General features: G+C 38.9%; 54 protein-coding genes (1 of these 54 only partly in view). 23 read left to right on the forward strand and 31 right to left on the reverse strand.

All coding sequences use genetic code 11. The annotated features are described in order from the left end of the window. From MWU84_RS09220 to MWU84_RS09240, 5 genes are all read right to left on the reverse strand, one after another. Positions 1-1130 carry the 5' portion of a 2TM domain-containing protein gene (locus tag MWU84_RS09220; RefSeq protein WP_246900890.1) on the reverse strand. 208 nt of this gene lie to the left of the window's left edge, so only the first 1130 of its 1338 coding nucleotides appear in the window; the start codon lies at positions 1128-1130; its stop codon lies beyond the left edge, outside the window. A gap of 19 nt (positions 1131-1149) precedes the next feature. Then, on the reverse strand, positions 1150-1437 hold the full coding sequence (locus tag MWU84_RS09225; protein ID WP_246900892.1) for a hypothetical protein: 288 nt from the start codon (positions 1435-1437) through the stop codon (positions 1150-1152). Positions 1438-1801: 364 nt separating this feature from the next. Further along, on the reverse strand, positions 1802-2935 hold the full coding sequence (locus tag MWU84_RS09230; protein WP_246900894.1) for a Gfo/Idh/MocA family oxidoreductase: 1134 nt from the start codon (positions 2933-2935) through the stop codon (positions 1802-1804). 11 nt (positions 2936-2946) lie between these two features. Beyond that, positions 2947-3804, reverse strand: coding sequence for a sugar phosphate isomerase/epimerase family protein (locus MWU84_RS09235; RefSeq protein ID WP_246900896.1), 858 nt, complete (start codon positions 3802-3804; stop codon positions 2947-2949). A gap of 85 nt (positions 3805-3889) precedes the next feature. Beyond that, entirely contained in the window at positions 3890-7396 is a 3507-nt protein-coding gene (locus tag MWU84_RS09240) for a PVC-type heme-binding CxxCH protein (RefSeq protein WP_246900898.1), read from the reverse strand. Positions 7397-7590: 194 nt separating this feature from the next. Between MWU84_RS09240 and MWU84_RS09245 the strand changes: the two genes are divergently transcribed. The 6 genes from MWU84_RS09245 (at position 7591) to rpiA (ending at position 13741) form a co-directional block, all read left to right on the forward strand. Continuing rightward, complete coding sequence (locus tag MWU84_RS09245) at positions 7591-8457, forward strand: AraC family transcriptional regulator (protein ID WP_246900900.1); 867 nt, start codon at positions 7591-7593, stop codon at positions 8455-8457. A 74-nt stretch (positions 8458-8531) separates the two neighbouring features. After that, positions 8532-10088 carry an FAD-dependent protein gene (locus MWU84_RS09250; protein WP_246900901.1) on the forward strand — a complete coding sequence of 519 codons (1557 nt, stop codon included), beginning with the start codon at positions 8532-8534 and terminating at the stop codon, positions 10086-10088. Positions 10089-10158: 70 nt separating this feature from the next. Next, positions 10159-11433, forward strand: a complete 1275-nt coding sequence (locus tag MWU84_RS09255) for a DEAD/DEAH box helicase (protein WP_246900902.1) — start codon at positions 10159-10161, stop codon at positions 11431-11433. A 127-nt stretch (positions 11434-11560) separates the two neighbouring features. Continuing rightward, positions 11561-12403 (forward strand): endonuclease/exonuclease/phosphatase family protein, encoded by an 843-nt coding sequence (locus tag MWU84_RS09260; RefSeq protein ID WP_246900903.1) that lies wholly within the window; start codon positions 11561-11563, stop codon positions 12401-12403. 8 nt (positions 12404-12411) lie between these two features. Further along, complete coding sequence (locus tag MWU84_RS09265) at positions 12412-13017, forward strand: FMN-binding negative transcriptional regulator (protein WP_246900904.1); 606 nt, start codon at positions 12412-12414, stop codon at positions 13015-13017. A gap of 49 nt (positions 13018-13066) precedes the next feature. Then, positions 13067-13741: a ribose-5-phosphate isomerase RpiA gene (gene rpiA, locus MWU84_RS09270; RefSeq protein ID WP_246900905.1), complete on the forward strand. Its 675-nt coding sequence runs from the start codon at positions 13067-13069 to the stop codon at positions 13739-13741. 127 nt (positions 13742-13868) lie between these two features. Here the strand turns inward: rpiA and MWU84_RS09275 are convergent, their stop codons facing one another. The 3 genes from MWU84_RS09275 to MWU84_RS09285 all read right to left on the reverse strand — a co-directional run bounded on the left by MWU84_RS09275 (position 13869) and on the right by MWU84_RS09285 (position 17560). Further along, complete coding sequence (locus MWU84_RS09275) at positions 13869-14657, reverse strand: hypothetical protein (RefSeq protein ID WP_246900907.1); 789 nt, start codon at positions 14655-14657, stop codon at positions 13869-13871. A 213-nt stretch (positions 14658-14870) separates the two neighbouring features. Then, positions 14871-15605: a response regulator gene (locus MWU84_RS09280; RefSeq protein WP_246900910.1), complete on the reverse strand. Its 735-nt coding sequence runs from the start codon at positions 15603-15605 to the stop codon at positions 14871-14873. 2 nt (positions 15606-15607) lie between these two features. Continuing rightward, the gene (locus MWU84_RS09285; RefSeq protein WP_246900913.1) at positions 15608-17560 is read right to left on the reverse strand and encodes a histidine kinase dimerization/phosphoacceptor domain -containing protein; all 1953 of its coding nucleotides are present in this window, start codon (positions 17558-17560) and stop codon (positions 15608-15610) included. A gap of 184 nt (positions 17561-17744) precedes the next feature. On the opposite strand from MWU84_RS09285, the gene MWU84_RS09290 reads away from it, so the two are divergent. The 11 genes from MWU84_RS09290 to MWU84_RS09340 all read left to right on the forward strand — a co-directional run bounded on the left by MWU84_RS09290 (position 17745) and on the right by MWU84_RS09340 (position 28012). After that, positions 17745-18281: an ester cyclase gene (locus MWU84_RS09290; RefSeq protein ID WP_246900917.1), complete on the forward strand. Its 537-nt coding sequence runs from the start codon at positions 17745-17747 to the stop codon at positions 18279-18281. Positions 18282-18340: 59 nt separating this feature from the next. Beyond that, on the forward strand, positions 18341-19108 hold the full coding sequence (locus MWU84_RS09295) for a hypothetical protein (RefSeq protein ID WP_246900919.1): 768 nt from the start codon (positions 18341-18343) through the stop codon (positions 19106-19108). Positions 19109-19282: 174 nt separating this feature from the next. Next, the gene (locus tag MWU84_RS09300) at positions 19283-19717 is read left to right on the forward strand and encodes a hypothetical protein (protein ID WP_246900921.1); all 435 of its coding nucleotides are present in this window, start codon (positions 19283-19285) and stop codon (positions 19715-19717) included. A gap of 61 nt (positions 19718-19778) precedes the next feature. After that, positions 19779-20699 carry an ester cyclase gene (locus MWU84_RS09305; RefSeq protein WP_246900923.1) on the forward strand — a complete coding sequence of 307 codons (921 nt, stop codon included), beginning with the start codon at positions 19779-19781 and terminating at the stop codon, positions 20697-20699. Positions 20700-20817: 118 nt separating this feature from the next. Next, on the forward strand, positions 20818-21231 hold the full coding sequence (locus tag MWU84_RS09310; protein WP_246901169.1) for a RidA family protein: 414 nt from the start codon (positions 20818-20820) through the stop codon (positions 21229-21231). A 49-nt stretch (positions 21232-21280) separates the two neighbouring features. After that, complete coding sequence (locus MWU84_RS09315; RefSeq protein ID WP_246900924.1) at positions 21281-21550, forward strand: hypothetical protein; 270 nt, start codon at positions 21281-21283, stop codon at positions 21548-21550. 147 nt (positions 21551-21697) lie between these two features. Next, positions 21698-22240: an acyl-CoA thioesterase gene (locus MWU84_RS09320; RefSeq protein WP_281502536.1), complete on the forward strand. Its 543-nt coding sequence runs from the start codon at positions 21698-21700 to the stop codon at positions 22238-22240. A 698-nt stretch (positions 22241-22938) separates the two neighbouring features. Beyond that, complete coding sequence (locus tag MWU84_RS09325; RefSeq protein ID WP_246900927.1) at positions 22939-23976, forward strand: acetylserotonin O-methyltransferase; 1038 nt, start codon at positions 22939-22941, stop codon at positions 23974-23976. 10 nt (positions 23977-23986) lie between these two features. Further along, entirely contained in the window at positions 23987-25036 is a 1050-nt protein-coding gene (locus MWU84_RS09330; RefSeq protein WP_246900930.1) for a proline iminopeptidase-family hydrolase, read from the forward strand. A gap of 17 nt (positions 25037-25053) precedes the next feature. Continuing rightward, complete coding sequence (locus MWU84_RS09335; protein WP_246900931.1) at positions 25054-26697, forward strand: AMP-binding protein; 1644 nt, start codon at positions 25054-25056, stop codon at positions 26695-26697. Positions 26698-26830: 133 nt separating this feature from the next. After that, positions 26831-28012 carry a heparan-alpha-glucosaminide N-acetyltransferase domain-containing protein gene (locus MWU84_RS09340; RefSeq protein WP_246900932.1) on the forward strand — a complete coding sequence of 394 codons (1182 nt, stop codon included), beginning with the start codon at positions 26831-26833 and terminating at the stop codon, positions 28010-28012. Between the two features lie 47 nt (positions 28013-28059). Here the strand turns inward: MWU84_RS09340 and MWU84_RS09345 are convergent, their stop codons facing one another. The 7 genes from MWU84_RS09345 to nusB form a co-directional block, all read right to left on the reverse strand. Then, on the reverse strand, positions 28060-29499 hold the full coding sequence (locus MWU84_RS09345) for a carbon starvation protein A (protein WP_246900933.1): 1440 nt from the start codon (positions 29497-29499) through the stop codon (positions 28060-28062). 250 nt (positions 29500-29749) lie between these two features. After that, complete coding sequence (locus MWU84_RS09350; protein WP_246900934.1) at positions 29750-31687, reverse strand: FAD-dependent oxidoreductase; 1938 nt, start codon at positions 31685-31687, stop codon at positions 29750-29752. Between the two features lie 13 nt (positions 31688-31700). Continuing rightward, positions 31701-32750 carry a hypothetical protein gene (locus MWU84_RS09355; RefSeq protein WP_246900935.1) on the reverse strand — a complete coding sequence of 350 codons (1050 nt, stop codon included), beginning with the start codon at positions 32748-32750 and terminating at the stop codon, positions 31701-31703. Between the two features lie 142 nt (positions 32751-32892). Beyond that, positions 32893-34212: a Gfo/Idh/MocA family oxidoreductase gene (locus MWU84_RS09360; protein WP_246900937.1), complete on the reverse strand. Its 1320-nt coding sequence runs from the start codon at positions 34210-34212 to the stop codon at positions 32893-32895. A gap of 96 nt (positions 34213-34308) precedes the next feature. Further along, positions 34309-34596: a preprotein translocase subunit YajC gene (gene yajC, locus MWU84_RS09365; RefSeq protein ID WP_246900939.1), complete on the reverse strand. Its 288-nt coding sequence runs from the start codon at positions 34594-34596 to the stop codon at positions 34309-34311. Positions 34597-34610: 14 nt separating this feature from the next. Beyond that, positions 34611-35084, reverse strand: coding sequence for a DUF1573 domain-containing protein (locus MWU84_RS09370; RefSeq protein ID WP_246900942.1), 474 nt, complete (start codon positions 35082-35084; stop codon positions 34611-34613). 136 nt (positions 35085-35220) lie between these two features. Continuing rightward, positions 35221-36168 carry a transcription antitermination factor NusB gene (gene nusB, locus MWU84_RS09375; protein WP_246900945.1) on the reverse strand — a complete coding sequence of 316 codons (948 nt, stop codon included), beginning with the start codon at positions 36166-36168 and terminating at the stop codon, positions 35221-35223. A 179-nt stretch (positions 36169-36347) separates the two neighbouring features. Between nusB and MWU84_RS09380 the strand changes: the two genes are divergently transcribed. Next, complete coding sequence (locus MWU84_RS09380) at positions 36348-38102, forward strand: ABC transporter ATP-binding protein (RefSeq protein ID WP_246900949.1); 1755 nt, start codon at positions 36348-36350, stop codon at positions 38100-38102. Between the two features lie 80 nt (positions 38103-38182). Then, entirely contained in the window at positions 38183-38554 is a 372-nt protein-coding gene (locus tag MWU84_RS09385) for a PUR family DNA/RNA-binding protein (protein WP_110357698.1), read from the forward strand. Between the two features lie 74 nt (positions 38555-38628). On the opposite strand, the gene MWU84_RS09390 is transcribed toward MWU84_RS09385, so the two are convergent. The 4 genes from MWU84_RS09390 to MWU84_RS09405 are packed head-to-tail and all read right to left on the reverse strand — an operon-like array spanning position 38629 to position 41233. Next, positions 38629-39672: a lysophospholipid acyltransferase family protein gene (locus MWU84_RS09390; RefSeq protein WP_246900952.1), complete on the reverse strand. Its 1044-nt coding sequence runs from the start codon at positions 39670-39672 to the stop codon at positions 38629-38631. Beyond that, complete coding sequence (locus tag MWU84_RS09395; RefSeq protein WP_246900957.1) at positions 39669-40589, reverse strand: bile acid:sodium symporter family protein; 921 nt, start codon at positions 40587-40589, stop codon at positions 39669-39671. Before MWU84_RS09395 ends, MWU84_RS09390 begins: the two co-directional genes overlap by 4 nt. 3 nt (positions 40590-40592) lie before the next feature. Continuing rightward, complete coding sequence (locus MWU84_RS09400; protein WP_246900964.1) at positions 40593-40931, reverse strand: tRNA-binding protein; 339 nt, start codon at positions 40929-40931, stop codon at positions 40593-40595. Next, positions 40928-41233, reverse strand: a complete 306-nt coding sequence (locus MWU84_RS09405) for a phosphoribosylpyrophosphate synthetase (RefSeq protein WP_246900967.1) — start codon at positions 41231-41233, stop codon at positions 40928-40930. The genes MWU84_RS09400 and MWU84_RS09405 overlap by 4 nt, the downstream gene beginning before the upstream one ends. Positions 41234-41341: 108 nt before the next feature. Between MWU84_RS09405 and MWU84_RS09410 the strand changes: the two genes are divergently transcribed. Next, on the forward strand, positions 41342-41902 hold the full coding sequence (locus tag MWU84_RS09410; RefSeq protein ID WP_246900970.1) for a thioredoxin family protein: 561 nt from the start codon (positions 41342-41344) through the stop codon (positions 41900-41902). Positions 41903-41983: 81 nt separating this feature from the next. On the opposite strand, the gene MWU84_RS09415 is transcribed toward MWU84_RS09410, so the two are convergent. Further along, a complete protein-coding gene (locus MWU84_RS09415; protein ID WP_246900973.1) occupies positions 41984-42535 on the reverse strand; it encodes a YfiT family bacillithiol transferase in 552 nt (183 codons plus the stop codon). A 370-nt stretch (positions 42536-42905) separates the two neighbouring features. Between MWU84_RS09415 and MWU84_RS09420 the strand changes: the two genes are divergently transcribed. Together MWU84_RS09420 and MWU84_RS09425 are read left to right on the forward strand one after the other, a co-directional pair. Continuing rightward, a complete protein-coding gene (locus tag MWU84_RS09420) occupies positions 42906-43544 on the forward strand; it encodes a peroxiredoxin (protein WP_246900977.1) in 639 nt (212 codons plus the stop codon). A gap of 341 nt (positions 43545-43885) precedes the next feature. Next, positions 43886-44077 carry a cold-shock protein gene (locus tag MWU84_RS09425; RefSeq protein WP_026812084.1) on the forward strand — a complete coding sequence of 64 codons (192 nt, stop codon included), beginning with the start codon at positions 43886-43888 and terminating at the stop codon, positions 44075-44077. Positions 44078-44549: 472 nt separating this feature from the next. Here MWU84_RS09425 and MWU84_RS09430 read toward each other — a convergent pair whose 3' ends face one another. The 3 genes from MWU84_RS09430 to MWU84_RS09440 form a co-directional block, all read right to left on the reverse strand. After that, positions 44550-45482 (reverse strand): peptidylprolyl isomerase, encoded by a 933-nt coding sequence (locus MWU84_RS09430; RefSeq protein WP_246900980.1) that lies wholly within the window; start codon positions 45480-45482, stop codon positions 44550-44552. A gap of 150 nt (positions 45483-45632) precedes the next feature. Beyond that, the gene (locus MWU84_RS09435; protein ID WP_246900984.1) at positions 45633-47006 is read right to left on the reverse strand and encodes a M20/M25/M40 family metallo-hydrolase; all 1374 of its coding nucleotides are present in this window, start codon (positions 47004-47006) and stop codon (positions 45633-45635) included. Then, the gene (locus MWU84_RS09440) at positions 47003-47881 is read right to left on the reverse strand and encodes a PPK2 family polyphosphate kinase (RefSeq protein WP_246900988.1); all 879 of its coding nucleotides are present in this window, start codon (positions 47879-47881) and stop codon (positions 47003-47005) included. Before MWU84_RS09440 ends, MWU84_RS09435 begins: the two co-directional genes overlap by 4 nt. A 390-nt stretch (positions 47882-48271) precedes the next feature. Here MWU84_RS09440 and MWU84_RS09445 point away from each other — a divergent pair, with 390 nt between their 5' ends. Continuing rightward, a complete protein-coding gene (locus MWU84_RS09445; RefSeq protein WP_246900991.1) occupies positions 48272-48961 on the forward strand; it encodes a hypothetical protein in 690 nt (229 codons plus the stop codon). A 151-nt stretch (positions 48962-49112) separates the two neighbouring features. Here the strand turns inward: MWU84_RS09445 and MWU84_RS09450 are convergent, their stop codons facing one another. The 8 genes from MWU84_RS09450 to MWU84_RS09485 form a co-directional block, all read right to left on the reverse strand. Then, positions 49113-50276 (reverse strand): sigma-54 dependent transcriptional regulator, encoded by a 1164-nt coding sequence (locus tag MWU84_RS09450; RefSeq protein ID WP_246900995.1) that lies wholly within the window; start codon positions 50274-50276, stop codon positions 49113-49115. Between the two features lie 11 nt (positions 50277-50287). Next, entirely contained in the window at positions 50288-51166 is an 879-nt protein-coding gene (locus tag MWU84_RS09455) for a DUF6268 family outer membrane beta-barrel protein (protein ID WP_246900998.1), read from the reverse strand. Beyond that, positions 51156-52052, reverse strand: coding sequence for a mechanosensitive ion channel domain-containing protein (locus tag MWU84_RS09460; protein WP_246901001.1), 897 nt, complete (start codon positions 52050-52052; stop codon positions 51156-51158). The genes MWU84_RS09455 and MWU84_RS09460 overlap by 11 nt, the downstream gene beginning before the upstream one ends. Before the next feature lies 1 nt (position 52053). Next, the gene (locus MWU84_RS09465) at positions 52054-53391 is read right to left on the reverse strand and encodes an ABC transporter permease (protein WP_246901004.1); all 1338 of its coding nucleotides are present in this window, start codon (positions 53389-53391) and stop codon (positions 52054-52056) included. Positions 53392-53396: 5 nt separating this feature from the next. Continuing rightward, positions 53397-54320: an ATP-binding cassette domain-containing protein gene (locus tag MWU84_RS09470; RefSeq protein WP_246901006.1), complete on the reverse strand. Its 924-nt coding sequence runs from the start codon at positions 54318-54320 to the stop codon at positions 53397-53399. A gap of 538 nt (positions 54321-54858) precedes the next feature. Continuing rightward, complete coding sequence (gene dnaJ, locus MWU84_RS09475; protein ID WP_246901009.1) at positions 54859-55983, reverse strand: molecular chaperone DnaJ; 1125 nt, start codon at positions 55981-55983, stop codon at positions 54859-54861. 9 nt (positions 55984-55992) lie between these two features. Then, positions 55993-56565, reverse strand: a complete 573-nt coding sequence (locus tag MWU84_RS09480; RefSeq protein ID WP_246901012.1) for a nucleotide exchange factor GrpE — start codon at positions 56563-56565, stop codon at positions 55993-55995. 140 nt (positions 56566-56705) lie between these two features. Next, the gene (locus MWU84_RS09485) at positions 56706-57668 is read right to left on the reverse strand and encodes a TIGR01777 family oxidoreductase (protein WP_246901014.1); all 963 of its coding nucleotides are present in this window, start codon (positions 57666-57668) and stop codon (positions 56706-56708) included. Between the last annotated feature and the right edge of the window lie 3 nt (positions 57669-57671).

The raw sequence follows: 57671 nt of genomic DNA on the forward strand, positions 1-57671 counted from the left end.
CCATAAAACCCCTTGATCGCCTCTACCTGTTCTTTGGCTTTTTGATACCTCTTATCCTCCAAAAATGTTTGCTGGGTTTCCCTTTGTCCGATTCCTTTGGTCAGCACAGGCAGTTTTACCGTGAATTCTGAAGTAGTTTTTTCAATCTGCACCTCCTTATTGGACAATATATGATATCGCTCCTGTATATTCTTTAGTCCAACCCCACTACTTTTTTTAACGACTTGCTTTTCCTGTAAATTGTTGGAAACACAAAGCATTCCCCCCTGTTCGTATACCCTTATCCGCAAAGGCTTTGCAGAAGTCACCACATTGTGTTTAACCGCGTTTTCCAATAATAGCTGTAGGGATAAGGGTACTATTTTTGCCTCGGCATCACTGCCCTTTTCAAGAATATCAAAAACAATACTATCCTCAAATCTCATTTTCAACAACCTCACATAAGTTTTGGCGAAGGCAAGCTCTTCATCCACGGTTACCAAGTCCTTGTTTTTCTGCTCCAAAACATAACGATACACCTTTGAAAGGGAGGTGGTAAATTTTTGCGCCTGCGCAGCATCCTCGTCAATTAGGCTAGTCAACACATTTAAGCTATTAAAAAGAAAATGTGGATCCAATTGATTCTTAAGTGCATCAAACTTGGCAGAGGCAGTACCGGCAATTATTTTCTGTTCCTTTACCTTATTCTCCTGTCTATTTTTAAAGTACCAAGCCAAATAAAATATTGCCGAAATCAAAATCGCCAACAACAAGGAAACTTTGTAATCCTCCAATTTCTCATTTATCAAGAAATCAGAAATCGGAATTTTTCCAATGCCCACCCTAAGAATTAAACGGGAAACAAATATCCCGGCCAAAGAGAGCACTATATTACCTGAGACACCTAATAATAGGCGCCATTTTTGGTAAAACTGATTTTTATATTTCGTGATAAGAAACTGGATCCAGTAGGCATTTACCATATAAAGAATTACCGCGAAAATCATATTGCCGTAGTACTCACGCAAAGCTCTTTGGTAGCTAAAACCTTCGTCGAAATTTCCCATAAAAAAGAAAACGGCAAGAAATATAAAATAAATCAGGGTCCCAATAAATACGGCATTTCCTAAATGTTTAATAAATCGCATCATCGAATTTTATTGTCACCTGTTAAAATTTGCCCCAAAAACTGCCTTTACTACCTTGGTCAGAAAGGGAGGATATAGGTTTAAAGTTAACGAAAAGATTCCAAGGTGGCACCTGACACATTGAATTGGCCGGAGTAACATTTTCATGATAAAAAGTTGTCCCTGCAAGTGTTTCCAACTTCAATTCAATTCCATTACAATGTTGACTTACAGCAATAAAGGAACAATTATCTAACAACTTACTTTCATCTTGTACCCCTACCAATCCATTAACGATTGTGGCTATAATTATCAATATGATTTTTTGCATAGCTCAGTTTTATATAAGGTGCTAACTACGCAAAGATGTTTTAAATCAAATAGATAGGGAAATTGAATCAACCGAATTGTAGATTTACTGAGATGAGTTGAAAAGGAACCAACTAGAAATGAAAAAGAGGACGCACCCCTACGTCCTCTTTTTGAATTTTAAAAAATAGTTTCGTTTTAGATAACTTATTTTTCAAGTCTTACTTATGAATGTTAAAATTAGCAATTATTTTTAAATAAGTAGTGCTTTTTTTAAAAAATTATTAACGCTAATCATAATTCACCTTCAAGAAAATCTCCTTAACACCTGCTACTTGACTTAAAACATCACTTAAGATTTTATTCTGTACGGCACAGAAAACAAACTATTTACCTGAAAAAGTAAAATCCGGCAGCTTGATTATCGCACCTCCTTTGAGCGCAGACTCATGTGCAAGAATACCTACACAGGTTATATTGGCGGACTGTTTTGCATTGGGGTAAGGCGCTTTATCCCGAACCAGAGCATTTACAAATTCGTGGACCAGATGTGGATGTGACCCCCCATGTCCGGCTCCCTGGGTAAACGAAAGGTGTTGGTGCTCATCGGAATCGTATACTCCTTTGGTTGTAAAATGTTGTATTTCCTTAGGTAGCAATTTTGCGAAATCCGGACTCTCCACTTCCTCTGGAATTTCGGGTTCTGGTTTTTTGGCCGTATGCACTACCAATGGCTTCCCTTCGATCAAGGGCCATTCTACCGATTTCTTTGAACCATAAACCTCAAAACTTTCCCTGTATTGTCTGGCTACATCAAAAAGGGAACGGTATACTTGGGCACTTAAATCCGAATTCCGAAATTTAATATGCGTAGTCTCTACTGCAAATGGCGAGTTGTAATGAGATATAAGCTCCTCCCGTATAGTTCCCGAACCAAAACAGGAGACGTATTCAGCCTCCCCCCTCGTAAGGGCCAATACGGGGCCTACACAATGTGTTGCGTAGTGCATTGGAGGCAAACCCGGCCAATAATTGGGCCAACCATCCATATCCTGCTGGTGGCTTGCTTTTAAAAACTGTACCTTGCCCAGTTCACCTTTTTCGTACAACTCCTTCATATACAGAAACTCCCTGGCATAAACTACCGTTTCCATCATCATATAGGTGAGGCCGGTTTCCTGAGTTAGGCGTACAATTTCCTCACATTCTTCCACTGTAGTCGCCATAGGCACGGTACAGGCCACATGTTTCCCGGCTTTTAGAGCTTTAATGGACTGAATACCGTGGTCGGGAATTGGGGTATTAATATGCACCGCATCTATTTCCGGGTCCTGCAGCAGGTCTTCATAGGAAGTATATCTTTTTTCAATGTTGAACGCATCGGCCAACTCCTTTAATTTGACAGGATTCCTTTGTGATATAGCTACTAAATTAGCATTTGGATGCTTTTGGTAGATAGGAATAAATTCTGCTCCAAATCCCAAACCAACTATAGCGATATTTACTTTCTTATTGCTCATTTTCTTTATTTTTAATTAAATGTCCTTTTCATAAAATCGATTCCTTGGCTAGCAAATTCATCTTGACTCTTTGCCAAGTTTTTCCAGATACATACTGCCCCTGCCAACTCTTTGATCTCCGGAGTAAAACTTTCAATAACTATTGCCCCTTTATAATCAATAGCCTTCAATCCTTCTGCAAAATCGGCCCAGGGAGTTAGTCCTGTGCCGGGAATTCCCCTATGGTTCTCAGAAACCTGAACATGCAATAATTTATCCCCTACCGTTTCTATTGCTTTGGCAATACTCCCTTCCTCAATGGTCATGTGAAACCCATCCAGTAATACTTTAGCACAATGATGGTTAACATCTCTAATAAAACGCATTACATCCTCTGCGGTATTGATCATGTCGGATTCAAAACGATTGAGAGGCTCCAAGGCAATGGACAAACCATGGCTCTGGGCCATAGAGCAAACTTTTGAAATATTGGATACCGCCAAGTCCCATTCCTTTTTACGCTCTTCTTTAGGAAGCATTCTTGCCTTACCCACCGCTGCGTACATGGGTCCCGCCAAAAAATCCACCTCCCATAGATTACAAAGTTCAAAGCATTTTTCTATGTAATCGAAGCAATTTTGATGTACTGCGGTATCTTTGTGCGTGAGATCCTTCGCAGGACCAAAGGCTCCGCAAACAACTGCCTGTAGTCCGTTATCCTTTAGTGCTTTCTTTATCACCTCTCCATTGATCAATTCAGGGTCTTCAACCGGGATTTCTACCAGATCGTACCCCATCCCTTTAATTTTAGGGAACAAGGCAATGGACTGGGTACTGAAAGGTGATTCCCAAAGCCAAGTACTTACACCGTATTTTATGTTATTTACCATGCTTTAATTATTACTTAAAATAAATTAATGTTGCATCCTATCATACAATTATTTATGAGTACCCTTTTTAAGGCTGATTGTGGTACTATTTTGCCTTTACCACTTTCATAACCCCTTGCATTATTCTCCAATGCCCGGGAAAGGTGCATATAAAAGGGTAGTCTCCAGGTTCTGTGGGGGCATTGAATTTTAAAACCACCTTTTCCTCTGGATTTATGATAGCCGTTGCAAAAAGTACCTCGGACATTTCGGGAACATAATTCTTTTCTGCCCCATTGGGGTCCGTGGCCAATTTATCGGCTGCCATACCCACCTTTTCCTTTTCGCCTATCTTAGTAATGACAAGGTTATGCTGCATAAAATCTGTGTTCTCAAAAACAAGTTCAACAGCTTTTCCTGCTTCCACAACAAACTCTGTAAGATCATATTTCATCTCATTTTTAATGGTCTTGATAGTAATGACTACGGCGTTGGAACTGCCATCCAAGACATTGTCCAATTCCAATTCCACCTCATTGATATACGTTTCTACCAAAAGCTGGGCCAAGGGTTTATCCTCAAAAACGCTTTTTGCAGCTTTGGAATAATCCGATTCCACCTCATATTTCCAATCCCCTGCCAAGGAGATGCTAAATTGACCGGCTTTAAGAAACATCTGCTCTTTTTTACCCCAGATGCCTCCACCACCACCAGTATCTTCTACCCGAACCGCAATAGTATTGTTTCCTGCTTTTAAAACCCCTGAGGGAATCTTGTACACCCTATCGGCCAAATAATCCTTTTCGGTACCACCAACCAAAACCCCGTTAATATAGACCTTATCGGAATCATCTATAGGCCCCAAGGATATGGTACCCGACTTTGCACCTTCATTGGATGGAACTTCCACATTTTTACGAAACCAAATAATACCATCCATCTGCAATCCCGCATCTTCTATCAGTTGGGGAAGGAGCATGGTCTCCCAATTGGAATCATCAAGATCTATTACCTGTCTTAGATTTTCTTCTACCGATCCAATTTCAAAATTGGGGTTATTGTCCATAAAAGCCTTGATAAATCCCTGATGATGTTTACTTCCTGCTGCATATAGGGCCTTTGCCAACCAATCGTCGGTCAATAATTGTTCGTTCTCGCTCAGCTCGAACAACTTTCGGCCTATTTCTACGTTGGGCTCCCTTTCAGAAAAATATATAAGTGCCGATAATTGCACTTCCGGATCCTTATCCTGGAGTATATTGGACTCCAATAAAAGTGCATCTACAGTATTGTTTTTCGGCAAGATCTGTATGGCCGCCTTCCTAACCGTTCCGGACGGATGGTTCAAAGCCCATTTAACTATTTCTATTGCTTCCGTATTTGAAGACACAGCTCCCAGTCCATCAAGGGCCCATAAAGCATGCAGTGCACCCGGATTAAGTCCCAAAATATCCACTTCTGTATTCTTGACCAATGAAATGAGTTCTGGTACTACATCGGCATCGCCATTTTCAACCAATAACCGCTGGGCGGTCATACGCCAGAACATATTGTCATTGGAAAGGGCTTTTACCAAGCCTTTAGAATCCTCATTATCCAAAGTCATGGATGCCTTATCTTCCACATCTTTGGGCATTATACGCCAAATACGTCCCCTGGATTTATCGCGCAAAGGATTCTCATAGGCATTCCCCAGACCGTTCACAGCATCATATCCCCCTCTTTCCACTCTGGGGGTCGGATTGTGTTGTATAATAAAATTATACCAGTCCGAGACCCAAACAGCACCGTCAGGTCCTACCTTGGCTTCAACTGGGGAAACCCATTCATCCGAACTGGCCATCAAATTGCCACCGTCCTTTTCCAAATACCCAGCGCCATCCTTCTCAATTTTAGCAATATGCACTACCCCACCCGTTGGTTCGCAGACAAAGGCGTACTTATTCCAATATTCTTTGGGGTATATCCTTGCTGTATAAAAATGGTGGCCCGCTGCCGCTGTAAAACCTCCAAAAACATCTACCTGTCTTATGTTTTGTGTAATTGGCGACATTGCATAATGGCCATCAATTTTTGAACTACCATTTAGTGAAATCCCCTTTACATCCTTTAGGTTCTTGTTAGGTATACCCATAAATACACTGTGGGTATTGTTCGCTGTGGAAGCAAAAATGGAGTTATCCTCGGTAATACCCAGTCCCCAGGTATTGTTGCTGGTATTGGTCAAAAATTCAAAATTGCCCATTTCCCTGTTAAAGCGATATATACCTTGACTAAACTCGAAGTCTTCACCCGAAATACTTCCCTTAAATCCTGAATAACCCACTACTCCATAAATATTATTGTCTATGCCACGTTGAAGGTTGGAAGGCCCGGCATGGGTATCAAAAACTCCCCATCCATCAATTACAATTTCCTTAACATCTGCCTTGTCATCGCCATCTGTATCCTTTAGGAATAAAAAATACGGGGCCTGGGAAACCAAAATCCCTCCATTCACAAAAGTAAAACTGGTAGGAATATTCAATTTTTCGGCGAATATGGTAAATTTATCCGCCTTTCCATCCCCATCGGTGTCCTCACATATTTTTACCCTGTCGTCCCCGGAGCCTTTATCGTCCCTTACTGTATTGGGATAGTCAACGGTCTCAATTACCCAGAGCCTACCTTTCTCATCCCAATTCATAGCTATAGGATTAATTATATTGGGTTCCGAAGCAAACAGCTCCAACTTAAACCCAGCAGGGACTTGGATCAACTTTGCCGATTCTTCAGGTGTTAAAGGCAACTGATACTTAGGGGCCGGGTCCCTTTTCTCGTAATTGGGAATATTGGCCTCTTCCTTATACTTCAAGGTTGGTATGTCTTTAGAAAATGCTTCCCAATTCTTTTTTACCTGGTCGTCCACTGCCCAAAGAATACCTTCTTTGATAAGATTTTGAAACCCTGGCTTAGTCCACGTTCTTTCATCATGTCCGTAAGCAGTATAGAATACCTTGCCCTTGCCAAATTGCTTTACCCATGTCCATGGCTCATGATGTTCCCCTTCTACCCTTTCCATCAATACGGTGATATCACTGGCCAACTTATCATGCACATAAGTTTCATCCCAAGTGGAAAACTCCTCTAAATTTTGCATTATGGGGTGCGACTTATCAATAATTTTGGCCGTAAAGGTATCCGTACCGTGGGTTTGAAATTGTCCCCCTACCAAATCCACATAGTCTTCCGACTCATTAAAACAAAAACTTGCACAATGAATCGGGATAAATGCATGTCCCTCTGCTACATAATCCAACAAAGCTTTTTCCTGTTCCGGAAACCTACTTTCATGGTTGGCGTAAATAATTACCCCATCATAGAGTTCTAAATTTTCAGGATTAAGATCTTTTACCTCTTCAGTATAGGTAATGTTAATTCCACTTTGAGTCAAGGCAGAGGCCAACATGGGCATATATAGCCTGGAGTTATGGTGTTCCTGTGCGTGCCCAAGGAACAACATCTCAATTCGTCTGGGTTGATCGTCTTTCTTTTTCTTTTCAGAAGGATTACAACTTAACAAGGTTGTAAGTACAATTAGCGAACAAAAAAAACGTGCCGTTAAGGTTTTCATGATTAACTTGTATTTATGTTCAACAATTATAACAATTAATCGAGCACAAAGAATACTATATGTTATCTACAATTGACTGTATTATACCATTAAACAAGTATTTTGTATATATTTATGGACAAATAATTACAGAATACTAGAATTACACCTAAGATTGGCCCCTAGCATTTCCGTGTTTAAAACCTTATTCCTAGATGAAATCTGCATTACAAAAATCGCCCATTCCTAAATCCCATGCCTTTGTTGCCAAATTATTGCGACAGCCCAATTTTGACCCTATTTGGCATTTCCATCCGGAGTATCAACTATTTATGGTGTTAAAAGGTGGCGGCACCAGATTTATTGGTGACCACGTAAAGCATTTTAAGGAAGGGGATATTACCTTCACAGGACCCAATTTACCACATATGTGGCGTAGCGATAATGAAGGTTATGCAGTAGAGGACAGTTTATGGTCCGAAGGTATTGTAGTTTACTTTCATGAAGATTTTATTGGCCAAAGTCTATTACAAAAGGAAGAAATGATTAAACTAAGGCAATTATTTCATAAGAGTCTACGGGGTCTGGATGTGACTGGAAAAACCGCAAAAACTATCGGCACCATGCTAACCAAGCTAGTGCACCTTGAAGGCATGGAAAGTGTTCTGGAATTGTTTAAAATCTTAAACTGTATTGCCAACACAACAGAAACTATATCCCTGGCCAGTCCTGGATATACCAACTCCTTAAAGGAAGCGGATACCGAAAGGATGAACAATGTCCATGCTTACGTAATGAAGAATTTCAAAAGCAAAATAGAGTTAAGTACCGTGGCCTCCTTGGCCAACATGACCCCTACCTCTTTTAGCAGATACTTTAAGATCCATGCCAACAAAACATTTTCAGAATTTTTAAGCGAAATTAGAATAGGCTATGCCTGCAAACTACTCATCGAAAATAAAATGAATATTGGCCAGGCCTGCTACGAGAGTGGCTTTCAAACACTGTCCAATTTCAACAAACAATTCAAGTCAATCACCAAAAGAACCCCCTTGTCCTATAAAAAGGAGTATGGGGTATAAACAAACACCTTAAGCCCTGGCTTGTCATAATATTTTTGAATAAATAATTACTTTAATTAAAGTAATTTTGCACTATGGTAAGAAACATTCAACTTAGGATTACTTTATTGGAAGAATCCGTAGAAGACATCCTAAAAAAGAAAGCTGCCAAATACTTAGGTATTTCCGTTCCGGAGGTGACAACTGTAAAAGTACTTCGGAAATCTATAGATGCCCGTAAGTCTACCATATATTTCAATTATAAGGTCTCGGTTTATATTAACGAACCCGCACCCAAGACCAAGGAGTACAGCTTTGATTATAAGGACGTATCCAAAGCTAAAAAAATACACATTATAGGTTTTGGACCTGCCGGGATGTACGCCGCGCTTCGCTGTATAGAATTAGGGTATAGACCCATTGTCCTTGAAAGGGGCAAAAATGTAAAGGACCGTAGACGGGACCTAAAGGCCATTAACAGGGATCATATAGTAAATGAAGATTCCAATTATTGCTTTGGAGAAGGAGGTGCAGGCACCTATTCCGATGGCAAACTGTACACCAGAAGCCTTAAAAGAGGGGATGTTCGACGAATATTCGAAAATTTGGTCTATCATGGAGCAACCGAACAAATTCTTATAGATGCACACCCCCATATAGGCACCAACAAATTGCCCAAGCTGGTGCAAAATATAAGGGAGACCATCATAAAATATGGTGGTGAAATACACTTCCAAACAAAGATGATCAATTTTACCATTGTCAATAATGCCATAAAGACCATTGTTTTACAGGATGGAACCGAAATGCCAGCGGAAAGGGTTATTTTGGCCACCGGCCATTCTGCCAGGGATATCTATTATTTGCTGAACGACAAAAAAATTGCCTTACAGGCCAAGTCGTTCGCCATGGGTGTTCGTGTAGAGCACCCTCAACATATTATAGATAGTATTCAGTACCACTGTAAAGGACAACGGAACGAATTGCTCCCTGCTGCTTCCTATAGTCTGGTAGAACAGGTGAAGGACAGGGGCGTCTATTCTTTTTGTATGTGTCCCGGTGGGTTTATAGTCCCTGCGGCAACCGCCCCGGGAGAAGTGGTCGTCAATGGCATGTCGCCTTCCAAAAGAAATAACCTATTTGCCAATTCCGGTATTGTAGTGGAAATAAATGTAGACGAAGATATTCACAAATACGAACATTTTGGACCGCTAAAAGGCTTGGAATATCAAAAGGATTTGGAGCGATTGGCCTTTACTTCGGGCGGACGGACACAAACTGCTTCTGCACAGCGACTTACCGACTTTGTGGAAGGCAAATTGTCCAACGACTTAAATCCGACCTCTTATCAACCCGGTTTAAAATCAGCTCCATTACATTCACTCTTGCCCAAATTGATCGGCAGCAGGTTACGTTCGGGCTTTACTGCCTTTGGAGAAAAAATGCGGGGTTATTACACCTCTGAGGCCAATATAGTTGGGGTAGAATCAAGAACCTCCTCCCCTGTCAATATACCAAGAAATGAAAACTTGGAACATCCTGAAATTAAGGGGCTTTTTCCCTGTGGTGAAGGTGGTGGCTACGCTGGCGGTATTGTATCCGCAGCCATGGATGGCGAACGATGTGCAGAGGCCGCTGCTGCTGGATTCTAAGGTCTATTTTTTGATTTAAACTGTTTATCCAAACTAATCCCCTACCTTTGCCGCTTATTTTACATACTACATGACATTCAAAGAATTAGGTATTATAGAGCCTATACTAAAGGCCCTGACGGCCGAAGGCTATACGAATCCAACTCCAATACAAGAAAAGTCCATTCCCATTTTGCTTCGCGGAAAGGATTTGTTGGGTTGCGCACAAACAGGAACCGGTAAAACCGCAGCTTTTTCCATACCCATCATACAACAATTGGTGTTGGATAGGGAAACCAATCCACAACAACGAAAAATAAGAACCTTAGTGGTAACCCCAACTAGGGAGTTGGCCATACAGATCGGGGAAAATTTCACCTCTTACTCCAGATTTACAGGAATAAAAAATACCGTTATTTTCGGTGGCATTAAGCAGGGAAGGCAAACGGATGCCCTTAGAAAGGGTGTGGATGTACTTATTGCTACTCCCGGCAGGTTATTGGACTTAATGAACCAAGGCTTTATTTCCTTAAAGGATATAAAGTACGCAGTATTGGACGAAGCCGATCAAATGTTGGATATGGGCTTTATCCACGATATTAAAAAGATCATTGCCAAACTACCGGAAAATAGACAATCCCTTTTCTTTTCCGCTACCATGCCACCCGCTATAGTGGAACTCTCAAAGAAAATATTGGGAGATTTTGAAAGGGTCACCATTAAACCTCAGCAAGCAACTGCAGAAAAAGTAGAACAAGGCGTTTATTTTGTCACCAAAAAAAATAAACCCAGCCTACTGATCCACCTTTTGGAAAAAGATCCAAATGACTCGGCCCTTGTTTTTTCACGAACCAAACACGGCGCCAATAAAATTGTGAAACAATTGGCCAAGGCCGATATCAAGGCGGATGCTATTCACGGCAATAAATCACAAAATGCACGGCAAAAGGCTCTGGGCGATTTTAAAGATGGGGAATTAAAGGTGCTAATAGCAACCGATATTGCCGCCAGGGGAATAGATGTTGAAGAACTTTCCCTGGTAATCAATTATGACCTGCCCAATGTACCCGAAACTTATGTACATAGAATAGGTAGAACAGGTAGGGCCAGTGCCAGTGGAGTTGCCCTATCATTTTGTGATGCGGAAGAGCGACCTTATCTTAAGGATATTCAAAAATTAATAAACCAACAGGTACCCGTTATTTCGGACCATCCTTTTGTGGATGATGGTTTCGAAGAGATCCCGTTGGAAGAGAAAAAACATCACAACAACAGGCAAAAACATAGGACTGGACATTCCAATCCCAGAGGTGGCAGAAATAACAATCGTAACAGAAACAGAAATAATAGACCAAAAAGGGATTGATTTATAATCAGTTCCTTTTTCCCTAATTTTTAGGTGATATAAATTCCCAATAATTAGTAGGTATTTAAAAATTTCAGGATATTTATTCTTTTAAAAGATTTACTCTAAAAGTAAAAATAAATATCAAATGAAAAGTTTATTCACCACCTTATTAATAGTGATGGCCATCTTTGTAATTCCGGAAGCCTCATTTTCCCAAACCACAAATTTCATCAGTTTTAATATCAGATATGACAATACTTCTGATACCATTAACAATTGGAACAAACGCAAGGCCTCTTTAGCCAAACTGATTCAGCACTATGACACCGATATTGTAGGTATTCAGGAAGGTTTACACCATCAGGTAGACTATTTGAATACCGCCTTGACGGGTTATGCCTATATAGGTGTAGGCCGGGACGATGGGCAACAAAAAGGAGAATACTCCGCAATTTTTTACAATACCGATAAATTCAAAGTGCTAAAAACAAATACCTTTTGGTTATCAGAAACACCAGAAAAAGTTTCTGTAGGGTGGGATGCTTCCATGGAGAGAATCTGCACCTATGCCTTATTTGAAAATACAGCTACAAAAAAACAATTTTGGGTTTTTAACACCCATTTTGATCACAGAGGAATGCAGGCCAGAATAAATTCGGCAGAGCTTATTTATAAAAAAATGAATGAAATAAACACCTCCAATCTACCTTTGGTACTGATGGGGGATCTAAATTTAACCCCTGACACAGCCCCTATTCAATTCCTTAAAACGAATCTCACAGATGCCATGGAAATTTCAAAAAAGCCTTTCTACGGACCCATAGGTACGTTTAACGGTTTTGATCCGGATAGAATAATGGAAAATAGAATAGATTATATCTTTGTGCATAATATTGACGTCCTGTCCTATACCCATATTGACGACAGAATGCCCAATAACATGCATATTTCGGACCATTTACCCGTCCTGATGACCACTCCCAATTAATTGACAGCATGTATACACCATCCCATTACAAGAACGAAAACCTTGAAGAGGTAAAGGAGTTTATTAAACACAACAGTTTTGGTATATTGGTGAACCAGACCAATGGTAGACCTTGGGCAACCCATATCCCTTTAGAATTGGATCAGGATGACGAAGGAAAGGACCTATTATTGGGTCATATCTCCAAGGCCAATCCGCAATGGAAATCTTTCAAGGAAAATAAAGAGGTCTTGGCCATTTTTAACGGCCCACATAGTTACATATCGTCCTCCTGGTATAAGGAAGAAGAAGTGCCTACCTGGAATTACATTGCCGTTCACGTTTACGGAAAAATACAGATATTAAATGATGATGCGGTCTTGGATTCGCTCCATAAATTAGTGGACAAATATGAAAAAGAATCGACCAATCCGGTCTCGATCCACAATTTTTCCCACAAAACCATGAAACAAATAAAGGGCATAGTCGGATTCCGAATCGACATTTCAGATATTCAAGCTACCTATAAGTTATCACAAACAAGACCGGAGGACCATCCTAAAATAATGGACGAACTACAAAAGACCAATAACTCCGGTTCCAAGGACATTGTTAATTGGATGAAAAACTTGTAGATCTATCCTGACCAATAAAATAAATTACTCTCAATAACAATTATTATAAATGAACCTAGATCAAGAAAAATTAATAGCTGCCAAAGAAGCTGTGAAATACGTTAAAAATGGAATGACCGTTGGATTGGGAACCGGGTCTACGGCAGCCCATATGGTAAATGAACTAGGTGAACTAGTTAAAAACGGACTTGAGATTGTCGGCGTACCATCTTCCGAAAGCACCAAGAAACTGGCAACGGAAAAAGGGATTCCCCTAACCACCTTGGAAAAAGCCAATTCTATTGATGTTTATATTGATGGAGCCGATGAATTTGACCCCTATATGCAGCTTATTAAAGGAGGTGGTGGTGCCTTGTTGAGAGAAAAAATATTGACTTATAATTCAGAACTTGTCATCATAATTGCCGATTCCCAAAAAGAGGTAAAAAGATTGGGCGATTTTAAACTCCCCGTGGAAACCATTCCTTTTGCTACCAAAAAAATTGAGCAGTCGCTTCAAAAAATGGGGTTACAGCCAAAATTGAGAGTAAAGAATGACGAAAATTTTGTCACCGATGAAGGCAACTATATTTTAGACCTTAACATTAAACATATTACAAATATTCCCGCCTTGGAAAGCAGGCTAAATCAGATCCCCGGCATTGTAGAAACCGGACTGTTCTTGGATATGGCCGATATGATTATTATCGGGAAGGGAGAAAACGCCATTACCTTAAAAAAATAAGTAGATCTAAACGAATCAATATAGCTCAATTCCCTATTGACAGGGACCACACATTACACCGCTAAAAGAAAAACCTGTAACCCCTGGGCTAGAGGTTTTTCTGATTTAATTAAGAAAGGGCAATTGCTCAGCGTGCCTTTCTAATCAAATTGGCCATATAAACATATTTCATGTCCCTTAACCCTATTCCATCCTGCATAGCTTTGGTAGATGCCGGCGTAGCCCCCTCTGACCAATCAATATTTTGGTTCAGGGCCTGCTTATAGTCCTTGAACATACTAACGGTCATGTGGGAAGCATAGGTATCACTTCCTATAGGGCTAATAATCCTAATTAATCCCCAATTGGCCTTTCCGCCAGAGTCCACCGCTTTTTGGTGGATAGGCTGAAATATTTCCATCTCCGCTTTTTCATAAGAATCATAATCCATTAAACCTACCTTCATCATATCTATCTGGGCTACAGTGCCAACAGACATATCAAAATCGCCCTTGGTCATGGCTATTTCTTCGGCGAATATCCTTACCGCCAAATCCCGGGTTGACGAGGAGTGGTTTAATTTTTTTTCAAGATCGGCTTCGGACATATCTGGATAGGCTGCCTTGGCCCTTTCCATAAGTTTTGACCAACTGCTGCCATCCATCATCTTTACGGGATCGTTATATAAGGTAACCGTGAGGTATTGATAGCCCTGTTGTTCTCCTCCGGGACTAAGAGCCCAAAGGTCCCACCCCGTAATATCGCCACCTTTCACGCGTTGGGCTTGAATTTTTTCCCAAAATTCTTCAGTTTCAGCGTAAGCTACTTCCTGATCATTGTCCACTTGCATGAATTCGAATACTAAGTAGAGTTTTTCTTGAGCAATGGCCATATTGCCCACTATCACTAATGCGATAAGAATCAAAACATTTTTCATAATATTTATGTTATTGGTTAATGTAATTCTTTAAGACTATGAATTCTTGAATAACATCAAAGTCCCATTTAAATTCAGAAGTATGGTTCCCATAAACCATTTGCAGGATTATATTAGGTATTAAATCTTGGAATATGTATTGGGGTAGGATGAATGATGGCTAAAATTGTCCGTAACTAGCGGGTAAATTATCTAAGGCTTGTGTTCAAGGCCTCAAATTGTATGTAGGTGTTTTAAAAGATGTTCTTTGAATGATTTGCTCAGGGGGATTACTTTTCTATTAATTTCCATATGGTTATCGGCAACCACGTCCAATTTGGAAATATTGACCATGTAGGACCGATGCACCCTAATAAAGATTGGGCTTTTAATTTCATTTTCCACAACCTTAAGTGTGGTACTTATTAAGTAATTCCCTGTTGAGGTTACAATATTGCTGTAATTTCTGTCCGCTTCAATATAGAGTATCTCATCCAAAAGCAATTTTATCATTCTCCCATTATGTCTTACAAATATCCGGTCTTCCAAAACTTCCAAGTTTTCGGAACTGTGACCAACATCCATATGCTCCTCCTTCAAATGCTCAACTACAAGTGCAATGGTTCGTTGCAAGTCAAGTTTATTAAACGGTTTAGAAATAAAGGCATGGGGATGCGTGGTTTTAGCCTTGGCAAAAGTAGCTTCATCGCTATTGGCCGTGAGATATATTATGGGAATCCTTTTCGATTTCAGGATTGCAATAGCTACTTCAATACCATTGATGGCTCCCCTTAGGTTGATATCCAACAAAATAATATCGGGAGTATTGGCCATTGCATGTAAAATGGCCTCTTCTCCTCTTGTTTCAATGCCCATTACCTCATATCCCAAATTAGAGAGTTGCACAGAAATATTGGCAGCGATTATCATATCATCCTCAACAATTAAAATGCGGGTCTTTTGTTCCATAATTAGGCTGCTTTGTTGTTTTGAAATTCAAAGGAAACTGATGTACCCTTCTTTTGCCGAAGCAGCATTTTACCATCTAACTGCTTGGTTAACAAGGTTATCAACTGTGTACCAAATCCTGTTCCCTTATTTTGATTTCCATTATTGATGCCTATTCCATTGTCTGTAACCTTAAGTTCCAAATGGGCGGGCTTCTTAACAAGACTTATCGTAATAGTCCCTTTATGAATGTTGGGAAAAGCATATTTTAAAGAATTGGTTATCAGTTCATTGACTATTAATCCAATAGGTGTTGCTATATCTACATTCAGTTCTATCTCCAGCATGTCATAAACCATTTCAACCCTTTGCTCCGCGCCATAGGAGTGAAGCACATAATTTCCTAAATTCTTAAAATAATTCTTCATCTCTATAGTCGCCAAATCCTTGCCCTGATATAAGTTTTGATGTATCATACTCATACTCTGAATCCTATTTTGGATCTGGTGCATGTTGTTCTTTATTTTTTTGTCATCTATATGGGCAGATTGCAGGGAAAGCAAGCTAGAGACGACCTCCAGGTTGTTTTTGACCCTGTGATGTATCTCCTTTATTAAAAATTCCTTTTCTTGGTTCTGATGTTGTAGCCGTATATTTTTTCTACGGTTATTTCTAATGGCTATAAAGCCCAAGATCAAAAGAAACAATAAGAATCCGGTAATAACCCAAGTTAAGTTCTGGTTACTCTGCTGTTTTTTTATGGTTCCCTGTTGCAGAAGTATGGTATCTTCCTTTTGCGCGACGTCAAATTCCGTTTGCAACAAGGCAATTCTATGATCGGATTCGGCCGTAAAAATTTCCCCTTTTAGTCCGTCATATTTGGAGAATGCTTTGTAAGCCTCCATATAGTTATGGTCTCCCGCGTATGCCTTTCCCAAAGCTTCATATGCTTGACTCAAAAAATATCCATCTCCAAAATCGGCCGTTGCCACTTCGATACATTTTTGAAGGCTAACTATGGCATCTTTGTATTTTCCCTGAAGATTCTGCAGCTTTCCTATGGAAAGCCATGACCTCATCAGCATAAAACCATTATCCAACAACTCGGCATATTTAACAGCATTAAGTCCAGCTTTTTGAGCCTTTTTATAGCTATTTAGATAGGCATATAAATCCACCAAAGAGATATAAACATCGCTTAAATTATTATAAAATCCGTATCGCTCACCTATGGCCAATGCATGCTCATAATATTTAAGGGCCTCCTCATGCCTATTTAATTTAAGGTAATTATTGGCTACCACATAAAGGGTGAAATCATAATCCAAATCAATTATTCCGCGTTCTTCAAAAATAACAATGGATTTAATACCATATTTTAATCCCTTTTCATACTTGCCCTGTTTCCAAAAAATATTGCTCAAGTCGCTATAAGCCAAGGCCACTGCCCTTCTATCGCCTAGCTCCTCCCCCATTCTCAATGCTTCCATGGCATAATCGGCAGCCTTGTCCAGCTGACCCCGACGCTCATAAACATAACCCAATTGCGTATTTAAAAAAGGGAGGTCTTTGGTCAGCACCTTTGTTTTGGCCTCTTCCAAAACTTCTTCGGCCCTGTCCAATTTTTCCATACGCAATAAAATGGCTCCTTGGGTAATTTGAAATCGGCCATTCCAAAGTATATTTTCCTTGGCAGCGGTACACTTTAAACCCTCCAGGGCAAAATTTAGGGCCTTTTTCAGATTTCGTGTATGCCAATAATAGGCAAGATCATTAAGGATTTCGAATTGCAGGGTATCGGATGGGGCGTTTTCATAGAAATCTTCCAAATGTTGCAGATAGGAAGGGCCAAAATTATCGGTATCTACAAATACCTTTTCATAAGGCCGGGAACGATTAAAATCTATTAACTGTCCAAATATTAATGACGTACAGAAAACACTGGTAAAAATCGTTATGTAGAGGTATTTACCCATTTTTTAAACTATGATATACTTTAAAAAGAAGGGGGGCAATAAATATACGAATATTATTCGCATAAAACATAGGGTAATTAAAACCACCTATTCGGACAATAAATAGGGCCCTCCGTCCTATATGAATTGGTTACCCGCTAAAAAACTGAGTAATTGTTTCAAGATATAGTGTTATCACATGTTCATGAAATCCTCAATAATACTTTTAATATTTATGGTTATAGGCTGCATTTCATGTAAAAACAACCAACAGCCCGGTATTAATGAAATTTTGACAGAGAATAACGGAAACCCGATTACCCAAAAAAAAAACATTGAATCAATTATCGGAACCTTTATAAACACTCGGGATGAAGAGGATATTGATAGCCTAATAACAGATAATTATATAAGAAATATGAACGGCATTCCAGTGGTTACCAATAAAACGGAATTAAAAGCAAGGATAAATCTATACACTACGGGATTTCCAGACTACAACATATCATCAAGCAATAGTTCTGTGTGCGAAAATCAAGGCTACGTCAACTGGGTCTTCAAGGGTACCCATACGGGCCAATTTGCAGATGTAAATGCAACAGGCAAGAAAGTCAAAATAAACGGATTTTCACATCTCTATTTTAACGATGAGGGCCAAATCTACCAAGAGGATATTTTTTACAATGAGCTGGAATTTCTGCAACAACTAGGTTATTCCTTGGAAGCCCCAATGCTTAAATAATTCAAAAAACAAATGTTACTCCCTATAATTAACTGTATAACCAAAAAACAACAAACATCATGAGAACACTTAGAAAATCCCTTTTTATTGTAGTGGCGGCAATGCTTCTACCCTTCATTACAATGGCACAAGGAGAAAAAAACCAGGCCTATTATGTTCATGAGGACCAGGTAAAACCTTCAATGATCCAGAAATATAATGAAGTTTCCAAGGATTTTAAGGAAGCCTGTAAAAAACATAATCTTCAGGAAATGAGCTGGCAGGTTGCCTCTACCGATACGGGACGATACTTTAACATTTCTCCTATAGAGAATATGGCGGAACTGGACAAGAACGTTATGGCTCCCTTAGCGGAAAAAATGGGCGAGGAAGCCTTTAGGAATCTTTTTAAGCGGTATAATGAATGTTATGACAAACATGGGGATTATATAATCTATCTAAACAAGGAACTTACTTATATGCCCGAAGGAATAAGCACAACCACCGAGGGTCAGAACTATAGAAAATGGCATTTCTTACACGTTACCCCTAGCAACATCCAAAACCTCAAAGGAAAACTGAAAGAATTAAAAGCCCTGTATACTTCCAAAGGATCCAAGGAGTATTATCGCATATACCACAACGGATTTGGTAATTTGGGAGATTATTATCTCGCTGTAATTTCTGCGGTAGACGCCGAGGACTATGCCAAAAAATCCAAGGAAAACGAAGCCTTATTGGGTGAAGAGGGGAAAAAACTTTTTGACGAAATGTTTGGTTACGTGCTTAAATACGAAACAGAAACCGGACAAATGCACCCCAATTTAGCCTATACCCCTTCAAATTGAATTCATAAACAGGTAGGCTAAAGGTTTCTAAGTAAACCACAGGGTATCAAGTAGTTTGAAGATTTTCAATTTGAATTAGCAATTTCGTAAAGAAAATAAACCAAACCTTATCTACAACCCACCTACCTGTTTTTAAAATGTAAAATGAAATTAATAACCATTAAATTCAACCATATGAAAATTACAAAAACAATTATCGGAGCCCTAATGATCCTCGCCCTATTTATTCCTACCTCAGGATTAGCGCAAGAGGGAAACTATTTTACAGTTACCACCTGGAAACTAAGTATACCTGAAAATGGGACACGGGCCGAACTCAATGCCCTTTTAAAAGATTTTTCCGAAAAAATATCCTTCAAGAACGATAAGGTCATCAGTGAAAGGGTACTACATCATATATCCGGTGGAGACTTACGGGATCTGGTTATCATTAGTGAATACGCTTCCTGGAACGACATAGATGCCGCTGCTAATATGCAGAATGATTTGATCGACAAGGCTTGGCCCAAGGAAGAAGACCGCAATGCCTTTTTTAAGTCGTGGAATAAATATGTAGTTACCCATTCCGACGAGATTTATCAAGAAAATCCGGAATTAGCGAAAAAATAGTAGAAAAACCTGATCGGATATTCAACAAGGCACTTGTCCGGTCCATTAATCCTATAATATCATGAAAAAACTGATCATAATTGGGCTTGCAATAGCTTTCAATACGGCCTGTCAGGAGAAAGGACCGGAACGTTACACCCAGGATTCCCCACAAATTAATACTGTTAAGCAATTAATTGGGAATTACAATAACAAAACCTACGATACGAGCATCTATGCCGATACTTCAAAAACTTATTACAACGCCAAGGAGAACCCATTGTCTCCAGCAGAGGTAATTGCCTACCACAAAGAAAGGGACATGGCCTACTCCCAGAGAAGTTTTCTGGATAAGGACCAAGAATATGAAATGGTGCTTACCAATGATGGGGAAACATGGGTAAACTGCTGGTTGGATTGGCAGGGGACCTTGGCTGGAAATGGTCAGGTTGTGAAAATTCCCATTCACCTCACATATCGTTTCCTGGATGGCAAAATTGTGCGGGAAGTAGGAATGTGGGACCCCTCCGCTATAATGCTTGCCCTTCAGGAAATAGAGATGAAAAATAGTATGTCTGCCGATGAAAAAGCTATTCAGGCTACTATAGATAATGTTATCAAAGCATGGAATTCCAATGATAAGGAATTAATGTATGCCCATTTGGCTACCGACATAATCCGAACAGATAACGGAAACATCATGGCTAAAAAACAATCCGATTACGGAGACTTTATGGATATATACCACAGTGCTTTCCCCGATTTCACCGTAACATTGGATAAAACAGTTATGGTAGGCAACAAAGCTTATCTCTATTGGACCTGCACAGGTACCAATACCGGAGAATTTATGGGAAATGCTCCTACCGACAAAAAAATTGAAACCCATGGTTTTAGTGTCTGGATGTTCGACACCGAAGGTAAAGGAGCCCGGGAAGATGCCTTTTATGACAACCTAGTTGTATATGAACAGCTCGGCTATTCCATGCCCATGCTAAAATAAAAAAACCGCCAAAGCTGATACCACAATGAACAAAAAAAGAAAACCTATCATAGGCATTTTACTATTTTTCCTAATAGCAATAAGCCTAAACTGTAAGGAAAAAACCGCAGATGAAGCTATGGATCAACCTGCAATTTTGGTTGAAAAGGAAATTCCTGAATATTTTCTATTGCGCCCTGAAGTAGAGAAGGCTTATGGCTATTCACATGCCGTAAAAATCGGAAACGAAATAAAGGTTTCCGGTGCAGTCAGCATGGACGATGAAGGCAACCCTACCGGAATTGGGGATATGGATCAGCAAATGAAAAATTGTTATTCTGATTTGGAAAAGGTCTTATCACACTATGGATGCACCTTCGATGATGTAGTAGTAGAAAATGTCTTCACCACCGATATGCCAAAATTTTTGGAAGTTGCCGCTTATAGAAATGAGATTTATAAAAAGCAATTCCCAACTGGTTCATGGCTAGGCGTGAAGGAATTGGCATTACCTGAATTTTTAATAGAAATAGAATTGGAAGTGCATAAATAGGGGCAATCCACATCAAACAGTAAAATGTTAAAAAATAAATAACACTAAAATGAAACAAACAATTGTAACCCGTCACAAGGTAGGAAACATAGAAACTTGGCTAAAAGGGCATGAAGACCGTGTAAAGCTTTTTGCCGCTGTAGTATCCAGTTTTAGGACCTTTCAAGATACAAATGATCCAAACTCCGTAGTTCTGGTTTTTGAGGATGCGGATATGGAAAAACTTGGCGCTATTATCAACGACCCCAAGAACAAATCAATTAAAGATCGCCACACTGTATTGGAACCCATAATTCTTTCCCTGCAGCTTTCGCTTTAACGAAGAATCAAAATTATACTCCCGATGGTCTACTTAAAATATTGAAAATTGTCGACTTCAGTAGCTTATAATAGTAGACATATTTACCAAAGACCTGAAATTAACCACTAACTCTCTTAAAAGTATTACAATACCAACACACAAAAAATGCTCTATTACTGGTTAAATTTGTTGAACATTTTTATTTGCTCCAGATTATTTTGGAAAAAAGTTGATCTGACATCAAATCACACAAGAGAACGAAGGGTAAGTATTTTTGACTGTGATACTTTTAGATATATGTCCAATGCCAAATACGCCTATTACATGGACTTTATTCGATTTGAAAAAATGTTCAGATCCAAATTATTTAAAAATACGGTAAAGAAAGGAATGTATGCCGTTTTGGGGTCCCAAAAAATAATCTATAAAAGGCCTCTAAAAATGTGGTCTACCTTCAAGATAACCTTGATTTTGGAAGGATGGGATGACAAATGGGTGTATCACAGTCAGGTTTTTGAACAAGAAGATCAAGTTTGTGCCATTGGTTATACAAAAGCAGCTTTTTGGAAAGACAAGAAGGCTCAGGATATAAGGATGATATTAAAAAAATGTGGGGTCACAACGACAGAAATGGCTACACCCCAAAGAATACGCGATGTTTTTAAAGGCGATTATGATCTTTTAAAGAATACGGTTCATCCAGTATAATAACACTTATTCACATGGAAAAAGCATACAAAAATCTGGGATACTTTTTATTGATGCTGATACCATTGACCTTTTTGGGTTTTTACAAAACCTATTTCATTCAATTTCCCTTCTTTGAAGAAAATATAACTACCTTCATTCACCTTCATGCCATTATTGCATCCATTTGGATCCTACTACTTATTGTTCAACCCCTGCTCATATTATACAGAAATAACAAATTGCATAGAAAAATTGGTAAACTTTCCTACACAGTTTTCCCAATTTTGATTTTATCCTTTGTACCCCAAATGATACGGATCATAAATTCTGATGTACCACAGTTTTTATTCTTCCCTTTGGCAGATAGTGTACTTTTGATTCTATTTTATTCTTTGGCAATTTACCATAGGAAAAATGTTTCCAGACATATGCGCTATATTATTGGTACGGCCACCGTTTTTCTCGGGCCCACTATGGGACGAATTGGGCCACATATTTTCGAGTGGTCGGAGACTGTGACCCAAAATATACAATACGGAATAATCTACTTGATTCTTATTGGGCTGATTTTTTACGATAAAGGAAATAAAAAGAATTACCGGCCATACCTTTTAATTCTAACAACTTGGATAATACACCTTATTGCCTTTAACTTGATATTTTTAAATTGAAAAAAAAACATTGCACAGTTAACAAATTTCTAAAAACGATCAATTATGGAAGCAGCAGCTCAGATTAAAGTAGATCCCTCAAAAATCATGCAGGTAGGCACAGGTTTTTTCGGAACCAAAACCTTGCTCACAGCAGTGAACATGGAACTTTTTACGGTTTTGGCAAAACGGGATTTGTCCGGAAAGGATATTCAATCCAAACTGGGTTTGCATTCCCGCAGTCTCTATGACTTTTTGGACGCCTTGGTCTCCATGGGCTTTTTAAAAAGAAAAGGAATAAAAGAGAATGCCCTTTACAGCAACGCTGACGATGCAGATCTCTTTCTGGACAAGAACAAACCCAGCTACATAGGTGGAATTTTGGAAATGTGCAATAACCGTTTGTACCCTTTTTGGAACGATTTGGAGGATGGCCTAAAAACGGGGTTGCCACAAAATGAAACCAAAAATGGTGGGAAACCCATTTTTGAAGCGGTTTATGGGGACCCTAAGAAACTGAGGGAATTTGTTGGAGCTATGGCCGGCGTACAAATGGGAAATTTTATGGAATTTGCCAAAGTATTTGATTTTTCGAAATACCAAACCCTGTGCGACATTGGTGGGGCGGGAGGATTTTTGGCTGCCCATGTAACCCTTAATAACGAACATATGCAATGTAGCAGTTTAGATCTGCCCCAGGTAGAACCAATTGCAAAAGAAAATATGCATAATATGCAATTAAGTGACATGGTAGACATTATATCTGGAGATTTTTTTAATGATGATTTCCCAAAATCGGATATAATTACTATGGGTAATATTTTACACGATTGGGGAACCAAGGACAAAAAAATGCTTGTTAAAAAAGCCTATGATGCCCTACCCAAAGGAGGTGCTTTAGTGGTTATCGAAAATATTATCGATAACGATAGAAGCAAGAATGCTTTTGGTCTTTTAATGTCCTTGAACATGCTTATTGAAACTGCTGAAGGTTATGATTTCTCCTTTTCGGATTTTAACAAAATAGCAGAGGAGGCCGGGTTTAAATCAACCTCATTAATGCCTTTAACTGGTCCAACCAGTGCAGCGATTGCCTTTAAATAGTATTGAAGCCATGAAAGCTTGTTTTCTATTCACCGCAGTCGTTTTACTTTTTTTGAATTCCTGTCTGCAAAATCAAAAATCAAAAATATCCTCGGATAGCACCTCTACCTACCTGGATTACTCCAAAAGGGATGATCAATTTACCGGTGGCATAAAAATGATACCGATTACCACCCCCGAAGGCACTTTTAAGGTATGGACTAAAAGGGTTGGCAACAATCCAAAGATGAAAGTGTTATTGCTTCATGGTGGCCCCGGTGGTACCCATGAGTTCTTTGAATGCTTTGATGGTTATTTGCCCATGGAAGAAATAGAATATATATATTATGATCAACTGGACTCCTATTACAGCGAGCAGCCCAACGATTCAACCCTTTGGACAACGGAACATTTTGTGGAGGAAGTGGAACAGGTCCGAAAAGCCTTAAACCTAAGTAAGGACAACTTTTATTTACTGGGGCAGTCATGGGGAGGCATTCTGGCAATGGAGTACGCCTTAAAATATCAGGATAATTTAAAGGGACTCATTATTTCCAATATGATGGCCAGCATCCCCGAATATGAGAAATATGCAGCTGAAGTCCTTGGTCCTCAACTGCCTCCTGAAGTTTATAAGAAAATAAAGGTAATGGAGGCCAATAATGATTTTGAAAATCCAAAATATTCAGAATTGGTAACAGAGCATTACTATACCGAACACTTTTTAAGAATGCCCTTGGATAAATGGCCGGAATCTATAAATAGGGCCATGGGCCACCTCAACCCCAATATATATGTGTTTATGCAAGGTTATAGTGAATTTGGGGTCACAGGAAATGCCTCCTTAAAAGGTTGGGATGTTTCCAAAAGATTGAAGACCATAACTGTGCCTACTTTGGTTATAGGTGCTACCCATGATACCATGGATCCGAAATATATGGAATGGATGTCCCAAGAGTTGCCCAAGGGTCGATTTTTGTTGTGTCCAAATGGCAGCCATTTATCGCAATATGATGATCAAAAAACCTATTTCAATGGTTTGATAAAATTTATTAAGGATGTTGACCAAAAAACCTATTGATCCAAAAAAATGAAATCATGAATAATTTCAATTCTTCAATAGAAGCTTTTCTTTATTGGGAAAAAGAAACACCGAACAATCCGTTCTTAATCCAAAATTTTGAAAATACCCAGCAGAGATTGTCATATGACGCCGCGGGCAGCCAAATCCGAAAACTTGCCTCTTATTTAACACAGTTAGGCTTGCCAAAAAAAAGTCATATTGCCTTGTTATCCAAAAATTGCCCCCATTGGATTATGGCGGATTTAGCCATATCTATGGCAGGGTTTATTTCCATTCCCATATACCCAACTTTGACATCCGAAGGGATAAATCAAATTCTAATACATAGTGAATCCAAAGCCATCATAATAGGCAAACTGGATGATTTTGCCTCCCAAAAAGAAGGCATTCCCAATATCCCATTGATCAGCGTTGAAGCCTTTGGGGGAAATTCCACTATTAAGTGGGAAGATATAATGGAACAAGAAGAGGAATTGACTGACTTTTCCATGCCGAAAAGCGAGGATTTGAGAACTATAATTTACACTTCCGGCACCACGGGACAACCCAAAGGAGTAATGCATACTTCAGGGAATTTCACCAAAAGTTCAAGTACATTTACCCAAGTTATAAACCTCCCAAAAAATCCCAAATTTTTTTCTTATTTGCCGTTGGCTCATGTTGCGGAACGTGCCTTTTGTAATGGAATACTTTTTTATGGCGGCCAGATAACCTTTCCTTATTCCTTGGAAACATTCGCTGAAAACTTAGAAAAATTACAACCGGATATTTTCTTTGGCGTACCTAGAATTTGGACCAAATTTCAAGAAAAAATTTTGGAAAGTCTTCCGCAAAGGAAATTGTCCTTACTATTATCCATCCCATTCATAAACAAATCAATAAAGAAAAAAATCCAGACCAAATTGGGATTGTCCAATGCATCATTTATTGCCTCGGCGGCTGCACCCATTTCCAGTAGTTTGGTTAAATGGTATATTACTATTGGCATCACTATTCAACAAGCCTATGGTATGACAGAGGATTGTTGTATTTCGCATACCAACTTATCCGGTCAAAGCAAAATAGGTACTGTAGGTAAATCACTGGAAGGAGTAAAAATTAAATTCTCTGAAGAGGGTGAAATTTTAATCCTAAATAACTGTCTTTTTAAAGGGTATTACAAAGCACCGGAAATAACAGCGGCAGTTTTTGATGAAGAGGGATATTTTAAAACTGGGGATATTGGAGAATACGACCATGAGGGTTATTTAACCATTACTGGCCGAGTAAAGGATCAGTTTAAGACCGATAAAGGAAAATACATTTCCCCTGCCCCTATAGAACTCCAAATTTCAAAAAATACAGATATCGAACAGATCTGCGTGGTGGGCACCGGCATTCCCCAACCAATTGCACTGGTAACAGTATCTTCCTTGGGAAGATCCAAAAACAAAGAAGATCTTGGTAATAGCTTATACGGATCCATTATGGAAATCAACCCAAGTTTACAAAAACATGAGAAAATAGCAAAAGTGGTGGTAATGCCAGAGGAATGGAACGTAGCCAATGGATTTACGACTCCAACTTTAAAGATTAAGAGAAGTAGCTTGGAAAGAGTATTCCAACCTTTATACAAAATATGGTTCGATGCTGATCAGAATGTAATTTTTAAATCATAGGGACGCCTATTCAATATCTAAAAACTATTAAAGTGGTGCGTGTCATAAAAACTTCATTATTTGGTGACCACCTCTGCATTTATTTTAAACATGGATTTAGCTACAACAAAGAAATAAAATCAAATAGTGATCAATGCAACTAAAAACCACCCGAATAGAATCTATAGATATCTTAAGAGGTTTGGTCATGGTTATTATGGCCTTGGACCATGTCAGGGATTATTTTAACTACGGTTCTTTTTTTATAGACCCCACAGATGTAGAAACCACTACCCCAATCCTATTTTTTACGCGCTTTATAACCCACTACTGTGCCCCTGTTTTTGTTTTTCTTGCCGGAACATCCGCCTACTTATATGGAAGTAACACAACCCGACCACAACTCTCAAAATTTTTGCTTACAAGGGGGATTTGGTTGATTTTTATGGAAGTTGTGGTCAACAACCTTATATGGACCTTTGACCTGACCTTTAGTTTTCCTATTCTTCAGGTGATTTGGGCTATTGGCTTTAGTATGGTTTGTTTGTCATTTCTGATTTATTTACCTAATAGGATAATACTTGCCATCGGCATTATTATAATTGTCGGACACAATCTTCTTGATGGAATAGTTATGCAGGGCAATAGTCTTGAAGCTATAATCTGGTACCTTTTGCACCAGAACCACGCCATGGTAATCGGACCTAATAAAATGATCTTGTTCCACTACCCTGTACTTCCCTGGATAGGGCTGATGGCCTTAGGTTATTGCTTGGGACAGCTATATTTAAAAGACTTTGATGCTAAACTAAGAAGAACATGGTTGTTGCGCATGGGTTTAGCCGCCGTGTCCCTATTCTTTGTAATCAGGGGCGTGAATGTCTATGGGGATTTGGTCCCCTGGGCAATACAGGACACCAATACCAAAACAATCATTTCTTTTCTTAACGTAACCAAATATCCCCCTTCACTTGCTTTTGTACTAATTACCATTGGTCCTGCCCTACTGTTCCTTTATACTATTGAAAATGTAAAAAATTCGCTTACCAATTTCTTTTTGGTTTATGGACGGGTTCCCTTTTTCTATTATTTTTTACATGTATTGGTAATCCATATTGCAGCAATCATAGGGATTATAATATCTGGTGGGAATTGGAAGGATATGATATTGACCGCAGATGTATTTATGAATGAAAAGCTCGCAACTTACGGATATCCCCTCTGGGTCACCTATATGGTTTGGATCGGGATAGTTCTAGCCCTATACCCTTTGAGCAAGAAGTATATGATCTACAAGATCAATAATAGGGATAAATGGTGGTTGAGTTATTTATAAAAATTGGGTATTGACCATCTTTTACGAGGAAAGGAATATTTTGTGCCTCAAACCCCAACAAAGACTTTTTTCTTTTGGGAGGTATATACCCAAAAAGCAATAGTTATGGTAAGGGTTATTAAAGTACCTCCTACATAAGAAATTTCGTTGGGCAATTGAAATCCTTCCGGGGCTATCAATATGTATGTACTACATACCATGGTCATAAAAATTGCCGGTAGAAGGGTTACCCAATAAGCCTTGTTTTCATAAATTAAATAGGCCGTTATGGTCCAAAGTACTATCATGGCCAAGGTTTGGTTGCTCCAAGCAAAATATCTCCATATTATTCCAAAATCTATTTGGGTAAGTACAAATGCGATTACGAATAGCGGTAGACTAATAAACAGCCTGTTGACTATTTTCTTTTGGTTGGACTTAAATATATCGGACAGTATTAGGCGTGCAGACCTAAATGCGGTATCGCCCGATGTAATTGGCGCAGCAACAATTCCCAATAAGGCCAATACACCCCCAATTTGGCCCAGCATATTAAGGGATATTTCATTGGCCGCCCAAGCGGCGTTGTTATTATTGGCAATCATGGCGCCATTTAAACCCTCCACATTTCCAAAAAATGTCATTGCAGCAGCAGCCCATATTAAAGCCACTATTCCCTCCGTGACCATTGTGCCGTAAAAGATCTTTCTCCCATCTGTTTCATTTTTCATGCAACGTGCCATGAGCGGGGACTGGGTGGCGTGGAATCCAGAAATGGCACCACAGGCAATGGTTATAAACAGTATTGGAAACAAGGGGGTTGCCTCTGGATCGCTGGTCATATTTATTAAATTCGCGGGAACCAGTTCGGGAATATTATAGTCCCCAAAAAAAAGTGCAATTACCAAGCCTATGGCCATAAGTAACATGGCTACTCCAAAAATGGGGTAAAGTTTGCTTATTAATTTATCTATTGGCAGTAATGTGGAGAGAACGTAATAAACCAAAATAATGGCCACCCAAATCCATACGCTCCAGATGTTCCCGGTCATTCCATCGATTATTTTTGCCGGACCTACCAAAAAAACGGTCCCCACAAATATTAAAAGGACTACCGAAAAAAAGCGCATAAACTGTTTGGCAGTAGGCCCCAGATATATTCCGACCACTTCACTGATACTAAGCCCATCATGCCGAATGGACAACATTCCGGAAAAATAATCGTGCACCGCACCTGCAAATATGCTTCCCAAAACGATCCACAAAAAAGCGGCAGGCCCAAACATAGCCCCGGCAATGGCACCAAAGATGGGTCCCAAGCCTGCTATATTCAAAAACTGGATCAAAAAGACCTTCCAAGTGGGCAATGTCATAAAATCAACGTCGTCCCGAAGTCTAACCGCTGGGGTTTCCCTATCCTTGTCCACCCCAAATATCCGTTCCATCAATTTTCCATAAGTGAAATAGCCCAGTACTAAGGCTCCAATAGATAATAAGAATGATATCATTTCAATAATGTTATAATTACAGTTTTAATTTTATTTCTAACCAATTACCCCCACCCAACTTTTTTTCAAACCTTCCAAAGTATTGCCAAATAATACCATAACTAAAAAGGAAGCGTCCTGAAAATCAAATCACAACAAACATATACTATTTGCATCAACAATAGCAACGTTTTTCCTAAAGGAATTTGAAAGCTGTAAGATTCCCGGAACCATTTAGGAATATCGACACCCCTGTATTGGGAATAATTCTTTATTCGTTATAACAACGCACTTCAAATATTTTGGCCAATGGATCACCATTGGTCTTTGTTACCCTAATTTTCAATTGCTTTATTTCAACAGATTCAAAGCTATGTTCTACCAGTCTCAAATAATTATTTTCATTACTAAGAAGTGTTTTGTCAATATTTTTCCCCTGGACTTCTATGACATAATCGGCCACCGTTTCCGGTTGTTGACCTCTAATTTGGTTGTCATTTACCCAGTCCTGGGCAGAAAGTCGTAAAAAGCGATCTAAGCCAGTATCGAATATGAACTGGATTTTATTGATCTTGATCGGTTTTTTCCAACTCAACATGATCCATTGCTCCCCATTTTCCATACTGGCACACCATTTATGGGTAATGCCATCCCCAACTTCCCTGTTATAACCGTCAATTATCTTTATCGCCTTACCATCTGCTGTTTCTGAAGAGGCCGTTATCTTGGCCGTTCTGGCCAAATCAGCTACATCTTCGTTCTTTACTCCAAGTAATGCCTGGTCCTGCTTCAGTAAAATTTGTTGTAGTTTTATTATATGTTCAGTACTATTCCCTAACTCAGTTGGAAGTATCCCATTTTTATTGCAATAATCCATGGCGGTGCCAATGGCCTGTCCCAAAGTACTGCAGGTTGCCATTACCCTGGTAGATGAAAGAGCCACATGGGAAACACTTATATTTCGACCGGCCATCAACAGATTGGGAATATTTTTACTATATAGTGATCTGAAAGGAATGGAATATGGTCCTTTTAATGGTATAGAGACATAAGGCACTTCTCCAGTGGTATCCATTCCCCCAGGAGGGTGATCGTCCAATGGCCAACCACCATAGGCTACCCTATCTTCAAACAAGGTTGCCGCCTGTACGTCTTCCTGTTTCATTATGTAATCGCCTTCCACACGTCTGCTCTCCCTTTTCCCTGGTATCATTCCTATAGAGTCCAAGGCCCAATTTTCCGAATCCGGATGGTTCCCGGAGTTTTTAATATAATCCCAGACCCCAAATAGCACAGCCAAAAGATCCTTTCTATTTTGTTGTCCATCGCGAACAATGTCAATTTCCCCTCCTAATTCCAACCACCAATAACCATATTCATAGGTTGAAATATTGCGGTGCAAAAAATCCTTGGTTGTATATTTCCTTGCCCATTTGGGAGGGGTATAGGGCATACTCTTTTCATATTTTTTTGCGGTAAACAATAAGCTGTTCCCCATTGTTTTTTGATCTTCAACATCTACGGCGAGAGATTCTCCCCATTTGGATTTTGCTTCCCTTCCACGCATATAATTTGCGCCTACTTGTGCTGCTAAGGTCGCATCGCCTGTACAATCCGCAAAGAACTTGGCCTTGATCACAGAAATTTCCTCAGTTGGCGAACAAAGGGCCATTATCTGATTGATCTTTCCATCAACTACCTCTGCGTCATATAAGGCCGTGTCCAGCAATAAAGTGATATTTTCTTCGGATATTAGTTTATCATATAAAATAAAATCCCACATCTCATAGGAACGCTGTGGGTTTTGTACGGCCTCCGTCAAAACCAATTCTTCCAATATTCCGGTTTCCCTCCATATTTGATTCAACTGGCTTGCTCCAGAAATATGCATTCTTATTTCACTACTGGCGTTTCCACCCAACCTTGATCTGTCCTGAATAAGTATTACCTTACTACCATTACGTGCTGCTGCCAATGCCGCGCATATTCCCGCCATTCCGGCCCCGGCAATAAGGACATCGGTCTCATAAAATTTTTTCTTATAGACTTCGGTATCCACAAGGGCCTGTGCTTTATTGGAATCAGTAGTGGCCTGCCCGAATAATTGCGCCCCGTCTAAGGCATCCTTACCAAAGACCGTTATTGGAGCCATCATAAAAGCACCTGATCCCAATCCAATGGTTTTCATAAATCCTCTCCTTTTTGTCATTGCTTTAAGTATTTTAATTTGATATTAATTTTTTTCTCTGTTCTTTCATTTTTTTGGAAACAAGCCCACCCTCCTTTTCTAAGGAAGTAAGAAATTGTTCAGCCGCTTCGGAAATTTCCTTGTTCCCGGATTCCGACAGTGATTCTATTTCTCCAATGGATTCAACTGATAATCTGTTCCTGTTATTATTAAGAATATTAAAAGCCTTCTTTAATTGAGACTTATTTAGAGACTCCATAGAAGAGGTCAAAACAGTTATTGAATTTTTCTCTAACTCCCTGTCGTTAAGCTTGTTCAGTATTTCGTTTTGCATTCGAAATTCAACCTCTTTTAACAAGATTATTATTTTGGGTTGATATAGTGTAGAGGACCAAGCCCATTCAGGTATTTTTTCAATAGCAAAAAATGGCACATATGAATTACCTTCAGAAATTAACCTGATAAGATTTGGTGTATACTGTTCATTTCCTGTGTCAATCTTGTTCAAGGCATAAAATTGAAGGTGATAATTGTCGGAATTCAACATCCAGATCTTTAATTTTTCATTCATCAAAGATTCTGTATGGGCAGTAATTTTATCAGCCACCTCTCCATTGACGATATGCCACAAGGTATGTGAGCTGTAAACTGCACCCCTTACCACTGCCCCACTAAGGGATTTATACGTTGCTCCAGCTACGCCATCTATAACCTCAGATTTAATTTCAATACTGTGATCTACCAAATCCTCGGCCTTGTAATTGGCCAGTAAGGAGGTTTTATCCCTTAAAATTTCCTTCATTTTATCATGATCCTCCTTGGTAAACTTAATATGATCAAATTTGGTTAAAGGATCTAAAGCTGTCTCCTTATAATCCATGAAGTTTCCCAACAAATCCCAATATACCTCCGCAACCAAATTATAACATACACCTTCCTCACACACCGGTGTAACCACATTACTGTAATATTTAATAGGTTCGGCTTCTGAATTGAAAATCAAATCCACTTCCAGCATAACGGAATCCTTGGTATAAGCTACAAACGCTTTCTCTTTTTTAATTGTTGGATTTTGCCGTTCCATGGACATAAAAAGTAAAAGAAGAATGAGAAGCAACACAAACCTTGAAGCGCGGCAGAACTCGACATACTTTTTACTACCACTGGAAAATTGAGTTTTTGACATACATTTCTTCACATTTCTTCACATTTCTTCAATAAAACTATTACCCCTTAGGCAATTCCCAACCATTATGATAATGGGCCGGAATTAAATCGTTGGCTTTATCTTCTGAGAATTGTCCGGAATAATTGTCCCAATATATTCTATTACCCGTTTTAAAAGCTATATTTCCCATATGGCATACCAAAGCGGCATCATACCCCACTTGTAAAGGAGCCTTTAATTTGGAACCGTCCCTGGATTTCACCGCTTCAATAAAATTCACGGTATGCTTATCCAAACCGCTACCTTGGTTTTTTTGTAATGGTATACTTTGCATCTTATCCTTTTCAGATATCACCTCCCAACCTTTGCGGTCCAAAACCAGGGTTCCATTGTTGCCGATAAACGAAATACCGTGATTGCGTCCGTAATTGCCATTGTCTATGCCTGTAGCATGCTCCCACAAAATTGAAAAACCATCATACTCATAAACGGTCTGCAAGGTATCCGGTGTTTCTGAAGCATCATCGGGATAGGCAAACTTTCCCCCTAGTGCCATCACCGATTTTGGGGTGTTGGCTTTCATTCCATACAGGGCATAATCCATAAGATGCACCCCCCAATCTGTCATTAACCCGCCGGCATAATCCCAGTACCATCTAAAATTAAAATGGAACCTGTTGGCATTAAACGGTCTCTTGGGTGCCGGTCCCAACCACATGTCATAATCCACTCCGGCAGGAGCGGCAGTATCCGACAAAACTGGGATAGACCCCATCCAACCCTGATAGGCCCAAGCTTTTGCCAAACGAATTTCTCCCAATTTTCCCGAATGGACAAAATCTATGGCATCTACAAAATGAGGCTGACTCCTTTGCCACTGCCCTATTTGCACCATTCGATCGCTTGCCCGAACAGAATTCAGCATAAGGTTGCATTCCTCAATGGAATTGGCCAAAGGTTTTTCACAATACACATCCTTTCCCGCTTTAACGGCATCGGAAAGCTGCAGACAATGCCAATGATCCGGAGTACCAATGATTACAACATCTACATCCTTATCTTCCAATAATTTTCGATAATCCTTATATAATTTAGGCTTCTTTATTCCGGCCTTTTCCAAATCGGCCGTTCTCTTTTTTAATACACTATTATCTACATCGCACAAAGCCACCACCTGAATTTCGCTCATTTTAAGCATGGAAGTCAAATCGCTAAAACCCATGCCATTGCAACCAATAAGTCCTACCCCTATTCTGTCGTTTGGACTTGTCTTCCTTCGTATGGAAGCCAATAAGTCCATTGGAAATAAAAATGCCGAAGCTGTCCCTACAGCCATAAGGGAACCCTGCTTAATGAATTTTCTTCTATTGTGAATCATGGAATCAAAGTTTAAATAAGTCCTTAATGTACAAAATATTACAACAAAAAAGCACCAACTTTGGGTTGGTGCTTTTATTATAGTACGAGAAAAAAATTATTTCTTTTCAGGCTCGTTTACCTTCTTGCTCATCTCCATGGATATGGCGGTACGATCAAATTTTATCTTACCGGCCATAGTTTCAATAACACAGGAAAAATCATTGTCGTTCAAATCGACTATTTTACCGTGCATACCACTCTTGGTAACAACTTTATCTCCCTTTTTTAATTCTTCGGTAAATTTCTTCTCTTGTTTTTGACGCTTTCTTTGTGGTGCGATCATAAAAAAATACACCACTACAAACATCAGTATGAGTGGAAGATATGGATATTGTTCTAACATAATTTTATGTGTACTTATTTAACAGGACCTACAGGACCTGCTCCTTTTGGAGTTACAAATGCTTTTATTCTAAGTGTTTCGGTTCCTTTACTGGTATTGGCGGTAACGGTTATAGTCTTGGTTACCTGATTTTGTCCAGAACCGTTAAATTTCACCAACATCTCACCTTTTTCACCTGGAGCTATAGGTGTATTTTTTGGATACTCAGGAATGGTACAACCACAGCTACTTTTTGCGTCGGTAATGATCAAAGGAGCATCGCCGGTATTTGTAAATGTAAAAATAGTTTCCTGGGGCGCATTTTGATCTATAGATCCAAAATCGTGCTCTACTTTATCGAATTCCATAACCGGAAGACTTTTGGCGGCTGCATCCCTTTCGGCAGCTACTTCTACATTGGAAGCTTCAATTTTACTGGAGGCCTTTTCCTTACAGGAAGAAAGGACAAGAACAGAAATAATACTTAAAGTCAAGAAAATTCTTTTCATCTGTTAAATTTTAATTATTGATTAATAGGTCAGATGCAATTCGCAATAAATCTTCTTGGTTAGGAAATTTCAAGAATTTCTATGGCTCATTTCACCGCTATTAATTTTTGTTTGCGCAAAATTAAGGAATATTTGTTTATAACAAACCTCTACCTACTTTTTTTAGTTTGCCATCCTCCTTGTATTCCCTTACCAACTTATCCAGAATTCCGTTGATGAATATGCTGCTTTTGGGGGTGGAATATTCCTTGGCAATTTCCAAGAACTCGTTTATGGTTACTCTTTCCGGTATCGATGGAAAATTGAGAAGTTCACAAATTGCCATTTTCAATAGTATGGCATCAATATCCGCAATCCTATCCTTGTCCCAATTAGGAGTTTTACCTTCTATCTCCTGTTCCAATTTGGCATTGTTCAAAAGTGTTTTCGTCAAAAGCCTATTGGCATATACCATATCGTCATCATCCTTAAGAAGTGGCGGTAAAAAATAAGAAGGAACACTACTTTCCTTTACTTTTTTAAACTGCTTTAGGAGGTAGGTATTTACAATGGGGATATCATCTACCCATGTTAATTTGTCATCTTCAAAATAATCGTATATCTTTTCGTTGGGCGCAATTATCTCCCGGAACAAATCAACGATTAGTTTTTTGTCCTCCTCATAGGAACTGTCTGTATTGGACATATATTTGGCATATATATCACTTCCCATAACCTCATTGTAAATTATCCTGATATACTCTTCGTTCAAATACCAATTGTTCAATTTTCTTTTGGACAATTCATCCTTTAAAGACTTGTTCCCGGCAATTTGAAGCAAAAGTTTATTTCCAAGGAATTTCTCCTTGTTGGGATAGGAATCCTCAGTGTTTTTGAGATATTTTTTTGAGGAAAGGTTTAACTGATTCTCCGCCCTTTCATGTAATTCAATGAAAAGACTCAGCATTAACAGGTAAAGAGTGTACATGTTCTCTATGCTTACTTTCAAAAATTTCTCTTGTTTTTCAAGGGAATCATCCTTTGATTGCGTCAATGCATAAATACATTGCATAACTTTAACCCTAATGTGCCTTCTTGTAAGCATTTTTAAAGAACTTTAGTAAAATAAATAAAACTTTCGGGTACAAAAATAGGATTATATTTTTTAATCCGAACTACCTTTTTCGGTATTATCTTATGTGTTTTATAACATTTGGTTTAGATCCAAAAAACTATCTTTGCCGAATTGTAAACCTTAATCCTTCAATTCCTGTTTCATATCGGATGAAAGAACTTAAACATCTAAATAAATATTTTAAGAAGTACCGATTTAAGCTCCTTGTTGGTATTATAATTACCATGATAGCCCGAATTTTTCAATTGGTTATGCCTTCTTACGTGAAAAAGTCCATTGAAGTGGTAGAAGGTTTTATAGGTAACGACATTCTGAAGGGCGAAGCCAAGGAAATGTTATTGGAATACATTCTTATCATAGTGGGAGCCGCATTATTGTCGGGCTTTTTTACATTTCTAATGAGGCAGACCATTATCAATGTTTCCAGGTATATTGAGTATGACTTAAAGAACGAAGTCTTTGACCATTATCAGCTATTAAGTCTCAATTTTTACAAAAAAAATAGGACAGGGGATTTAATGAACAGGATCAGCGAGGATGTGAATCAGGTAAGGTTGTATGGTGGCCCTGCCATTATGTACGGTATTCAAACGCTAACACTTTTTGTTTGTCTGGTTCCGCTTATGTTTATAAAAGCACCTGTATTGGCACTCTACGCATTGCTTCCATTACCTATCCTTTCGGTTTTAATCTACCAGATCAGCAAAATAATTCATAAACGAAGCACAATCGTGCAGGAGTTCCTTTCTTCCCTATCCACATTTACCCAAGAATCCTTTTCAGGAATTTCGGTTATTAAAGCCTACGCCCTGGAACCCAAGGTAAATACTGAATTGAAAAATTTGGCCCTGGACGGAAAAAATAAAAGTATGGATCTGGCCAAGGTAAATGCTTGGTTTTTTCCACTGATGATCCTTTTGATCGGAATCAGTAATATTTTCGTCATCTACATTGGTGGCAAACAATATATTGATGGAGAAATAGCATCTATTGGTATAATTGCGGAGTTTATTCTATATGTCAACATGCTTACATGGCCAGTAGCGGTAGTGGGTTGGGTTACGTCTATAGTACAACGGGCAGAAGCTTCACAAAAAAGGATAAATCAGTTTTTGCAGGAAGAACCCAATATTATAAGTACTGTAAATAAGGAAACTCCCATAAAAGGAAAGATCGAGTTTAAGAATGTAACCTTCACTTACGAAGATACCAACATTACTGCCTTGAACAATATCTCTTTTACCATAAATAAGGGCGAGACCGTAGCCATTCTTGGAAAAACGGGGTCTGGAAAATCGACCATATTGGATCTAATTGCCCGTTTGTATGATATTGACTCAGGAGAAATTCTAATAGATGATGTTCCTATCAAGGAATTAAATCTGCAGAGCTTGCGACAATCCATAGGAGCAGTTCCCCAGGATGCTTTTCTGTTCTCCGATACCATAAAGAACAATATTAAGTTTGGCAAAGAAAAATCAACTGATGAGGAAATTATTGCCGTGGCCAAGAAAGCGGTGGTACATGAGAATATCATGGGCTTTACCAAACAATATGAGACCATCTTGGGAGAACGGGGCATTACTTTGAGTGGAGGTCAGAAACAACGTGTTTCCATTGCCCGTGCCTTACTTAAAGACCCTCAGATCTACCTTTTTGATGATTGCCTTTCAGCAGTTGACACCGAAACAGAAGAAGAAATTCTAAATCAGTTAAAAAAAGAGTCTAAAAATAAGACTACTCTTATTGTGAGCCATAGGGTTTCTTCGGCTAAAAACGCAGACAAAATTTTAGTTTTAGAGGGCGGAAAATTAATGCAGGAGGGTACCCATGATGAATTAAATTCTATTGAAGGATACTACAAAGAGCTGTATATGCACCAACTTTCTGAGAAAGAAAAATAGAAAAATGTTGTTAGATTAGGTTTTTTTTTTCACTTTTGACAGATATATACCTATCAAAAATTAACTATACACTACACGAAATGAGCGATAAAGATTTAATGGACCAAGAAGAAATTTATTCAAAAGTTTTAAGAGCAGGAAGAAGAACTTATTTTTTCGATGTTAGAAGCACAAAAGCAGGAGATTACTATTTAACTGTTACCGAAAGCAAAAAGTTCACCCATGATGATGGTTCTTTTCATTACAAAAAGCACAAGATTTATTTGTACAAAGAAGACTTTACCGCCTTTAAGGAGAATTTGGATGAGATGATGGATTACATTATCGATGAAAAAGGTACAGAGGTTATTTCCGAACGTCACCAAAAAGATTTTAAGAAGGAAGATTCTGAAGAAAATGGATCTATCAGTTCTACAGACAGCTTTACTGATGTAAGCTTTGACGATATTTAATCCTTTTATTAACTATTAAAATATAGCGGTCCCTCCAAGCAGGGGCCGTTTTTTTTTACTCTAACGCGACCTTCTCAAAACAATTTAACCAGGACGATGCTTAGAGTTAAGTGGACCAAGCAGATAATTAAGGCAACCGACACATTTAGGACGGCAAGCATGCCCAAGAACATTATCAAATAGAAGAAAGGATAAAATATTAAGGCAAACATGAATCGGCTGGTACTCATAAATTCCGGTTCGCTTACTTTGGGCTTAATCAAGTAAGTCCACAATAAGACCACAGGAAGATTCAGTACTACAAAACTATACTTATATAAGTATTTAATAGCCGAAACCCTAGGCCGTACATTGGTCTTGGAAGCAAGTGCAGTATCTTCTTCCAAAAGAAGGTTAACTGTTGCCGGACTTAAATAATCCACATTGGCTTTATTTAATTTCCTCAATACACCACTGTACCCTTCCTCCACTTCTATATGGGTGGTGAGTTTTTTTAGGCGTTGATACACTTCCTCCTTAAGTCGGTTTGCCGATCCCAATAAATCCTCTTTGTGAAAAAATTCCTGGACCTTTATCTCCTTTCCAAAATACAATGCCGCCTTATCCGGAAACTTTGCGGCCTTGGCGTAGTTCACGCCTATAGGGATAATACCTATGTCCAATGAAGGATTACTTTCCAAAGCCATAAACAAAATACGGGTAAACCCTTTGCTCAAAGGTCGGACCCGACGCTTTAAAGAGTGGTTCCCCTCTGGAAAAACAAGTATGACCTCCCCATTTTGGAGTAGATTGGAGCAACGTTCAAAAATGGCATTATTTCCTTTTAGGGAATCCTTTCCGTCCCTAATCCTATAGACGGGAACCATTTGTAAAAATTCGAAGAAAATCTTTAAAACAGAGGTCTTAAAAACATCCGATCTAGTCAAGAAATAAGGTTTCCTATTACAGTGGGTTGCTATCAACAGGGCATCGAGCAAAGCATTTTGATGATTTGCCAAAAACATAATAGGTTTTCCCGAAGGTACGTTTGGCAAGCCCTCAATTTTTATTTTGGAAAAATAGAAAATCAATGCTGTGCGCATCCAAATCCAAATAACAAGATATCCTATTTTTCTCAAACAAGTTCTTCTTTATCAATTGGAAAATACCCCCAAAAAGTGGCCAAACTCAATCCAGATATCAAATGCCATATTCCCCAGAAGGCGGCCAAAAGAGCCATTCCGCCCATTCCGTCAAAAAAAGTAAAAATGAGCAGCAATCCCAGTCCTGAATTCTGTATCCCGGTTTCTATGGCAATTGTTCTTTTATCCACTAGTGAAAGCTTAAAAAGTTTGGCTACGGAGTAACCTGTAACAAACGCCAATAGATTATGTATCACCACTATCCAAAAAACGTAGAGTACATACTCCATAAAAACATCCCTGTTGTCATACAATGCCAAAAAAATAAGCATAACAAAGAACATTAGGGAAAGCACCTTTAAGACCTTGGCAATTTTGGATGCCCATCCTGGTCTGATATGATTTATCCACATACCCAAAACTAAAGGCAAGCCCAAAAGCAGTGCCACTAGTTTCACCATAGAAAAAGGTGCAATGGCAACTTCTTGTAAGATGGAAGCGGTAGGCCCATAAAGCGAACCCCACATCTGAAGGTTCAATGGGGTCATAAGCACAGCCAATAAAGTAGCTACCGCCGTTAAGCTAACGGACAATGCCGTATTTCCCCCGGCCAAATGCGTTATAAAGTTGGAAATATTGCCCCCTGGACAGGCAGCGACCATAAACATTCCCAATGCTATACTGGGCAAAGGCTCCACCAGCAAAACCAATATAAAGGTTACCGCGGGCAATAATACAAACTGACTTAAAACACCAATAAATAGAGGTTTAGGTTTTTTGGCCAAACTCCTAAAATCATCAATGGATATATCCAAAGCTATCCCGAACATCACCAAGGCCAATGCCACGTTTAGCACCCAAAGTGATTGTTCGTTAAAATCTATATGGATATTATCCAGATGGGTAGTTATCAAAAATTATGAAATTTTAAGTCCATTGTCAACTTCTGCCTCCGGGCGCAACAGTATTACATCGGAACCATCAACAGCCCCTAATATAAGACATTCGCTCATGAAATTTGCAATTTGCTTTTTAGGAAAATTAACAACGGCTATGATTTGCTTACCCAATAGTTCCTCCTTGGAATACCTTTTCGTAATTTGGGCAGATGATTTCCGAATCCCTATATTTTCACCAAAATCTATATGTATCTGATAGGCGGGATTTCTAGCCTGTGGAAAATCGTTTATTTCGATTATAGTGCCCACTCTCATATCAATTTTGGAAAAATCGGGCCAAGTAATAGTTGGGTTCATCTAACAATTCTAAGTTTATCAATTATATCTTTTGGGATATTTCCCGAATAGGCACCGTAGGCATCTATCAACAGCCCCTTGTCACCGTCGGAGGTTTCAATAACATACAGGACCATATTATCGGCCGGATTACTCATCCCTTCAAATCTGTAGTATTTAACTACATTAAAATCCTTAGAGCAATGTATGCGTTTTAATTTTTTATTTTCTATACCTTCCTCACATAGATTCAAATCCTCCGTGAAACCGGACTTTTTTAAGTCTGATATTGCTTCTGTCAATGTTGAATAAGAGTTTTTCATCTTCTCCTTTTTAAAATTTAATCCAAAACAACTAATTTCCGATACATATACAATTTTATTGGATTTCCTTTAACTTTGTACAAGACCTATTTTTAAATTATTAAAGTCATGGCCAATACACCGAGTAATATGCTGCCCTTGGGCACTAGAGCCCCCAACTTTAAATTGCTCGATACCACATCGGAAAAATTCAAAACCCTCCTAGAATTAAAAGGGACGAAGGGTACCGTAATCATGTTCATTTGCAACCACTGCCCTTTTGTTAAGCATCTTAACATCGAAATTGCCAAAACTGCAGTGGAATACCAACATAAAGATATTTCATTTATTGCAATTTCCAGCAACGACGTAGAAAACTACCCCCAAGATGCACCACATTTAATGAAACTGATCAGTAAGGAACAGAACTATACTTTTCCGTATTTGTATGACGAGACACAAGAGGTTGCCAAAGCGTATGATGCAGCCTGTACCCCTGATTTCTATTTATTCGATGATCATCTAAAGTTGGTATATCGGGGACAGTTTGACAACTCCCGCCCAGGAAATGGTATCGCTGTTACCGGGGAGGATTTAAAAAAGGCCATGGACGCACTTCTTGCTGGAAACGAAATAAACCAGAAACAAAAACCTAGTATTGGCTGTAATATAAAGTGGAAAAAACAATAGCACTAGATAGGGAGGCTCATCAATCCACTTTAGTCCTAAGATATGGTCATTGCTGTTAAATATGGAATTATCCTAGAACTACTATAGACGATTCCAGCCTTTTTGTTCAATAATGCCTTCAATATGCGCCAAATGATGATTACCATGCCAAGCGTATTTTCCAATATTTTCCAAAAGGCTTACAGCAACATTACCATCGGGATGAATGTACACCCTTTCCAAATCCTCCTTGGACAAACCTTTTAGGAGATACACCAACTTGGCATGCAGTGCCTTTAGATAATTCAAGGAAAGTATTATTGGCGCATTATTGGCATCAAATAGATTGCTCCATTCCTTCTCATCATACGCCTTAATGAGAGGTCTAGGCTCTGTCAAGGCCCATTTAAATCTGGTATAACTATGGTGATGGCTATCGGCCATATGATGAATCACCTGCCTTATGGTCCAACCCCCAGGGCGATATGGGGTGTTCAACTGTTCATCGTTTAGCGCCATTACCAAGTCCTCCAATTGGGTAGGCAGTGCCTCTAATTCAGAAATCCAATCGGACAAAGTTACATCACTAACTTTTTTGCTATATACGAAATGCCCAATAGGATATTTCAATTTTTCCAGGTTTCTTTGTTCCATACCATAAAATTAAAGAAGTTTGATCGATATTTATAGCGTTCCCATTAATTATTGATGAACTATTTTAAGGGTTGCCCCCTACCCACAATTTATGTCGGAACCAAGTTAACAAATTAGATTCCCAGGTTAGATAAGACTAAGTATTTTGCTTAAATGCTTCCCCGAAGAATTTGATTAAATAAGATACATTAGTTATTGAATTTTAAAACATTACAGTATTATATAATAAATAAAACCCCTTGGTTTGCACCTAAAAAGACATGGTGTCCAATATAAAATTTTAATACATTTTTAACCTTTTATAAAAGTCCATTATCATTTAATCTACTAAATTTATAGGATAATAAATTTTTAACTAAAACACTAAAATATGGCAACAATACGATTGGGCGATGTAGCCCCTGATTTTACAGCTGATAGTTCAATGGGAATGATCAATTTATATGATTATTTAGGTGATGGATGGGGAATTTTGTTTTCACATCCAGCGGATTTCACCCCTGTTTGTACTACCGAGTTGGGAACTGCCGCAAAATTTAAAGCAGAATTTGACAAACGAAACGTAAAAATGTTGGCGCTTAGCGTTGATGGGGTAGCATCTCATGGTGAATGGATCAAAGATATCAATGAGACACAACATACCACAGTAAACTTCCCAATAATAGCAGACGATGACAAGAAGGTTTCTACCTTGTACGACATGATACATCCTAATGCAAATGATAGTCTAACTGTGCGTTCCGTATACATCATAGCTCCTGACAAAACGGTAAAACTTATTATCACTTACCCTGCATCTACCGGACGTAATTTTCACGAGTTGCTTAGGGTTATAGATTCACTACAATTAACAGCATACCACAAAGTTGCCACTCCGGCCAACTGGGAAAATGGAGATAGGGTTGTAGTAAGTCCTTCCATAAATACAGAGGATGCCAATAAAATATTCACCAAAGGCGTGGAAGAAATAAAGCCATATTTAAGGATGACTCCACAACCAAACATCTAATTTCTTAATGTCTACCGGATAATTATAAGCTATAAAGTCTTCCCTAACAAGGAGGACTTTATGCTTTTGATCCTAAAAATATCGGAACCCTATTAAAAAAACAAACATGGGGCAAACCTGGTTAATATACTCGCTTCGGACTATTGATCAAGCTTGAAGTGCAAAAAAAGTTGCCATGGTCCTGAGACCCGAGACCATTAACGCACAGTTGATTAGGCCTTTAATTTCATTTCCCACAACCTCGAAGCAGCACCTCATAGAAATATAACTATCAAAAAATCATGTAGTTAAATAATAAAACCCTATATTGGTGACTAATTTAATTTTTTTAATTTTTTATAATGAATAAAGGAACAGTAAAATTCTTCAATGACTCCAAAGGTTTCGGATTTATCACTGAAGAAGGCTCAAGCGAAGATCACTTTGTACACATTTCTGGTTTAATCGACGAAATTCGCGAAGGTGACGTTGTAGAATTTGAACTACAACAAGGTAAAAAAGGATTGAACGCGGTAAATGTAAAAGTGATTTAATAATTACGGTACAATTTTTTTTAAAAAATAGGGCCCATCCACAAGGATGGGTTTTTTTTGTCCATAACAAAATGGGACTGCTAAAAAATGGCCCCTAAATTACTTTCTCTCCTTTGCCTGGCAGAAGGCCAACTTTGAAACAACTAATAATATATAAAAATTTTTACGCAACCTTTTTCTCCTATTGTCATCTCTATTAAAAACACTTAGTATACACCATTATAAATAGCTAGAGTATGACCACTTTTTTCACCATTCTTTTGACTTTGTTGGTAATAAATATCGCTCTTTTGGTATTAAGCCTTAATAGAACCAAAAGGTAGATAGCAATTTTAAATTTGCCGTTTCTGTCTTAACTTCATTAAATGCACAATGCAGTTTAAGACTTTTGTAGGCTCTAAATTTTAAGAATCCCAAATAAAAAAGGCTCTAAGAAATTAGAGCCTTCAGATTTTTATAAAAACTTGAATTTTTATCCTATCCCCATTAATTCAACGTCAAAAATAAGGGTGGCATTTGGCGGAATTACCCCTCCAGCACCTGCACTTCCATAGGCCAAATTAGAAGGAATAACGAATCTAGCTTTATCCCCAACCTTCAACAGACCTATACCTTCGTCCCATCCTGGAATTACTTGTCCTACGCCTAATTGGAAACTAATAGGTTCCTTTCTCTTATAGGAGGAATCAAAAACCTGTCCGTTCAACAAAGAACCTTCGTAATGAACGGAAACATTTTTTCCGCTTACAGATTTGGCCCCATTTCCCTCTTGCACAATCTTATATCTAAGTCCACTTTCGGTTTCGTTAAAACCAGCGGCTACCTTATCCAGCTCAGCGGCTATTTTTTTCTTTTCTTCAGCCAATCTTTTTTCCCTAGAACCCTCAAAAGTCCTAAAAGCCTCAACTGCATTCCATTTATCTGCTTCTTCACCAATTCTTTCAATGGTAAGACTTTCAATTTTATCACCTTGTTTAATGGCATCTACTACGTCCTGACCTTCCACAACGCGTCCAAAAACGGTATGCTTGTTGTCTAACCAAGGAGTAGCCACATGGGTAATAAAAAATTGGGTCCCGTTTGTTCCTGGACCGGCATTTGCCATTGAAAGTACACCAGGTCCATCATGGGTAAGATCTGGATGAAATTCATCATCAAATTTATAACCCCCGTCTCCGGTTCCTGTTCCTAGTGGACAACCACCTTGAATCATGAAATCCGGAATAACCCTGTGGAATTTTAATCCATCATAATATGGCTTACCTTGTGCTTTGATACTATTTTCTAGATTACCTTCCGCCAAGGCTACAAAGTTACCCACAGTCCCTGGGGTTTTATCATGGGTAAGCTTTACCAATATTTCTCCTTTCGAAGTATTGAATTTTGCGTAAATTCCGTCTTGCATATCGCTGTTTTTTGATTAGTCCGCAAAGGTAAGGATAAGTTTTCTGTTTATAAAAAGCTCGGTAGGTTTGCAAACAAGAATGCTACCTGGCACTACACATTTTTTATAATAAATTTCCTTCCTCCATACACTTATAGACGGGGCCAGAAGCTATTTTATGCCATATTGATCAAAGAGGTAGATTAAACTGGCCATAGAGGCGGCACCAAGTTCCAATTCCCTTTTATTTACATGGGCAAAGGTATCGTTCGCCGAATGGTGATGATCAAAATACCGCTGGCTATCGGGCCTCAGTCCCGCTAAAACAATGTTCTCATTTTTTAACGGACCAATATCGGCTCCACTCCCTCCTTTTACAAAAAGATGTAACAAATAGGGTTCAAACAAGCTTTTCCAGCCCAATACCTGATTAAAATTGGCCTCATTGCAATCAAAAGAAAAACCACGGGGCGTAAAACCACCGGCATCACTTTCAAGGGCAAAAATATGTTTCTCATTTTTCCTGGATGCCTGCTCCGCATATGTGGTTCCCCCACGAAGTCCGTTTTCCTCGTTCATAAAGAGCACTACGCGTATGGTCCGCTTAGGTCTATATCCAGTAGCCTTCAACAACCTTAGCACTTCCATACTCTGCACACATCCAGCACCATCGTCGTGCGAACCGTCCCCCAAATCCCAGGAATCCAAGTGGCCTCCCACCACCAAAATTTCATTTGGATGGGCGCTCCCCTTAATCTCCCCAATTACATTGTAGGAATCCACATCGGGCAATATTTTGCAGTTTTGTCTAAAGAAAAGATTAATACTCGGATTAAGTTTCAAGGTAGCACTCAACAGTTCTGCTCCATTGGTACTTATGGCCGCTGCAGGAATCCTGCTTTCCATTGGGGTGTCCCCATAGCTCATAGCACCTGTATGTGGAAAATCGTCCAATCTAAGGTTCAACGACCTTACTATAACCCCTACTGCTCCGTATTTAGCAGCTTCGGTGGCACCTGCATATCGTTGGTCCACGGAACCGCTATAAGACATATAGGTATTAATATTGGCGGGATCCATAGCCTTGTTAAAAAATACGATCTTTCCTTGAATTTTTTCTTTTCCCAATATTTTTAGTCCTTCTACACCCTTTACTTCTACCACCCCTGCCTTAATTCCTCCAAAAGGTGTAGCTACAGACCCCCCTAGGGCACAAATTGGAACGTTGTTGGTCAATCCAGGGTCGCTTTCAATATAAGCAAATTCAGGTGTTCCCCTGACCCATTTGGGGACTTTAACGGGCTGTAGCCAAACACGGTCCAGCCCCATGGAATCAAGAACTAGTTTTGTATAATCTACAGCTTTTTGTGCCTGTAAAGAACCTGAAAGTCGTCCTCCAATCTGGTTGGATAAATAATTTAACCAAGCATAACTTCGACCCTTGGTAAGGGCCGTATTATATATTTCCTTAATTTGTTTTTCATCATTGTTCTGCGCTTCAATCTGTGTTGCTATTAGTAAAAATACTAACCATAAATACCTCATTCGTTTTCCAATTGTTTTTTATATTCTTCTAAATTAGCTTTTATTTTATCATCCAGTTCCGGTTCCCTTATATCTTTGTATTTTTTTAACTCTTCATGCAAAATAGAGGCAACTATTACCCGGGCTGCCTTTTTATTGTCCGCAGGAATCACGAACCATGGAGCATGGGATTTTGAGGTCCTGTTTATTGCCTCTTCATAGCAATTTTGGTACTGATCCCATATTTGTCTTTCTTTTAAGTCCCCAGGGGAAAACTTCCAATTTTTCCTTCTTAATTCCAACCTGCGCAACAATCGCTGTCGCTGCTCTTCTTTGGACAAGTGCAGAAAAAACTTAAAAACTATAGTGCCATTTTCCACTATATGGCGTTCAAAATTATTTATTTGCTCAAAACGTTTATCCCAAAAACTTTGGTCTATGTCGGCTACACTATGGATTCCTGGAATATGTTCGTTCATAATATATTCAGGGTGCACTCTGGTCACCAATACATTCTCATAATGCGTGCGGTTAAACACCCCGAATTTTCCCTTTGCGGGTAGGGCAAGGTAGTGTCTCCAAATATAATCGTGCTTTAATTCCATTTCCGTTGGCACCTTAAAACTGTGGACTACCACTCCCCTAGCATTAAAATCCTTGAATACCTCCCTAATTAAACTGTCCTTTCCGGCGGTATCCATACCCTGCAAACAAATTAAAACACTGTATTTGGAATGGGCATATAAGGTATCCTGAAACTCCCCTAGTTCTATCCTAATGCTTTCCAGAACCTTTCTTAATTTTTTATCGGATGACCCAAAATCTTCCTTAGTTTCTAAATCTGTCAATTTAATTGCGCTATCAACCCTATAAGTCGCTGCTTCTATGTTCTTCATGAATTAGGTTTAGTGCCCTATTGTTGAGCTATTAAAAACAAAAAATATATGATTTTTTTTAGATTACCTAAAAGTTAATGTTGGAATCCCCTAAGTAAAATAATTTATGACCTCAAAAACCTTGTGCAATTACTAGGCTTAAAACTATACCTGTTAACAAAGATTTGTCTTACCATTTCAAAGCAATATAGCAGCCTATAGGGTACTTTATCGATTATTTACTAGGAAATTCGGAGAAAAAAATAACCTTACATCTATAGAAAGCTTCAGTTCGTCCAATAAAATAGTCCACATCTGTACTTCGTCGAAAAAATCATGAAAAAACAAAGTCGTAGGATTACCTTTACAAGGTTATATTTCCCAGTGTAACAATAAACTAAAACCTACTTTATGAGACTTTCCTTTATAGCCTTTTGTTCTGTGGCAGTGTTTATTTTTTCTTCTTTTAAGAGTAACAAAGCTTGTGAATATGCCGGTTCCAATATTGGTTATATCCAATCACAAACTGAAAAGGCAATAGCCAGTGAAGACATCAATATGTCCAAATATTTTGCTTATAAAGCGTTGAACGCTATAGTTAAATCCAAAACTCAATTAGAGGACTGTGGCTGCGAACATGCTTTAGAGCTTATACACGAAAGTTCTGTTAACTTAACCAACGCTACTAGGGCTACCTCCTTACCAAGTGCCAAAATATTACTTAAAAAGGCTTTGGATAATGCTTTGGGAAGTATAGAAGCCATAGATGAACACGACTCACATGATAGTAGGTATAACAACGATGTACTGGCCATGAATACCAAGACTTCCATAGCCGAAAAAGAATCGCACAAACCTCTGGACCACATAACCCTTGAAAACAAAGTGGATATTGCTTTGGAAAAGTTTAAAAAATCATTGGACAAGGTGGTAGAATCCGTAGATTGCAAGGAAGCCTTGGCATTTACCCAAAACGTATACGATATTTGCGAACAACAACTTCTAAAGCCTAATCTTTCCGAAGGCAAGAAATATTACAACTTAAAAACCAAGGAAATTGCTGCCAATGCCCTTAAGAAGTTGAGTGGCTGCAAGAATTAGGGATCAGTACTTCAAAATAGATTAACAACCTTGTCGTGCTTCCGAGATCCAATTTTTAAAGTATAGTTGATCGAGGAGCATTGTGGTTGCCCATCAGATTTACATTTATCCTGAGAAACTCAAAGCCCGTCAACATTATAAACCGTGTCGTCTATTTACTGGCAAACGATTTTACATCTTCTTCGGTTACCTCATTGCCCCCAAGTATTATAAGGCGCTCTACAACATTTCTCAATTCCCTTATATTACCAGTCCAATCATACCCTTTTAATAAGGCAATAGCCTTTTCCGAAAATGCTTTGGGCGCAGTTCCTTGCTCAGCGGCTATTTTTTCTGAGAAATGTTTTATAAGTAAAGGAATATCATCCCGTCTGTCGTTTAAGGCAGGAACCTTAATAAGAATTACCGCCAACCTATGGTATAGATCTTCACGAAACCTTCCGCTTGCTATTTCCTTTTTTAAATCCTTATTGGTTGCGGCTACAACTCTAACATCTACTTTGATATCTTTATCCGATCCAACCCTGCTTATTTTATTCTCTTGAAGTGCCCTAAGAACCTTAGCTTGGGCTGAGAGGCTCATATCCCCTATCTCGTCCAAAAATATGGTTCCTTTATTGGCTGCCTCAAACTTACCGGCCCGGTCCTTCACAGCTGAAGTAAAGGCTCCCTTTACGTGTCCAAAAAGTTCACTTTCAATTAATTCGGAAGGGATTGCTGCACAATTGACCTCTATCAAAGGATTGGCATTTCGCTCGCTTTTTTCATGGATCCAATGGGCAACAAGTTCCTTGCCCGTACCGTTGGAACCCGTAATGAGAACTCTGGCATCGGTTGGAGCTACCTTCTCTATCATTTCCTTGATTACGGAGATTTCCTTACTTTCCCCGATCATTTCATAGTTCTTACTTACTTTTTTCTTCAAGATCTTGTTTTCAACCACCAAATCCTTTCTATCCAAGGCATTGCGCACTGTAGTCAACAACCGGTTTAGGTCGGGCGGTTTGGAAATATAATCGAAGGCCCCGAGCCTCATGGTATTCACGGCCGTATCCAGGTCTCCGTGCCCGGATATCATAATAAAGGGAATTTCAGGCTTTATTTTTCTCGCTGCTACCAATACCTCCACCCCGTCCATTTTGGGCATCTTTATATCGCACAGCACAAGATCGAAATCATCTTTTTTTATTGCTTCCAATCCCATCAACCCATCTTCGGCCTCCTCTACCTTATAGTTTTCATTTTCTTCCGAAAGGATTTTCACCAAAACCCTTCTAATGGCCGATTCATCCTCTATAACCAGTATTCTTGACATAACTAAGTATTTTAAATTCCAATTCTAAAACCCGTTCTAAAATAAAAACTAGGTTGATCATTCAATGTAAATATATCTTCTCGTTCTTCATTCCTCAACACTCCGGCCTGAAACAAGGTGTGTCCCGCGTAGCCATAAAAGAAAATATTTTTGGCCACTGCATATTGGTATCCCAAGGTAAACAAAGCAACCGAGGTGGAAATGGAAGAGGCAACCCCTGAATCAGAGCTAATCACCGTATTCTGTAAATTAACGTAATATCCATCCAAAATAAACTCTGTTTGCAGCATATGGTTCTCGTTAATAAAGTACTTCATACCACTTTTGGGAGCTCCCACCACATATGCCCAATTGGGATGAAACCTTTTTTCAAAATAGACCAAGGGCAGGGGCACTCTAACAGCCACCGTTGAGTTATAGGCTATCCCCAAAACCAAGCGCGTTGGTTTGTCTATTTTAGGTCTATCGCGTAGCGCCCCTACCGTTACGTTCACGGAAACATCCCCTTGACCAATATCGTTGGTCAAAGTGGAAGACAAACGCGGGGTAACTACACCTACAAAGCGCCAATCTTGATTGTATTGCAATATGTAGGCCATATTTAAATCGGCTACATGAAAAGTTTCTGTAATTACATCGTCATAAGGTGTTCTACGGTTTAAGTCGTATTCAATACGATTGTATTCGCCCCCTACAATAATATTGTCATTCTTCCCCACTTTAATGGGCATGTTGGCCACCAATTTAATTCTGGATAATTTTGCTTCAGCCGTATTTCTGGGCATTAGCATATACTCCAGCCGAAAAACATCCGGTGTTTGGGCCAGACAAAAATTAATTGACAAAAGGAAGCCAAACACGATTCCTAATCTAAATATTCTAATTCCCATTCGTGGCAGTATTATTATCTATCTGTACCTTTTGAAAGGGACGTGGCTGAAACAAATGTACATCCCTCTGTGGAAATGGGATACTGATACCGTGTTCCCTAAATTTGGCATCTATCTTATACCGCATAGCACTTTTAATTTTAGGATCTCCATAACTATCACTGATAAAAAAATTAATGGAAAACAATAAAGCGGAATCCCCAAAATCATCAAAAAGCACAAATGGCTTAGGGTTATTTAATACCCCCTTCTGTTCACTGGCAATATTTTCCAAAATTTTGGTCACTAAATTAACATCACTTCCATAGGCCACTCCAACCTTAACGTTCTCTCTAGTGCTTTTATGATTTTGGGTATAATTATAAATACTATCCGTTAAAAATTGGTGGTTGGGAATTATGATTACCTTGTCATCCCTTGTAAGCGCCCTTGTAGTCCTTAACCGTATTTCAAAAACCTGTCCTACTTTTTGATTTACCTCTACAATATCCCCTACCCGCAGGGACTGATCCATAATGATCAGAATACCGGAGATGATATCTTGGAACAAATATTGAAGCGCAAATCCCAAACCAACAAACAGTGCTGCCGATGCGGTAAGCAAGACGGTGAGATTGACCCCTGAGGTGTGCAGGACAACCAACACCACCAATATGTAGAACAAATATCTTAAAAATCCAAAAACACTGATAAACTTATTCTTGTCCTCCTCGGGCAACTTTGCAGTAACCAATTTGTGAAACAGTTTCAGAGCATAGTTTACTACGATCAAAGAAATTATAACGGTTAAGAAGGTAGCTGCGGTTATATCCACCTTATCACCATTCCAAATTTTGTAAGCGAGAAATTCATCCAATCCCTTAAAAATATTCTTTAGTTCTTCCATTCTAATATTTCAGCCATTTAAGCAAATCCCTATAAGAAGGTTTTTTTCCATACATCAATATCCCCACTCTATATATCTTGGCCGCCAACCATACAATACCTATAAAAGTGATAATTAATAGAAGAATTGAAACTACAACCTCCCAAATAGGCACACCTCCTTCCCCAATACCCCCTGGCAGACGCATAAGCATTACAATAGGTGATGTTAAAGGAAATAATGAGAATCCTACTGCAATAGGGCCATGAGGGTTATTAAAGACCGAAAAGAACCCTACGTAAATGGCCAACATCAAAGGTAATATTATAGGAAAAATAAACTGTTGGGTATCTGTCTCGTTGTCCACCGCAGCACCTATTGCCGCATATATTGAGCTATAAATTAGATAACCCAGCACAAAATAGATCACAAAAAAACAGACAAGCATTAACCAAGGTATTCTAAAAAGCTCGTTGGCATATAATTGGATGGCGGAATCGGATGCTGTCACATAGGCAGCCCCCCCTACTAGGCCAGGTGTATTACTTGCCCCGGCATTAAGCCCTGACGGATCAATATCGAAAACCAAAATCAACACGCCAAACATTAAAAAGGCAGAAACAATCCAAATGGCGAACTGGGTAACTCCGGCCAAAGAAGTCCCAATAATTTTACCCAGCATAAGCTGAAAAGGTTTCACGGAAGAGATAATAACCTCAATTATCCTAGTAGTTTTTTCCTCGATCACACTGCGCATAACAAAGCCACCATAAATAATGATGAACATCATGATCAAATACCCAAATGCCCCACCTATAAACGCTTTAATTTCCGTTATTCCTTTCAGGTTCTGTTCTCCGGAAAAGCTAGACGTATTAATTTCAAAATTATTTTCAACACTTTCAAAATCGGATACAGAAACTCCTAATTCCTGTAAGCGCTGCAATCGCAAACGATCTTTAAAAACATTTTCCAAATTAGCCACTATAGATGATCCAGGTGCATCCTTACTGTAAAAGTAAGATCTGCTTGCCACTTGTTCCAAGTCCGGCTCATTGGGAATATAAAGCAAGCCATAGAATCCCATCTTTTGAATAGAGTCCTTGGCCGCTTCCAAGTCAATATCCCTAAACTTCACAAACGAAGTACTTTCCGTTCCCTGAAAATCTGTGGAGAAATAATTGCTCTCATTTAGTACTCCTATTGTCCTTATTTCGCCATCGTTGATCTTGGTCAGATAAACAATGAGAACAACCATTCCTACCATTAGGATCGGGCTCAAAAAAGTCATGACCACAAATGACTTATTTCGAACTTTTGCTAAATATTCGCGCTTTATAATGAGCGATAACTTACTCATAAATATTATTTGGATTGAACGGTTCTAATAAATATATCGTTTGCCGATGGAATTGTCTCCGTGAAATTATTGACATTTGCCTTGCCCGCTAAATGGGATAAAAAGGGGCCTGTATCGTCAGATGGCAATTGCACTGTAAAATTTAATTGAAGTCCATCATCCACATATTCCGAAGACAAAATCTCAAATTTACCCTTTAGATCCTCTAAGAGTCCGTTGGCACTTTGCACTCCCAGCCCTACCTTATAAATATTATTCTTGTATGCCCTTTTTATATCGCTAAGTTTGCCATCCAATATTTTCTCCGACTTGTGCACCAAAGCTATATATTCGCATAGTTCCTCTACGGATTCCATTCGGTGCGTAGAAAAAATTATGGTAGTTCCCTTATCCCTTAATTGAAGAATCTCATCTTTAATAATGTTGGCATTTATAGGATCAAAACCGCTAAAGGGCTCATCAAAGATCAAAAGCTTTGGCTCGTGCAAAACTGTAACAATAAATTGGATCTTTTGAGCCATGCCCTTGGATAGTTCCTGTATTTTTTTGTTCCACCAGTCCCCGATCTCCAGTCTATCGAACCAATATTTTAACCTACTTTTGGCATCGGACTTGGACAATCCTTTTAATTGGGCCAAATATAGGGCCTGTTCTCCCACTTTCATACTTTTATAGAGGCCCCTTTCCTCGGGTAAATACCCAATCATAGAAATGTGTTGGGACTGCAATGGCTTACCATCAAAAAAAATTGCTCCTTTATCCGGATAGATTATTTGGTTAATTATCCGTATTAAGGTGGTTTTCCCAGCTCCGTTAGGCCCTAGCAGACCATAGATACTATTTTTGGGGATTTCCAATGAAACTTTGTTGAGAGCTATATGACTCCCAAACTGCTTGGAAACCTCATTAGCGACCAATATATTATTCATGCACGCAATTTCCCCAAAGATATAGAATTGCGATGTAAGAGATAGGCAGGATTTTTATAAATTATGTTTTTTTACATAAGTTAAACACGATAATTATCGAATCGGATCAGCTTTGTAAAATTCTGAAATAAGAAATCCCTAATAAGGAAGAAAACCAAAGCAACCAATAATAGCAAGTACTGGCGAGCACGGGAGGATCCATACCTCTACTTTTGTTCATTGTAATCCTTTAAAGCCTGAGGATATTCCAACAAAATGATCCCGCCTAGTGGTAGGATTAGTTCAACCTTCCATACTCACGGCGTTCCTTCGGAACTGGAGGACGTTGCAACAAACTGATCCCGCCAAAGGCGGGATTATTTCAACCAGCTATCTTTAATGCGCTCCTAAGGAGCTTTTAAAGAAAGGGTTGAAATAACAAAACCCACCCTCAACGAATCAAGGATGGGAAAAAAAATTGCTATGAAAAAGAAAATAATACTGGTTACCCAATATTATCTCAAATATACGTTTTTTATTTAAAATAGGAATCGCTATTCTAGGAGAACATATCCTTTACCTTTTCAAAGAAAGATTTATCAGATTTCTCTGGTCTGGGTTCAAAATTTTCATTGTTCTGCATACGCTCGAAAAAATCCTTCTGTTCCTTATTCAATTCTTTGGGCGTCCATACGTTTACGTGTACCAATAAATCACCGCTACCATATCCGTTTAGACTAGTAATACCTTTACCTCTTAATCTTAGGATCTTACCGGACTGTATTCCAGCTTCCAATTTGATCCTTACCTTACCACCAACAGCATCAATCTCTTTTGAGGTACCTAAAACTGCCTCAGAAATACTGACATATAGATCATAATGAAGATTATCACCTTCCCTCTTCAAGGTATCGTGTTCTTCGGTCTCAATGGCCACCAGCAAATCGCCTGGGACTCCATTACCTGGGGCATCGTTACCTTTGTTCGGCACTTTTAACTGCATGCCATCCTCTACTCCTGCTGGAATATTGATACTAACGGTCTCCTCAGAAACCTTTAATCCATTGGCATCCGCATCATTGGGTTTTTTATCAATAATTTGACCACTACCTCCACAGGCACTACAGGTTGCTGCAGTCTGCATTCTACCCAGAATTGTATTGGTAATTTTGGTAACCTGTCCGCGACCTCCACAGGTCCCGCAGGTTTGGTAAGTAACCCCTTCTGCCTGAACCTTTCTTCTTACTTTTATTTTCTTTTCTACTCCATTCGCAATTTCCTCCAAGGTCAACTTAACCCTGATTCTTAAATTACTTCCCTTGACACGTCGTTGACCGCCACCGCCGCCAAAGCCGGAAAAGCCACTAAAACCGCCGCCGCCAAAAGCACCGCCGAAAATATCCCCGAACTGACTAAATATATCATCCATGTTCATGCCGCCGCCGCCAAAACCGCCGCCGCCCTCAAAAGCTGCATGTCCATATTGGTCATATCGAGCCTTCTTGTTGGGGTCGCTCAATACCTCATAAGCCTCGGCTGCTTTTTTAAACATTTCCTCCGCCTTGGCATCACCTGGATTTTTGTCAGGATGATACTCTATTGCTTTCTTCCTATATGCCTTTTTTACTTCAGCCGCAGTAGCATTTTTACCAATGCCCAAGATGTCATAATAATCCTCCTTCATAAAATATTTTTAATTTCCAACAACCACTTTTGGATGGCGTATAATTTTGTCTCCTAGTTTAAATCCCTTTTCAACAACATCAACTATTTTGCCCTTTAGCTTTTTGCTCGGAGCAGGAATTTGGGTAATGGCATCGTGAATTTCAGCATCAAAAGCATCACCTTGTTTGACATCAATTTCTTGAAGACCCTTATTTTTTAATGTTTCCTTGAACTTATTACTTATTAACTCCACTCCCTTAAACATTTCCTGATCCTCTGACTTGGAAATTTCCTTTAATGCGCGGTCAAAATCATCTATTACTGGTAATAATGACACTATAACTTCTTGTCCTGCCGTTTTAAACAGGTCCATTCTTTCCTTGGAAGTACGCCTTTTATAATTCTCGAATTCTGCAAAAAGACGTAAAAATTTGTCCTTTTCCTTATTCAGATCTTCCTTTAACTGCTCTTCCGGGCTAAGTTCTTCCCGATTTTCAATGTCTTCCGCCCCAGTGGAGGAACCGTCTTGTTCCGAATCTTGATCTTCTATATTGTTCAGAACATCATCTTCCATCTCTTCTGTTTTATTTTCGTTGCTCATTTAAAATACATTTATATACTTCCGATTTCAAGTGGCAAAAGTACTGCCAATTCTTTAAAAATGTCATAATGTCATTAAACTTTATAAAAAAACATCCGCCAATAGCGGATGTTCACAATTCATAAAATTCTTTCCAATGCCTAGGATATAAACTCATTCTTGTAGAGCGCATCTATAGGCTTGTGCCCTCCTTTATCCAAATATATATTTTCCAAAGCCCTGCAAATATTGGGATATATAAAGTAAAAACCCGAATCTTCAATCTTTTTACTACTTACTCGCTGACTGGCAAATAACAAATAGGACATTTCTCCCAAGACCAAACGCATCACTATTTTAGGAATATTGGGCAAAAACAGCGGTTTCCCCAATACCCTTGCAATTTCTTTTGTGAGCTTAACATTGGTCACCGGATTTGGCGCCACTGCATTATAAATCCCTGTTAGATCCTTTGAAATAACATGTAAAAATACCCGTCCCAAATCCCGAAGATGAATCCAAGATTGCCATTGATTCCCGGAACCCATGGCAGCCCCCATATAATATTTAACAGGTTTGGCCATTTCTGGCAACGCCCCACCTTTATTGGACATCACCAATCCTATCCTGATCTTGGCAGTTTGAATATTTAATTTTTCAAAAGCATCTACCTCCTGCTCCCAAACAGATACCACCTCCCCCAAGAAACTATCATCCACTTTTTCTTCATCTTCCTTATAATATTGAGATAAGGAATTAGGGTAAATCCCTATGGCCGAAGCAGACACCAATGTTTTAATGGAGTTGGCTCCGTCTTTAGGTATAGCTCCCAATAAAGTTCTCAGGGAATTAACCCTACTGTTCAGTATCTTTTTTTTGTTGTTCCGGGTCCATCTCTTGGAAATACTGGATCCTGCAAGATTGATAATTGTAGTAACCCCATTAAAGCACTTTAAGTCTATTTCATTCTTGTTGGGATTCCAGTAAAAGCCATTATAATCCTTTTGGGAAACGATTTTATCCCTTCTGGTGGTCAAGTAATTTACAGGTATATTGTTTTGCTTGCACAAATCTACAATTTCACTCCCCACCAAACCTGTTGCACCTGTTACCAAAACCTTCATACC

Origin of the sequence: Arenibacter sp. F20364 (assembly GCF_023015905.1) — a bacterium.
Lineage (GTDB): Bacteria > Bacteroidota > Bacteroidia > Flavobacteriales > Flavobacteriaceae > Arenibacter.

Excerpts from the sequence above, each read along its gene's own strand:
- MWU84_RS09225 (WP_246900892.1), bottom strand. The coding sequence starts at position 1,437 with ATGCAAAAAATCATATTGATAATTATAGCCACAATCGTTAATGGATTG.
- MWU84_RS09230 (WP_246900894.1), bottom strand. The coding sequence starts at position 2,935 with ATGAGCAATAAGAAAGTAAATATCGCTATAGTTGGTTTGGGATTTGGA.
- MWU84_RS09235 (WP_246900896.1), bottom strand. The coding sequence starts at position 3,804 with ATGGTAAATAACATAAAATACGGTGTAAGTACTTGGCTTTGGGAATCA.
- MWU84_RS09240 (WP_246900898.1), bottom strand. The coding sequence starts at position 7,396 with ATGAAAACCTTAACGGCACGTTTTTTTTGTTCGCTAATTGTACTTACA.
- MWU84_RS09245 (WP_246900900.1), top strand. The coding sequence starts at position 7,591 with ATGAAATCTGCATTACAAAAATCGCCCATTCCTAAATCCCATGCCTTT.
- MWU84_RS09250 (WP_246900901.1), top strand. The coding sequence starts at position 8,532 with ATGGTAAGAAACATTCAACTTAGGATTACTTTATTGGAAGAATCCGTA.
- MWU84_RS09255 (WP_246900902.1), top strand. The coding sequence starts at position 10,159 with ATGACATTCAAAGAATTAGGTATTATAGAGCCTATACTAAAGGCCCTG.
- MWU84_RS09260 (WP_246900903.1), top strand. The coding sequence starts at position 11,561 with ATGAAAAGTTTATTCACCACCTTATTAATAGTGATGGCCATCTTTGTA.
- MWU84_RS09265 (WP_246900904.1), top strand. The coding sequence starts at position 12,412 with ATGTATACACCATCCCATTACAAGAACGAAAACCTTGAAGAGGTAAAG.
- rpiA (WP_246900905.1), top strand. The coding sequence starts at position 13,067 with ATGAACCTAGATCAAGAAAAATTAATAGCTGCCAAAGAAGCTGTGAAA.
- MWU84_RS09275 (WP_246900907.1), bottom strand. The coding sequence starts at position 14,657 with ATGAAAAATGTTTTGATTCTTATCGCATTAGTGATAGTGGGCAATATG.
- MWU84_RS09280 (WP_246900910.1), bottom strand. The coding sequence starts at position 15,605 with ATGGAACAAAAGACCCGCATTTTAATTGTTGAGGATGATATGATAATC.
- MWU84_RS09285 (WP_246900913.1), bottom strand. The coding sequence starts at position 17,560 with ATGGGTAAATACCTCTACATAACGATTTTTACCAGTGTTTTCTGTACG.
- MWU84_RS09290 (WP_246900917.1), top strand. The coding sequence starts at position 17,745 with ATGAAATCCTCAATAATACTTTTAATATTTATGGTTATAGGCTGCATT.
- MWU84_RS09295 (WP_246900919.1), top strand. The coding sequence starts at position 18,341 with ATGAGAACACTTAGAAAATCCCTTTTTATTGTAGTGGCGGCAATGCTT.
- MWU84_RS09300 (WP_246900921.1), top strand. The coding sequence starts at position 19,283 with ATGAAAATTACAAAAACAATTATCGGAGCCCTAATGATCCTCGCCCTA.
- MWU84_RS09305 (WP_246900923.1), top strand. The coding sequence starts at position 19,779 with ATGAAAAAACTGATCATAATTGGGCTTGCAATAGCTTTCAATACGGCC.
- MWU84_RS09310 (WP_246901169.1), top strand. The coding sequence starts at position 20,818 with ATGGATCAACCTGCAATTTTGGTTGAAAAGGAAATTCCTGAATATTTT.
- MWU84_RS09315 (WP_246900924.1), top strand. The coding sequence starts at position 21,281 with ATGAAACAAACAATTGTAACCCGTCACAAGGTAGGAAACATAGAAACT.
- MWU84_RS09320 (WP_281502536.1), top strand. The coding sequence starts at position 21,698 with ATGCTCTATTACTGGTTAAATTTGTTGAACATTTTTATTTGCTCCAGA.
- MWU84_RS09325 (WP_246900927.1), top strand. The coding sequence starts at position 22,939 with ATGGAAGCAGCAGCTCAGATTAAAGTAGATCCCTCAAAAATCATGCAG.
- MWU84_RS09330 (WP_246900930.1), top strand. The coding sequence starts at position 23,987 with ATGAAAGCTTGTTTTCTATTCACCGCAGTCGTTTTACTTTTTTTGAAT.
- MWU84_RS09335 (WP_246900931.1), top strand. The coding sequence starts at position 25,054 with ATGAATAATTTCAATTCTTCAATAGAAGCTTTTCTTTATTGGGAAAAA.
- MWU84_RS09340 (WP_246900932.1), top strand. The coding sequence starts at position 26,831 with ATGCAACTAAAAACCACCCGAATAGAATCTATAGATATCTTAAGAGGT.
- MWU84_RS09345 (WP_246900933.1), bottom strand. The coding sequence starts at position 29,499 with ATGATATCATTCTTATTATCTATTGGAGCCTTAGTACTGGGCTATTTC.
- MWU84_RS09350 (WP_246900934.1), bottom strand. The coding sequence starts at position 31,687 with ATGACAAAAAGGAGAGGATTTATGAAAACCATTGGATTGGGATCAGGT.
- MWU84_RS09355 (WP_246900935.1), bottom strand. The coding sequence starts at position 32,750 with ATGGAACGGCAAAATCCAACAATTAAAAAAGAGAAAGCGTTTGTAGCT.
- MWU84_RS09360 (WP_246900937.1), bottom strand. The coding sequence starts at position 34,212 with ATGATTCACAATAGAAGAAAATTCATTAAGCAGGGTTCCCTTATGGCT.
- yajC (WP_246900939.1), bottom strand. The coding sequence starts at position 34,596 with ATGTTAGAACAATATCCATATCTTCCACTCATACTGATGTTTGTAGTG.
- MWU84_RS09370 (WP_246900942.1), bottom strand. The coding sequence starts at position 35,084 with ATGAAAAGAATTTTCTTGACTTTAAGTATTATTTCTGTTCTTGTCCTT.
- nusB (WP_246900945.1), bottom strand. The coding sequence starts at position 36,168 with ATGCTTACAAGAAGGCACATTAGGGTTAAAGTTATGCAATGTATTTAT.
- MWU84_RS09380 (WP_246900949.1), top strand. The coding sequence starts at position 36,348 with ATGAAAGAACTTAAACATCTAAATAAATATTTTAAGAAGTACCGATTT.
- MWU84_RS09385 (WP_110357698.1), top strand. The coding sequence starts at position 38,183 with ATGAGCGATAAAGATTTAATGGACCAAGAAGAAATTTATTCAAAAGTT.
- MWU84_RS09400 (WP_246900964.1), bottom strand. The coding sequence starts at position 40,931 with ATGAACCCAACTATTACTTGGCCCGATTTTTCCAAAATTGATATGAGA.
- MWU84_RS09405 (WP_246900967.1), bottom strand. The coding sequence starts at position 41,233 with ATGAAAAACTCTTATTCAACATTGACAGAAGCAATATCAGACTTAAAA.
- MWU84_RS09410 (WP_246900970.1), top strand. The coding sequence starts at position 41,342 with ATGGCCAATACACCGAGTAATATGCTGCCCTTGGGCACTAGAGCCCCC.
- MWU84_RS09415 (WP_246900973.1), bottom strand. The coding sequence starts at position 42,535 with ATGGAACAAAGAAACCTGGAAAAATTGAAATATCCTATTGGGCATTTC.
- MWU84_RS09420 (WP_246900977.1), top strand. The coding sequence starts at position 42,906 with ATGGCAACAATACGATTGGGCGATGTAGCCCCTGATTTTACAGCTGAT.
- MWU84_RS09425 (WP_026812084.1), top strand. The coding sequence starts at position 43,886 with ATGAATAAAGGAACAGTAAAATTCTTCAATGACTCCAAAGGTTTCGGA.
- MWU84_RS09430 (WP_246900980.1), bottom strand. The coding sequence starts at position 45,482 with ATGCAAGACGGAATTTACGCAAAATTCAATACTTCGAAAGGAGAAATA.
- MWU84_RS09435 (WP_246900984.1), bottom strand. The coding sequence starts at position 47,006 with ATGAGGTATTTATGGTTAGTATTTTTACTAATAGCAACACAGATTGAA.
- MWU84_RS09440 (WP_246900988.1), bottom strand. The coding sequence starts at position 47,881 with ATGAAGAACATAGAAGCAGCGACTTATAGGGTTGATAGCGCAATTAAA.
- MWU84_RS09445 (WP_246900991.1), top strand. The coding sequence starts at position 48,272 with ATGAGACTTTCCTTTATAGCCTTTTGTTCTGTGGCAGTGTTTATTTTT.
- MWU84_RS09450 (WP_246900995.1), bottom strand. The coding sequence starts at position 50,276 with ATGTCAAGAATACTGGTTATAGAGGATGAATCGGCCATTAGAAGGGTT.
- MWU84_RS09455 (WP_246900998.1), bottom strand. The coding sequence starts at position 51,166 with ATGGGAATTAGAATATTTAGATTAGGAATCGTGTTTGGCTTCCTTTTG.
- MWU84_RS09460 (WP_246901001.1), bottom strand. The coding sequence starts at position 52,052 with ATGGAAGAACTAAAGAATATTTTTAAGGGATTGGATGAATTTCTCGCT.
- MWU84_RS09465 (WP_246901004.1), bottom strand. The coding sequence starts at position 53,391 with ATGAGTAAGTTATCGCTCATTATAAAGCGCGAATATTTAGCAAAAGTT.
- MWU84_RS09470 (WP_246901006.1), bottom strand. The coding sequence starts at position 54,320 with ATGAATAATATATTGGTCGCTAATGAGGTTTCCAAGCAGTTTGGGAGT.
- dnaJ (WP_246901009.1), bottom strand. The coding sequence starts at position 55,983 with ATGAAGGAGGATTATTATGACATCTTGGGCATTGGTAAAAATGCTACT.
- MWU84_RS09480 (WP_246901012.1), bottom strand. The coding sequence starts at position 56,565 with ATGAGCAACGAAAATAAAACAGAAGAGATGGAAGATGATGTTCTGAAC.
- MWU84_RS09485 (WP_246901014.1), bottom strand. The coding sequence starts at position 57,668 with ATGAAGGTTTTGGTAACAGGTGCAACAGGTTTGGTGGGGAGTGAAATT.